The sequence below is a fragment of the Franzmannia pantelleriensis genome, from assembly GCF_900102875.1.
Taxonomy (GTDB): Bacteria; Pseudomonadota; Gammaproteobacteria; order Pseudomonadales; family Halomonadaceae; genus Franzmannia; species Franzmannia pantelleriensis.
Genome location: NZ_FNGH01000009.1, coordinates 1 through 56944, shown reverse-complemented (window position 1 = coordinate 56944; position 56944 = coordinate 1). Strand labels below are relative to the sequence as shown.

At 64.0% G+C, this 56944-nt stretch carries 50 protein-coding genes and 1 pseudogene (1 of these 51 cut by a window edge); 32 read left to right on the top strand and 19 right to left on the bottom strand.

Annotated elements, in window-relative coordinates; translation table 11 throughout:
• The 9 genes from BLT16_RS12465 to BLT16_RS12425 form a co-directional block, all read right to left on the bottom strand.
• Nucleotides 1-926, bottom strand: partial view of a tripartite tricarboxylate transporter permease gene (locus BLT16_RS12465; protein ID WP_245701642.1) — the 5' portion only. 580 nt of this gene lie to the left of the window's left edge; 926 of the gene's 1506 nt are visible here — the first part of the coding sequence; its start codon is at nucleotides 924-926; its stop codon lies beyond the left edge, outside the window.
• Between the two features lie 47 nt (nucleotides 927-973).
• Nucleotides 974-1513, bottom strand: coding sequence for a tripartite tricarboxylate transporter TctB family protein (locus BLT16_RS12460; protein WP_089658846.1), 540 nt, complete (start codon nucleotides 1511-1513; stop codon nucleotides 974-976).
• Nucleotides 1510-2505, bottom strand: coding sequence for a Bug family tripartite tricarboxylate transporter substrate binding protein (locus BLT16_RS12455; RefSeq protein ID WP_089658845.1), 996 nt, complete (start codon nucleotides 2503-2505; stop codon nucleotides 1510-1512). Before BLT16_RS12455 ends, BLT16_RS12460 begins: the two co-directional genes overlap by 4 nt.
• Before the next feature lie 61 nt (nucleotides 2506-2566).
• Nucleotides 2567-4174, bottom strand: coding sequence for a gamma-glutamyltransferase family protein (locus BLT16_RS12450; protein ID WP_089658844.1), 1608 nt, complete (start codon nucleotides 4172-4174; stop codon nucleotides 2567-2569).
• Nucleotides 4175-4193: 19 nt separating this feature from the next.
• A complete protein-coding gene (locus BLT16_RS12445) occupies nucleotides 4194-5708 on the bottom strand; it encodes a tripartite tricarboxylate transporter permease (RefSeq protein WP_089658843.1) in 1515 nt (504 codons plus the stop codon).
• 16 nt (nucleotides 5709-5724) lie between these two features.
• Nucleotides 5725-6195, bottom strand: coding sequence for a tripartite tricarboxylate transporter TctB family protein (locus tag BLT16_RS12440; RefSeq protein WP_089658842.1), 471 nt, complete (start codon nucleotides 6193-6195; stop codon nucleotides 5725-5727).
• A 49-nt stretch (nucleotides 6196-6244) separates the two neighbouring features.
• Entirely contained in the window at nucleotides 6245-7225 is a 981-nt protein-coding gene (locus BLT16_RS12435; protein ID WP_089658841.1) for a Bug family tripartite tricarboxylate transporter substrate binding protein, read from the bottom strand.
• A 110-nt stretch (nucleotides 7226-7335) separates the two neighbouring features.
• Nucleotides 7336-7866 carry a chromate transporter gene (locus BLT16_RS12430; protein WP_089658840.1) on the bottom strand — a complete coding sequence of 177 codons (531 nt, stop codon included), beginning with the start codon at nucleotides 7864-7866 and terminating at the stop codon, nucleotides 7336-7338.
• On the bottom strand, nucleotides 7863-8447 hold the full coding sequence (locus BLT16_RS12425; protein WP_089658839.1) for a chromate transporter: 585 nt from the start codon (nucleotides 8445-8447) through the stop codon (nucleotides 7863-7865). Before BLT16_RS12425 ends, BLT16_RS12430 begins: the two co-directional genes overlap by 4 nt.
• Before the next feature lie 167 nt (nucleotides 8448-8614).
• Here BLT16_RS12425 and BLT16_RS12420 point away from each other — a divergent pair, with 167 nt between their 5' ends.
• Nucleotides 8615-9274 carry a GntR family transcriptional regulator gene (locus BLT16_RS12420; RefSeq protein ID WP_089658838.1) on the top strand — a complete coding sequence of 220 codons (660 nt, stop codon included), beginning with the start codon at nucleotides 8615-8617 and terminating at the stop codon, nucleotides 9272-9274.
• Nucleotides 9275-9277: 3 nt separating this feature from the next.
• On the opposite strand, the gene BLT16_RS12415 is transcribed toward BLT16_RS12420, so the two are convergent.
• A complete protein-coding gene (locus tag BLT16_RS12415) occupies nucleotides 9278-9895 on the bottom strand; it encodes an IMPACT family protein (protein WP_089658837.1) in 618 nt (205 codons plus the stop codon).
• Nucleotides 9895-10374, bottom strand: a complete 480-nt coding sequence (gene lexA, locus BLT16_RS12410; protein WP_089658836.1) for a transcriptional repressor LexA — start codon at nucleotides 10372-10374, stop codon at nucleotides 9895-9897. Before lexA ends, BLT16_RS12415 begins: the two co-directional genes overlap by 1 nt.
• Before the next feature lie 248 nt (nucleotides 10375-10622).
• Between lexA and ccmA the strand changes: the two genes are divergently transcribed.
• The 13 genes from ccmA to BLT16_RS12345 all read left to right on the top strand — a co-directional run bounded on the left by ccmA (nucleotide 10623) and on the right by BLT16_RS12345 (nucleotide 25668).
• Nucleotides 10623-11270 carry a cytochrome c biogenesis heme-transporting ATPase CcmA gene (ccmA, locus tag BLT16_RS12405; protein ID WP_089658835.1) on the top strand — a complete coding sequence of 216 codons (648 nt, stop codon included), beginning with the start codon at nucleotides 10623-10625 and terminating at the stop codon, nucleotides 11268-11270.
• Nucleotides 11257-11973, top strand: a complete 717-nt coding sequence (gene ccmB, locus BLT16_RS12400; RefSeq protein ID WP_089658834.1) for a heme exporter protein CcmB — start codon at nucleotides 11257-11259, stop codon at nucleotides 11971-11973. The genes ccmA and ccmB overlap by 14 nt, the downstream gene beginning before the upstream one ends.
• A gap of 13 nt (nucleotides 11974-11986) precedes the next feature.
• Entirely contained in the window at nucleotides 11987-12727 is a 741-nt protein-coding gene (locus tag BLT16_RS12395; RefSeq protein ID WP_089658833.1) for a heme ABC transporter permease, read from the top strand.
• On the top strand, nucleotides 12727-12939 hold the full coding sequence (ccmD, locus tag BLT16_RS12390) for a heme exporter protein CcmD (protein WP_089658832.1): 213 nt from the start codon (nucleotides 12727-12729) through the stop codon (nucleotides 12937-12939). Before BLT16_RS12395 ends, ccmD begins: the two co-directional genes overlap by 1 nt.
• Entirely contained in the window at nucleotides 12929-13450 is a 522-nt protein-coding gene (gene ccmE / locus BLT16_RS12385; protein ID WP_089658831.1) for a cytochrome c maturation protein CcmE, read from the top strand. Before ccmD ends, ccmE begins: the two co-directional genes overlap by 11 nt.
• A gap of 12 nt (nucleotides 13451-13462) precedes the next feature.
• Nucleotides 13463-15454, top strand: coding sequence for a heme lyase CcmF/NrfE family subunit (locus BLT16_RS12380; RefSeq protein ID WP_089658830.1), 1992 nt, complete (start codon nucleotides 13463-13465; stop codon nucleotides 15452-15454).
• A complete protein-coding gene (locus BLT16_RS12375; protein ID WP_089658829.1) occupies nucleotides 15451-15978 on the top strand; it encodes a DsbE family thiol:disulfide interchange protein in 528 nt (175 codons plus the stop codon). The genes BLT16_RS12380 and BLT16_RS12375 overlap by 4 nt, the downstream gene beginning before the upstream one ends.
• On the top strand, nucleotides 15969-16442 hold the full coding sequence (locus BLT16_RS12370) for a cytochrome c-type biogenesis protein (protein ID WP_089658828.1): 474 nt from the start codon (nucleotides 15969-15971) through the stop codon (nucleotides 16440-16442). Before BLT16_RS12375 ends, BLT16_RS12370 begins: the two co-directional genes overlap by 10 nt.
• Nucleotides 16439-17683, top strand: coding sequence for a c-type cytochrome biogenesis protein CcmI (gene ccmI / locus BLT16_RS12365; protein WP_089658827.1), 1245 nt, complete (start codon nucleotides 16439-16441; stop codon nucleotides 17681-17683). Before BLT16_RS12370 ends, ccmI begins: the two co-directional genes overlap by 4 nt.
• A gap of 18 nt (nucleotides 17684-17701) precedes the next feature.
• On the top strand, nucleotides 17702-21202 hold the full coding sequence (smc, locus tag BLT16_RS12360; RefSeq protein WP_089658826.1) for a chromosome segregation protein SMC: 3501 nt from the start codon (nucleotides 17702-17704) through the stop codon (nucleotides 21200-21202).
• A gap of 230 nt (nucleotides 21203-21432) precedes the next feature.
• A complete protein-coding gene (gene zipA / locus BLT16_RS12355) occupies nucleotides 21433-23142 on the top strand; it encodes a cell division protein ZipA (RefSeq protein ID WP_089658825.1) in 1710 nt (569 codons plus the stop codon).
• Nucleotides 23143-23335: 193 nt separating this feature from the next.
• Complete coding sequence (gene ligA / locus BLT16_RS12350) at nucleotides 23336-25402, top strand: NAD-dependent DNA ligase LigA (protein WP_089658824.1); 2067 nt, start codon at nucleotides 23336-23338, stop codon at nucleotides 25400-25402.
• Nucleotides 25399-25668: a YheU family protein gene (locus BLT16_RS12345; RefSeq protein WP_089658823.1), complete on the top strand. Its 270-nt coding sequence runs from the start codon at nucleotides 25399-25401 to the stop codon at nucleotides 25666-25668. The genes ligA and BLT16_RS12345 overlap by 4 nt, the downstream gene beginning before the upstream one ends.
• Nucleotides 25669-25748: 80 nt before the next feature.
• On the opposite strand, the gene BLT16_RS12340 is transcribed toward BLT16_RS12345, so the two are convergent.
• Entirely contained in the window at nucleotides 25749-27053 is a 1305-nt protein-coding gene (locus tag BLT16_RS12340) for a 2-hydroxycarboxylate transporter family protein (protein ID WP_089658822.1), read from the bottom strand.
• Between the two features lie 206 nt (nucleotides 27054-27259).
• On the opposite strand from BLT16_RS12340, the gene BLT16_RS12335 reads away from it, so the two are divergent.
• Both BLT16_RS12335 and BLT16_RS12330 read left to right on the top strand, forming a co-directional pair.
• Nucleotides 27260-28870, top strand: a complete 1611-nt coding sequence (locus tag BLT16_RS12335; RefSeq protein ID WP_245701640.1) for an ATP-binding protein — start codon at nucleotides 27260-27262, stop codon at nucleotides 28868-28870.
• Nucleotides 28867-29592 (top strand): response regulator, encoded by a 726-nt coding sequence (locus tag BLT16_RS12330; protein ID WP_089658821.1) that lies wholly within the window; start codon nucleotides 28867-28869, stop codon nucleotides 29590-29592. Before BLT16_RS12335 ends, BLT16_RS12330 begins: the two co-directional genes overlap by 4 nt.
• Here BLT16_RS12330 and mnmC read toward each other — a convergent pair.
• Complete coding sequence (gene mnmC / locus BLT16_RS12325) at nucleotides 29579-31606, bottom strand: bifunctional tRNA (5-methylaminomethyl-2-thiouridine)(34)-methyltransferase MnmC2/FAD-dependent 5-carboxymethylaminomethyl-2-thiouridine(34) oxidoreductase MnmC1 (protein ID WP_089658820.1); 2028 nt, start codon at nucleotides 31604-31606, stop codon at nucleotides 29579-29581. The genes BLT16_RS12330 and mnmC overlap by 14 nt on opposite strands.
• A 167-nt stretch (nucleotides 31607-31773) precedes the next feature.
• Nucleotides 31774-32073 carry a YciI family protein gene (locus BLT16_RS12320; RefSeq protein ID WP_089658819.1) on the bottom strand — a complete coding sequence of 100 codons (300 nt, stop codon included), beginning with the start codon at nucleotides 32071-32073 and terminating at the stop codon, nucleotides 31774-31776.
• A gap of 88 nt (nucleotides 32074-32161) precedes the next feature.
• Between BLT16_RS12320 and BLT16_RS12315 the strand changes: the two genes are divergently transcribed.
• Both BLT16_RS12315 and BLT16_RS12310 read left to right on the top strand, forming a co-directional pair.
• Nucleotides 32162-33061, top strand: a complete 900-nt coding sequence (locus BLT16_RS12315) for a PHP domain-containing protein (protein ID WP_422717930.1) — start codon at nucleotides 32162-32164, stop codon at nucleotides 33059-33061.
• 86 nt (nucleotides 33062-33147) lie between these two features.
• A complete protein-coding gene (locus tag BLT16_RS12310) occupies nucleotides 33148-33771 on the top strand; it encodes an L-threonylcarbamoyladenylate synthase (RefSeq protein WP_089658817.1) in 624 nt (207 codons plus the stop codon).
• A 19-nt stretch (nucleotides 33772-33790) separates the two neighbouring features.
• Here the strand turns inward: BLT16_RS12310 and BLT16_RS12305 are convergent, their stop codons facing one another.
• A complete protein-coding gene (locus tag BLT16_RS12305; protein ID WP_089658816.1) occupies nucleotides 33791-34690 on the bottom strand; it encodes an ion transporter in 900 nt (299 codons plus the stop codon).
• 17 nt (nucleotides 34691-34707) lie between these two features.
• Nucleotides 34708-35568: a CYTH domain-containing protein gene (locus BLT16_RS12300; RefSeq protein WP_089658815.1), complete on the bottom strand. Its 861-nt coding sequence runs from the start codon at nucleotides 35566-35568 to the stop codon at nucleotides 34708-34710.
• Nucleotides 35569-35669: 101 nt separating this feature from the next.
• Between BLT16_RS12300 and BLT16_RS12295 the strand changes: the two genes are divergently transcribed.
• The 6 genes from BLT16_RS12295 to glrR all read left to right on the top strand — a co-directional run bounded on the left by BLT16_RS12295 (nucleotide 35670) and on the right by glrR (nucleotide 43426).
• Complete coding sequence (locus BLT16_RS12295) at nucleotides 35670-36350, top strand: TIGR00153 family protein (protein ID WP_089658814.1); 681 nt, start codon at nucleotides 35670-35672, stop codon at nucleotides 36348-36350.
• 64 nt (nucleotides 36351-36414) lie between these two features.
• The gene (locus BLT16_RS12290; protein ID WP_089658813.1) at nucleotides 36415-37683 is read left to right on the top strand and encodes an inorganic phosphate transporter; all 1269 of its coding nucleotides are present in this window, start codon (nucleotides 36415-36417) and stop codon (nucleotides 37681-37683) included.
• Nucleotides 37684-37822: 139 nt separating this feature from the next.
• Nucleotides 37823-39136 carry an amino-acid N-acetyltransferase gene (argA, locus tag BLT16_RS12285; RefSeq protein ID WP_089658812.1) on the top strand — a complete coding sequence of 438 codons (1314 nt, stop codon included), beginning with the start codon at nucleotides 37823-37825 and terminating at the stop codon, nucleotides 39134-39136.
• 824 nt (nucleotides 39137-39960) lie between these two features.
• Nucleotides 39961-41469, top strand: coding sequence for a sensor histidine kinase (locus BLT16_RS12280; RefSeq protein ID WP_089658811.1), 1509 nt, complete (start codon nucleotides 39961-39963; stop codon nucleotides 41467-41469).
• A gap of 3 nt (nucleotides 41470-41472) precedes the next feature.
• The gene (locus BLT16_RS12275; RefSeq protein WP_089658810.1) at nucleotides 41473-42009 is read left to right on the top strand and encodes a hypothetical protein; all 537 of its coding nucleotides are present in this window, start codon (nucleotides 41473-41475) and stop codon (nucleotides 42007-42009) included.
• Between the two features lie 34 nt (nucleotides 42010-42043).
• Complete coding sequence (gene glrR / locus BLT16_RS12270; protein ID WP_089658809.1) at nucleotides 42044-43426, top strand: two-component system response regulator GlrR; 1383 nt, start codon at nucleotides 42044-42046, stop codon at nucleotides 43424-43426.
• A 1-nt stretch (nucleotide 43427) separates the two neighbouring features.
• Here glrR and xseA read toward each other — a convergent pair whose 3' ends face one another.
• Entirely contained in the window at nucleotides 43428-44783 is a 1356-nt protein-coding gene (gene xseA, locus BLT16_RS12265) for an exodeoxyribonuclease VII large subunit (RefSeq protein WP_089658808.1), read from the bottom strand.
• 155 nt (nucleotides 44784-44938) lie between these two features.
• Here xseA and guaB point away from each other — a divergent pair, with 155 nt between their 5' ends.
• The 3 genes from guaB (at nucleotide 44939) to BLT16_RS12250 (ending at nucleotide 50008) form a co-directional block, all read left to right on the top strand.
• Nucleotides 44939-46408, top strand: a complete 1470-nt coding sequence (guaB, locus tag BLT16_RS12260) for an IMP dehydrogenase (RefSeq protein ID WP_089658807.1) — start codon at nucleotides 44939-44941, stop codon at nucleotides 46406-46408.
• 95 nt (nucleotides 46409-46503) lie between these two features.
• Nucleotides 46504-48078 (top strand): glutamine-hydrolyzing GMP synthase, encoded by a 1575-nt coding sequence (gene guaA / locus BLT16_RS12255; RefSeq protein WP_089658806.1) that lies wholly within the window; start codon nucleotides 46504-46506, stop codon nucleotides 48076-48078.
• A gap of 199 nt (nucleotides 48079-48277) precedes the next feature.
• The gene (locus BLT16_RS12250; RefSeq protein ID WP_176817229.1) at nucleotides 48278-50008 is read left to right on the top strand and encodes an ATP-binding protein; all 1731 of its coding nucleotides are present in this window, start codon (nucleotides 48278-48280) and stop codon (nucleotides 50006-50008) included.
• Here the strand turns inward: BLT16_RS12250 and BLT16_RS12245 are convergent.
• Nucleotides 49994-51546: pseudogene (locus BLT16_RS12245) on the bottom strand (IS3 family transposase). The gene BLT16_RS12250 and the pseudogene BLT16_RS12245 sit on opposite strands and share 15 nt — an antisense overlap.
• Before the next feature lie 21 nt (nucleotides 51547-51567).
• Between BLT16_RS12245 and BLT16_RS20660 the strand changes: the two are divergent.
• The 3 genes from BLT16_RS20660 (at nucleotide 51568) to BLT16_RS20650 (ending at nucleotide 54821) form a co-directional block, all read left to right on the top strand.
• A complete protein-coding gene (locus BLT16_RS20660; protein ID WP_143025069.1) occupies nucleotides 51568-53352 on the top strand; it encodes a hypothetical protein in 1785 nt (594 codons plus the stop codon).
• Nucleotides 53353-53513: 161 nt separating this feature from the next.
• A complete protein-coding gene (locus BLT16_RS20655; RefSeq protein WP_143025068.1) occupies nucleotides 53514-54266 on the top strand; it encodes a hypothetical protein in 753 nt (250 codons plus the stop codon).
• A gap of 102 nt (nucleotides 54267-54368) precedes the next feature.
• On the top strand, nucleotides 54369-54821 hold the full coding sequence (locus tag BLT16_RS20650) for a hypothetical protein (RefSeq protein WP_143025067.1): 453 nt from the start codon (nucleotides 54369-54371) through the stop codon (nucleotides 54819-54821).
• A gap of 90 nt (nucleotides 54822-54911) precedes the next feature.
• Here the strand turns inward: BLT16_RS20650 and BLT16_RS20645 are convergent, their stop codons facing one another.
• Nucleotides 54912-55061 (bottom strand): hypothetical protein, encoded by a 150-nt coding sequence (locus BLT16_RS20645; RefSeq protein ID WP_218124450.1) that lies wholly within the window; start codon nucleotides 55059-55061, stop codon nucleotides 54912-54914.
• A gap of 23 nt (nucleotides 55062-55084) precedes the next feature.
• On the opposite strand from BLT16_RS20645, the gene BLT16_RS12230 reads away from it, so the two are divergent.
• Nucleotides 55085-56467, top strand: a complete 1383-nt coding sequence (locus tag BLT16_RS12230; RefSeq protein ID WP_089658802.1) for a CHAD domain-containing protein — start codon at nucleotides 55085-55087, stop codon at nucleotides 56465-56467.
• Between the two features lie 193 nt (nucleotides 56468-56660).
• Nucleotides 56661-56870: a hypothetical protein gene (locus BLT16_RS12225; RefSeq protein ID WP_245701638.1), complete on the top strand. Its 210-nt coding sequence runs from the start codon at nucleotides 56661-56663 to the stop codon at nucleotides 56868-56870.
• Nucleotides 56871-56944 lie beyond the last annotated feature (74 nt).

Genomic DNA, 56944 nt, shown 5'->3' with positions numbered 1-56944 from the left:
CCCGACTCTGAGGCGATCACCCCCTCGCTAGCGCCCTGGCCGAAGGCCTCGGGGTGCTTGGAGCCGCGCTTGGCCTGATCGTAGGCCAGCAGGTTGGCGATGCTGCCGCCGGCGCCGGGAACCGCACCGATGAAGACCCCGACCATCGATGAACGCACCAGATTGAAGGGGTAGGTGAGCACCTCGCGCATCGCCGCCCACGGCTTGAAGCTGATGCGGCTGTCGATCAGCTGTTTGCCGGCTTTGACCTCCTCGGCGTCCTCGACCTCGCGCAGCAGTTGGCTGACCGCGAAGATGCCGATCAGCACGATCAGGAAGGGAATGCCCGCCGACAGCATGCGCAGGTCGAACGAGAAGCGCGTCACCCCCATCAGCGGGTCAGCGCCCACCGTGGCGATGATCAGGCCGAGGGCGCCGGCCAGCAGGCCGCGCAGCATCGACTTGCCGACCAGGCTAGCAACGATGGTCAGGGCGAACACCACCAGTGCGAAGTACTCCCAGGCGCCGAGCTTTACGGCAATCATGGCCAGCGGTGGAGCGGCGATGATCAGTACGATGGAACTGATCAGGGTGCCGAAGAACGAGGCCCAGATGCCGATGGCCAGGGCGCGGCCGGGCTCGCCGCGGCGTGCCATGGGATAGGCGTCGAAGGTGGTGGCCAGTGCCGACGGCGTACCGGGGATGCCCAGCAGCGCGGCGCTGATCATGCCGCCGGTGTAACCGCCGATATAAACCGCCAGCAGGGTGGCGACCCCCTGCAGGGCCGGCATGGTAAAGGTCAGCGGTAGCGCCAGCACGATGGCCATGGTGATGGTGAAGCCGGGAATGGCCGCGGTGATCACTCCGGCCACCACCCCCACCAGCATGGTCAGCATGGTGGGCAGGGTAAACAGCTGATCGGCCCCTGCCAGAATGGATTCCATCATGAGCGGATTCCTGGGTCAGCGATTGAATGCATCGAGCACCGCACGGCTTACAGCAGCGCGCCGCGCGGCAGGGAAATGGTGAACACGTGGCGGAACAGGGCGTCGAGGCCCACCGACATGAACAGTGCGATGGCCGCGGCAATCGCCAGCTGGCGCGGGCGACGCGCTCCCAGCAGCACCTGGCAAGCGAGCACGAAGGGCAGCGTAGCCCAGCGGAAGCCGACCAGCGGCATGGCGATGGCGTAGAGGGTAAACAACCCCAGCACGCCAAACGCCAGGCGATGTCGCCACACCCAGTCGCCGACGCTGCCGCTGGGTAGTGCCGAGGTATGGCGCAGCTTGGCTGCTTCCTTGATGATCATGAGCACGCTGAGTAGCGCCAGGAGGGCCAGCATCAGGCGCGGGAAACTGCCCGAGCCGATCGGCTCCCAGGCCGATGACGGCAGCCCGCCGGCGTGCACGAACATCATCACGGCAATGCCCAGCAGCGCCAGGTTGAAGACGATATGCCCCACCGCCTTGGCGCGCTCGCCGTGAGGGACGGGCTCCCGGCCTTGCGGCCGGGAGTCGGAGGACGTCCCACTCATTGCTGCAGGTTCCCTGCCAGACGCTCGATGGTGGCATCGAGGGTTTCGAGGTGGTCACGGTATTCGTCGGTCCCCATGAACTGCACCTCGGCGCCGGCGTTGTTGACGCGGGTCACGAACTCCTCTTCCGCGGCCATGGCCTCGATCGCGGCGGCCAGCACCTCGATGCGATCCTCGGGGGTGCCAAGGGGAGCGATCAGTCCGCGCAGGATCGACAGGTTGAGATTGTCGTAACCGAGCTCGGCAAAGGTCGGCACGTCGGGGGTCTGCTCCATGCGCTCGGTGTGGCCGACGGCCAGGAAGCGCAGATCGTCGTTCTCGACGAACTGCAGGCTCGAGGCAATATCACCCATCGCCGCGTCGATATGCCCGCCGACCAGGGCGCGGATGCGCTCGCCGGTGCCTTCGAAGCCAACGTAGCGGAACGACAGGTCCTCGGCCTCTTCGATCATGGCGCCGTGGATGTGGGGCACGCCGCCGAGGGTCACGCCGAAACGAATTTCGCCGGGGTTGTCCTGGGCATACTCGACGAACTCCTCGAAGGTCTCCCAGGGGCTGTCGGCGCTGACGGTCACGTACTGCGGTGAGGCAGTGATCGCGGCGATCGGCGCGTAGTTGTCCCAATTGTACTCGGTCAGGCCGGTATGATGGGAAACCATGAAGCCGTCGTGGACCTGACCGACGGTATAGCCGTCGTTGTCGCGGTCGGCGAGGTCGGCAAGGCCAGTGGTGCCGCTGACGCCGGGCATGTTGATCACCGGCATCGGTTGGCCGAGGTGTGGCTCGATGTGGTTGGACATCAGGCGCATCAGCACGTCGCTGCCGCCGCCCGGCGCCCAGGGCACGATGAATTCCACCGCACTGTCGGGGTAGTCGTCAGCGTGGGCGCTGGTGGCGAGGCCGCCCAGCGCCAGGCCGACGCCGGCCAGGGCCGCGGTGGCCAGGGTAAGGGGATGGCGCGAGGCGACATTGGGGTTGTTAGGTGTCGGCATCTTGCTTCTCCGGTTGTGGTCAAGGAGAGGCCCGGCAGGCGCCGGGCCCGGAACTGCTGGGTTACCAGGGCACGACGGCCCCGTCGGTGCGCGGCTCGGTGCCGCCGCTGAGTACGCCACTGGTGCTGTCGCGCAGGATGATCTGGCCGCGGCCGAAGCTGATCGGATCGGCGACCTTGACGATCTCGTGACCGCGCCGCGCCAGGGCCTGAGCGAGGTGGTCGGGGAAGTGCGGCTCGACCTCGACGGTCTTGCCCTTGGTCCACTTCCAGCGCGGCATGTCTAGCGCTGCCTGGGGATTGAGGTGATCCTCGAGCATGCCGGTAATCACCTGCACGTGTCCTTGTGGCTGCATGTAGCCGCCCATCACGCCGAACGGCCCCACCGCCTGACCATCCTTGGTGATAAAGCCAGGGATGATGGTGTGGTAGGTGCGCTTGCCTGGGGCCAGGGCATTGGGGTGCTCGGGGTCCAGCGAGAACGACCAGCCACGGTTTTGCAGGCTGATGCCGGTGCCGGGGATCACGATGCCCGAGCCGAAGCCTTTGAAGTTGCTCTGGATGAACGACACCATGTTGCCATCGCCATCGGCGGTAGCCAGGTACACCGTGCCGCCGGAGAGCGGGTTGCCGTGGATCGGGTCGACGGCCTGCTCGCCGATCAGTCCGGCGCGGGCTTTGAGATAGCCGTCATCGAGCATCTGTTCGACGCTAGGCTGCATGGCGCTCTGCTCGGTGACGTGGGCAAAGCCATCGACGTAGGCCAGCTTGGTGGCCTCGATGCGACGGTGCAGGGTCTCCACCGGGTCGCGGCCTTCCGGGCCCATGCGCTCCAGCATGCCCAGCGCCTGGAGCACGATCAGGCCGCTGCCGTTGGGCGGAATTTCCCAGATATCGTGGCCCTTGTAGCGCACGCTGATCGGATCGACCCACTCCGGCTCGAAGCGTGCCAGGTCCTCCTTGCGCAGCAGCCCGCCGTGTTCACGGAAGAAGGCATCGATCTTCTCGGCCAGCTCACCCTCGTAGAAGGCGCGACCCTTGGTTTCGGCGATGGCGCGCAGCGAGCTGGCATGGCCCGGCGACGACCAGCGCTCGCCCGGCTGGGGCGCGCGGCCATTCGGGGCGAAGGTGTCGAACCACGGCTTGAAGGCGGCATCGTCGTAGGTCGAGTAGCTATGGAAGGCTTCGTCCCACATCTGGTGAATGATCGGGGATACCGCAAAGCCCTCCTCGGCCAGCGCCACGGCCGGTGCCAGCAGGTCGGCGAAGGGCAGCTTGCCGAAGCGCTCGGACAGCGCTGCCCAGGCGGCCGGGGCGCCGGGCACAGTGACCGGCAGCAGGCCGTGATTGGGCACGCTGTCGTGACCCAGCGCTTTCATCGCCTCGATGGTGGCGGCCTGGGGGGCCGGGCCACTGGCGTTGAGGCCGTGCAGCTTGCCGTCGATCCAGACGATGGCAAAGACGTCGCTGCCGAGCCCGTTGGAGGTGGGCTCGACCACGGTCAGCGCCGCGGCACTGGCAATCGCGGCATCCACCGCATTACCGCCCTGCTGGAGTATGCTCATGCCGACCTGGGCGGCGAGCGGCTGGGAGGTGGCGACCATGCCGCGGGTGCCGAAGGTGGCCATGCGCCGCGAGGGGCTGGGATAGTAAAGCGCATCGTGCTGCATAGGAACTCCTTGGATCGGCTCAGGCGTCGTTGACCTGGGCCTGTTGTCGGTTGCGTTGAATCTTGCGGTCCTGATAGAGCGAGAAGATCACTGAGGCTACGGCCAGGGCCAGGAACAGCGCCGATAGCGGCCGGGTCAGGAAGGTCATCCAGCTGTCGTCGAGTTCCAGGGCGCGAAATAGCTGGCGCTCCAGGTTGTTGCCCAGCACCACGCCGAGGATCAGCGGTGTCAGCGGCACCTCGGCCTTCCACAGCAGGTAGCCGATCACCCCGAACACGAACAGCACCCAGATATCGAACAGGTTGTTGTTCAGCGCGTAGGAGCCGATGGCGCACAGCATCAGTACCACGGGAACCAGGACTTCCTGGGGGATCAGCGAGATCTTGGCGAACCAGCGCACCAGCAGAAGCTGGCAGAGCACCATGATCACCGCGCCGATCAGCAGGCTGGCGTAGATGGCGCCGACCAGTATCGGATTCTGCTCGAACATCAGTGGTCCCGGGGTAATCCCGTGCAGGATCAGCACGCCCATCATGATCGCCATCGGCAGGTCGCCGGGGATGCCCAGCGCCAGGGTTGGCACGAAGGCGCCGCCGGCCACCGCACTGTTGGAGGCTTCCGAGGCGACGATACCGCTGGGCGTGCCGGTACCGAAGGTCTCAGGCTGGCGGGAAAACTTCTTGGCCTGATCGTAGCTGATGAAGTTGGCCACGGTGCCGCCGGTGCCGGGCAGCGCGCCGACCAGGCTACCTATCAGCGCCGAGCGCAGGGTGTTGAGTTTCTGGCCGGCCATGTCCTTGGCGATGCGGCCGTAGGGAATCGTGACATTGGTATCGACGCCCTTGGCCTTGCCCTGATCGTCGCGGAGCTTCTCGAGGTTGCCCATCAGCTGCGAGAAGGCAAAGATGCCGATCATCACCGGCAGGATCTCGAAGCCCGAGCCCAGCGCGGGGATGCCGAAGTCGAAGCGCAGATTGCTGTTGCGGTCGTAGCCCACGGTGGTGATCAGCAGCCCCAGGGCGGCGGCCAGTAGCCCCTTGAGTAGGGCTCCGTTGGAGAGCCCGGCGACCAGGGTCAGGGCGAACACGATCAGTGCAGTGATCTCCCAGGGCCGGAAGTTCATGCTGAAGCTGGCAATCAGCGGGCCGAAGAACACCAGCACCGCTACGCTGATCAGGGTGCCGATGAACGAGGCCGCCACGCCGATGCCCAGGGCGCGGCCGGGTTCGCCCTTCTGGGCCATCGGGTAGCCGTCATAGACGGTGGTGATCGACGACGGCGTGCCGGGAATGCCGAGCATCACGCCGGAAACGATGCCACCGGAGTAGCCGCCGACGAATACCCCGACCATCAGCGAGACGCCGCTGACCGGGTCCATGGCGAAGGTGAAGGGAAACACCACCAGGATTGCCATGGTCACGGTGAAGCCCGGAATGCTGCCGCCGATGATGCCGAACAGCACGCCGATGATGATCAGCGCCAGTACCGAAGGGCTGCTGACCTGGCCAAGGGCCTGTAGAAAGAAATCCGCCATCTAGTACTCCCAGGCGTTAGGGCAGCCAGACATTGAGGCCGAAGCGGAAGATCACGAACACCAGCGGCACCAGGGTGCAGCTGACGGCGAGATTGATGATCCACTTGCGGCGGGAATCGATCCCCAGCAGCAGTCCCAGTGAGGTCACCAGGAAGGCCAGGGTGGCGACGATATAGCCGAGGATTGGCAGCAGTGCGGCATATAGGCCGAATAGCGCGAACAGTACGAGCACCGTGCGGTTATGGGCCAGCCACTCGCCGAAGCTGCGCCGCGGCGCGTTTCTCTCACCGGGGCCGGCGATCAGCGAGCGGACCAGGATCAGTAGCGACAGTAGACCGGTCACCACCAGCAGGATGCGCGGAAACAGCGCCGAACCGTAAGGCTGCCAGGACGTGGGCGGGCGGATATTGCCCGACTCGACCCACATCACGGCAATGATCAATAGCAGGACCAGCGCCAGGGCGCGGTCCTTGGTAAGCGTTAACATCGAGATATCTCCCGATCCTCGCCCCGGTCAGCCGGGGCGAGGAATTCACTCAGTTCTGGAAGTCGATGTTCTCGGCGGCGGCGGAGAGCGCCGCTTCGTTCTCGTCGAGGAACTCGAGGTAGTCGTCACCGGCCAGGAAGCGCACCACCGAGCCGAATTCGTTCTCGATGCGACTCCGCACTTCCTCGTTCTCCAATGCCTGCCCATAGGCGTCGGCGATGGTGTCCTGAATCTCCTGCGGCGTGCCCTTGGGCGCGAAGATGCCGCGGCTGGTGGAGTGGTCCATCTCGATGCCGAGTTCACGCAGCGTCGGCACATCGGACAGGCTGTCGAGTCGCTCGGGATGGGCGATGCCCAGCGGGCGGAAGGTGCCATCTTCGAAGAACGAACCGCCGGACGGCAGGTTGAACATCGCGAAATCGATCTCTTCGGCCATCAGCGCCGAAACCTGCTCGCCGGTGTCCGGGTAGCCCACCAGGCGCACATCGGCCATGTCGATGCCGGCCTCCTGGAAGAACTGTGCCCAGAAGAAGTGGTCGGTGGAACTCGGGATCATGCTGAAACGCACCTGACCCGGATTCTCGCGCACGTACTCGGCGATCTCGTCGGCGCTCTGCACCTCATGATTGGCATGCGCGGTGGGGATATTGATGGTCTGGGTCAGCAGGGCGATCGGCTCGAAGGCGTCGTAGGAGTAGTCGACGGTGCCAGCCAGCTTGGACAGCGCGATGGTGTCGTGGCTGCCGAGCAGGGTGTAGCCGTCCGGGTCGGATTCCAGCACATTGCGCGAACCGATCGTAGCGCCGGCACCGGCCATGTTGACCGGCACGATCGACTCACCCAGGTACTGCTCGGCTTCCTGGGAGATCAGACGGAAAATGATATCGGTGGCGCCGCCCGGACCATAGGGAATGACCAGCCGGATATCCTGCTCGGGATAGTCGGCCTGGGCGGTGCTGGTGAAGGCCAGGCTGGAAGCCAGGCCGACAGCGGCAATGGCGGTGGTGAGAGTCAGCTTCGAACGCGTCATGTTGAACACCTTTTATATTGTGGTGATGTGTTGGTGATACACCGGCTGCGCCGGCGGCGAGTGAGCGCGTGATCCCGTTGTCGGGTTATTGTGTCGTTACGTCGGGCGTCTCAGCCCAGAAACAATCCTCCATAAACCAGCGCACCGAGCACCACGAAGGCCGGATGGGCGCGAAACCTTAGCAGCGCCACGGCGGCTACCGCGGCGATCAGCAGCGTGTGGAGCAGGCCGGCGCTGTCGATGCCTTCGCTGAAGAAACTCCAGGTCAGCCAGGCCATCATCAACGCGATCACCGGGCGCACCCACTGGCTCATGCGCTTGACCCGCGGTGACTCGCGGTGGCGATAGAGCAGGCCCAGGGCGCCGAGCATCAGCAGCAGGGACGGCACCACGGTGGCGAATACCGCGACCACGGCGCCGCCGATCCCGGCCACGTCATAGCCCACGTAGCCGGCCATCTTGGTGGCGATGGGGCTGGGCAGGGCGTTGCCCAGTGCCAGGGTTTCGGCGAATTCCTGGGCGCCCATCCAGCCGTAGCGGCCGACCACTTCGGCTTCGATCAACGGGATGATCGCCGGGCCGCCGCCGTAGCCGATGATGTTGGGAATGAAGAAGGCCAGGAACAGCTCCCAATAGATCATGAGGTGGCCTCCTGCTTGGGTACCGGGCGCAGCAGCGCTGCCGCCAGGATGCCGCCGACCACCCAGCCGGGATGCACGCCGAGCAGGTAGATCAGCACGCCGGCGACGGCCGCCATGGTCAGGCTGATGAGCCAGCCCAGCACCAGCTGTGACTTGTTGAGGAAGTCCCAGGCCAATTGGCCCATCATCACCATCACCACCGGCACCACGCCCTGGCCCATGCCTTGAATCCAGGCGACATCGCGATAGCGGCTGAACACGCCGAGCAGGACGATCATGGCAAGGATGGTGGGCAGGATCACCGCCAGCACGGCGTTGATGCAGCCGGCGACGCCGCCGACGCGGTAGCCGATATAGCCGGGCATCTTGGTGGCAATGGGGCCGGGCAGGGTATTGGCGATGGCCAGGATGTCGGCGAACTCCTCGTCATCGAGCCAGGCGTGGCGCTTGACCACCTCCTGCTGGACGAGGGGAATCATCGCGGGGCCGCCGCCGAAGCCGAGCAGGCCGATGCGCAGGAAGGCCATGAACAGGTCGCGCTGGCGAGCGCGAGCAGGCGTGTCAGCGGTGGAGCCGGACATCGATGACCTCGTCACTATGCTGTAATTGAGCGCTGCAGTAGGATTTATTCATTAAAAGTGCTCTTGTTGTTAAAAAATCGATTATTTTGTCTAGAATATAGATTGCTCTGGAAACGCACGTCAAGCTGGACAACAATAAACGGGCCGATACCGGTCGAGGAGAAGCCATGGGTGTTCCGCAACGCAAGGAGAGTGCTACCACCGCCAGCCGGGTGTTCGACGCCATGCGTCACGACCTGGTTAATGGTCGCTTTGCCGCCGGTGAAAAGGTGGCCATCAATGGGCTCAAGGAGCAGTATCAGGTGGGCCTGAGCCCGCTGCGCGAGGCGCTCAACCGCCTTGCCGCCTACGGGCTGCTGGTGCAGGAAAATCAGCGTGGCTTTCGGGTGCCGCGCCTGGATCGTCATGAGCTTGACGACGTGGCCGGCATGCGTCGCGAGCTGGAGGGGATGGCGCTCGAGCGGGCGATCCTCAAAGGTGACGCCGAGTGGGAATCGGAGCTGCTGGCCGCGGCGCATCGCCTCAAGCGAGCGGATCTCTCGCCCACACAGGTCGACGAATGGGAGCGGCTGCATGCGCGCTTTCACAGCACCCTGGTGGCGCCCTGCGGCTCAGTCTGGCTGCTGCGCTTCATCGATCAGTTGCACGATCAGTTCGACCGCTATCGACGCATGGCCCCCGGGGTGCCGGCGGTGCGCAAGATCCTCGACGAGCAGCACGGTCAACTGGTCGAGCTGGCGCTGGAGCGCGACGTCAAGGCCGCCCGGGCGCTACTCGAAGACCATATCGACCGCTCGTATGAAGTGGCACTGGGCAGCTGCAAGTAAAGGTCACTCGCCGACGCTGAGGCGCCCCTTGAGCCGTGAGGCCAGCTCACTCAAGTGGGCTTGGTCCTGGTCGACGGGCCAACCGACCCGTAGGGCCACGCCGCTGGCCTGATAGTCGGCTGCCTGTACCGGAATCTGGTGCTCGGTGAGCCAGCTGCGGGTCTCTGCCTCGCTGGCAAAATCCACCTTTAGCTCGAGACTGCGGCGGGCGATGAAGTCGCGCTGGGGGAGCTGCTCGAGCCCCTTGGCCACCGCCTGGGCGTAGGCGCGAGCCAGCCCGCCGGTGCCCAGCTTGGTACCGCCGAAGTAGCGCGTCACCACGCAGCCCACCTGGCCGATACCGGCACCGTCGAGTACCTGGAACATCGGCCGTCCGGCGGTGCCGCCGGGTTCTCCGTCATCGGAGAAGCCAATCGCCTGCTGCTCGCCGGGCGGTCCGGCGATGTAGGCGCTGCAGTGATGGCTGGCGCTGGGGTGAGTCTGACGAGCCCTGGCCAGCAGTGCCTCGAAGGTCCGTGGGGTGGGGGCGTGGCACAGCCAGGCAATGAAGCGACTCTTTTCTACCTCTATCTCGCAGGCGTGCCAACAGCCGTCGTCCAGATCGGGAATCGGGTAGCTCATCACATCACATGCGCCGGTTGGCGCATCACGCCCATCACCATGCCCAGCACCTTGATGTCGTCGTTCTTGAGCAAGATGGGGGCCATGCTCTCGTTGGCGGGTTGCAGGCGTACGCCTGTCTTGTCGATATACAGCTTCTTCAGGGTGACCTCCTGGTCGTTGATCATGACCACCGCCGTTTCGCCGTTCTCGGCGCTCTCCTGACGCTCGATGATGATCACGTCGCCGTCGAAGATATTGCAGTCGATCATCGAGTCGCCGCACACCCGCAGGGCGTAGGTGTTACGACGCACCATGCTCGATGGCACATAAACGCTGGCGGTATCAGTGCAGGCTTCGATGGGCATGCCCGCCGAAACCTTGCCGAATAGCGGTATCTCGACCAGCTCGCCAAGCTCGCTGTCATCGAGCGCCTCCCAGGCCTCTGCCATGGGCAGGTTGGGTAGGCGTTGCAGATAGTGCGGTGCGGTGTGCAGCATGGTCGTTCTCCCTCCGAGACGGGACGCGAATACCTGTTGTTTTTTACAGCACTTCTGCATCATAGCAAGGGCGACGCGGGTCGCAAGTCCTGATGGTCTCTCGAGGGGGCTTGATTGAGGTCAAGGCAAGCCCCGATGCGACCGGCTGACGCACGCCCGGCGCTAGCGGCACTAGGCCATTCCGTGTAGAGTGCCGTGCCAATAATCGATGCTGGGAGACCGTGGTGCAGAGTGGGGTTAATGGTGCCTTGAGCTTCCGTCTGCAAGCCCGCCAGCTGGCCTGTGAACGCGATGACCGCATGCTGTTTCATGGCCTCGACCTCGAGGTGGGGCCGGGTCAGATCGTGCGTATCGAGGGCCCCAACGGCAGCGGCAAGACCACGTTGCTCAAGATCCTCTCGGGCCAGCTCGGTGACTATCAGGGTGAGCTCTACTGGGACGACGCCCCGATGCATGCCGTACGCGATGCGTTCCTCGCCAACCTGCTCTATCTGGGCCACGCGGCGGGGATCAAGGGCGCTCTCACGGCGCTGGAGAACCTGAGCTGGCACCAGGCGTTGGCCGGTGAGGCGGGTGACCATCAGGCGCGCATGGCGGCGCTGGCCGAGATCGGGCTGATGGGCTTCGAAGACGTGCCCTGTGCCCAGCTCTCGGCGGGCCAGCAGCGGCGCGTGGCGTTGGCCAGATTGACCCTGATCCCGCGCTTGCTGTGGGTGCTCGACGAGCCCTTCACGGCCATCGACAAGGACGGTGTGGCGGCACTGGAGCGACGACTGCTGGCCCATGCCGCACGCGGTGGCAGCGTGATCCTCACGACCCACCACGACTTGGCCCCGCTCGGCGATATTCGCCGCGTACGTCTGGGGGAAGGAGGCACGCTAGATGCAGCACGCTGAGCGCCTGGCGGTGACGGAACCCCGCGGCGGCCTGGGAGTCGCACTAGCGGCGACGTTGCGACGCGACCTGATGCTGCTCATGCGGCGTCGCAGCGAGGTAATGAACCCGCTGGTGTTCTTTGCCCTGGTGATCACGCTGTTTCCGCTGGGCATCTCGCCGGACGCTGAGCTGCTCGCGATTGTTGCCCCGGGGCTGCTATGGGTGGCGGCGCTGCTGGCGACGCTACTGTCGCTGGACTCGCTGTTTCGCGCCGATTTCGAGGATGGTTGCCTCGAGCAGATGCTGCTGGCGCCTCAGCCACTGGCGCTCATGGTGATGGCCAAGGTGGCGGTACACTGGCTGTTGACCGGTCTGCCGCTGGCGCTGATGGCGCCGCTGCTGGGGATCACCCTGTCGCTGCCGGCCGGTAGCTACGGGATACTGTCACTGTCGCTGGCGTTGGGCACCGCCAGCCTGAGTCTGATCGGCGCCATCGGGGCGGCGCTGACGGTGGGGCTGGCACGCGGCGGCGTGCTGCTGTCGCTGCTGGTGCTGCCGCTGTATGTGCCGGTGCTGATCTTCGGTACCGGCGCCGTGCAGGCGGCCCTGTTGGGCGATGCCTTGGCCGCTCATCTGGCGATTCTCGGCGCGCTGCTGGCCGGCGCGCTGATGCTGGCGCCCTGGGCCATTGCCGCGTCACTGCGTATCAGTATCAACGGTTGAGAGGTTGAGAGGCATGTGGGCCTTTATTAACAAGCTGCGTTCCCCCAGGTGGTTCTACGCCATCAGTGCCAGGCTTCAGCCCTACTTCTGGGTCGCGGCCACGGCGCTGATTCTGGTCGGTACCGTGTGGGGCCTGGCCTTTGCCCCGGCCGACTACCAGCAGGGCAATAGCTTCCGGATCATCTATGTGCATGTGCCGGCGGCATTCCTGGCCCAGTCGATCTTCGTCAGCATGGCGGTTGCGGCGGTGGTGTTCATGGTATGGAAGATCAAGATCGCCGACATGGCCGCCGCGGTGATGGCGCCGCTGGGCGCAGCGATGACCTTTATCGCGCTGTTCTCGGGCGCGGTGTGGGGTGTGCCGACCTGGGGCACCTGGTGGATGTGGGATGCTCGCCTGACCTCGATGCTGATCCTGCTGTTCCTGTATTTTGGCGTGATCGCCCTGCGTGGCGCCTTTGCCAGCCGCGACAGCGGCTCACGGGCCGCCTCGGTGCTGGCCATGGTGGGGGTGATCAACATCCCGATCATCAAGTATTCGGTGGAGTGGTGGCATACCCTGCATCAGCCAGCCACCTTCACCGTGACCGGACGCGTGGCGATGCCCCTGGAAATGTGGGCGCCGCTGCTGCTGATGGTGCTGGGCTTCTACAGTTTCTTTATCGCCCTGACGCTGATGCGCACGCGCAACGAGATTCTGCGCCGCGAGTCGCGCAAGCGCTGGGTGCGTGACCTGGCCGGAGGAGAACACTGATGGCGTTCGTCTCACTCCAGGACTTCTTTGCCATGGGCGGCCATGCTCCTTACGTATGGTCGGCCTGGGCGATGACCGCGCTGCTGCTACTGGGATCGGTAGTACATGCGCGTGTTGAACGCCGCCAACTGATCCGTGATCTGCAACGACGTGAACGCAGGGAGCGCCGTGTCGGAAGCGAACCAGCGAGGAACCTAGCCGATGACACCTAAACGCAAACAGAAGCTCTTCATCATCCTCGGGCTGATGTCGCTGGCGGCGATCGCGGTGGGGCTGACGCTGTTCGCCCTGCGCAGCAACATCAACCTGTTCTTCAGCCCGGTGCAGATCGCCGCCGGCGATGCGCCCTACGAGCGCACCATTCGCGCCGGGGGCATGGTCCGCGAGGGCTCGGTATCGCGCAATGCCGATAGCCTCGACGTGGAATTTACCGTAACCGACTACGTCGACGACGTGCGGGTGCGCTTCAACGGTATCCTGCCCGACCTGTTCCGTGAGGGGCAGGGCGTGGTGGTGGTCGGCGAACTGCAGCCTGACGGTTGGATCCGGGCCAACGAGGTGTTGGCGCGTCACGACGAGAACTACATGCCGCCGGAAGTTGCCCAGGCGCTGGAAGAGGCGGGCTACTCCCCGGCCGATTTCCAGGCCAAAGCCGCCGAGGTCGGCAAACGACTCGAAGCCCAGGGCGAATACGCTGACGACAACGGCGCCAGCCAGTACTGATCCGGAGCCGCCATGCTGATCAAGATGATTCCCGAAATCGGCCACTTCGCGCTGGTGATTGCGCTGCTGCTGGCGATCGTTCAGGGCACTATGCCGCTGGTTGGGGCGGCTACCCGGCGGCCGCTGTGGATGGCCTTCGCGCGGCCGATGGCCGCCGGCCAGTTCCTGTTCGTGGCGATCGCCTACGCCTGCCTCACCGCGAGCTACATGCTCGACGACTTCAGCGTCGCCAATGTCGCCAACAACTCCAACTCGATGCTGCCCTGGTACTACAAGTTCAGCGCCGTATGGGGCAACCATGAGGGCTCGGTGCTGCTGTGGAGCCTGATGCTGGCCGGCTGGGGCTTCGCCGCCAGCCGTTTCTCCAAGGACCTGCCGGAAGACATGGTGTCGCGGGTGCTAGGGGTGATGGGCCTGGTCTGCGTGGGGTTCCTGCTGTTCATCCTGGCCACTTCCAACCCCTTCGAGCGGCTGCTGCCGAACATGCCGTCGGATGGCGCCGACCTCAATCCGCTGCTGCAGGACTTCGGCCTGATCATCCACCCGCCGATGCTGTACATGGGCTATGTGGGGTTCTCGGTGGTGTTCGCCTTCGCCATCGCCGCGCTGCTCGGCGGGCGTCTGGACGCCGCCTGGACCCGCTGGGCACGCCCCTGGACCAACCTGGCCTGGGCGTTTCTCACCGTGGGCATCGCACTCGGCAGCTGGTGGGCCTACTACGAGCTGGGCTGGGGCGGCTGGTGGTTCTGGGACCCGGTGGAGAACGCCTCGCTGCTGCCATGGCTGACCGGTACTGCCCTGATGCACTCGCTGGCGGTGACCGAGAAGCGCGGCTCGTTCAAGAGCTGGACGGTGCTGCTGGCGATCACCACCTTCTCGCTGTCGCTGCTGGGTACCTTCCTGGTGCGCTCCGGGGTGCTGACCTCGGTGCACGCCTTCGCCAATGATCCATCACGCGGTTTCTTCATCCTGATGCTGCTGACCGTCACCGTGGGCGTGTCACTGCTGATCTTCGCCTTGCGCGCCCCGCGGGTCAGCCACACCGTAGGCTTCAACTGGGTGTCGCGTGACGCCCTGCTGCTGATCAACAACATCCTGCTGGTGATCATCACCGTCACCGTGCTGCTGGGTACCGTTTACCCGCTGCTGCTCGATGCCCTGGGCTTCGGCAAGATCAGCGTCGGCCCGCCCTACTTCAACGCCTTGTTCGTGCCGCTGACGGTGTTGATGTGCGTGTTCATGGGCCTCGGCCCGGGCGCACGCTGGAAGAGCATGTCGGCCCGCGATCTCGGTCGCCGGGTGGCCCTGTCGGGGGTGGCGGCGCTGGTGCTGGGCGCGGTATTGCCGCTGATCTTCGCCGAGCAGTGGAACCTGTGGGTGGCGATCGGCCTGATCACTGCGCTGTGGATCGTGCTGCCGATGTTCCGCGACCTCTTTGACAAGACGCGCAACGCCAGCTCCTTCGGCGCCGGCCTCAAGAAGCTGTCGCTGGCCTACTGGGGCATGCAGCTCGGTCATCTGGGGGTGGCGGTGACCATCGTCGGGGTGGCGGTGGTCTCGCACTACAACGTCGAGCGCAGCGTGCGCATGGGCCCGGGCGACAGCGTGCAGGTGGCCGGCTACGAGTTCACCATGACCAACCTGCAGGCGCGCCGCGGCCCCAACTTCCTGGCCGATACCGCGACCATCGAAGTCAGCCGCCTGGGCAGCGAGCGCAGCTTCGAAATGCGCCCCGAGAAACGTCTGTATATCGCCCGCGGCATGCCGATGACCCAGGTGGCGCTGCGTCCGGGCTTCTTCCGCGACCTCTACGTGGCGATGGGGGAAGAGCTCGACGGCGACGACTGGGCGATGCGCATCCAGTACAAACCGTTCGTGCGCTGGCTGTGGCTAGGGGCGCTGCTGATGGGCGCCGGCGGTATCCTGGCCATCGCCGACCGCCGTTATCGCCGCCGCAAGACCGCTGAGGCGCCCGCACCGGCCGCTCAGGAGGCGCACGCATGAATCGGCGTCTGCTCCTGCTGCTGCCGCTGTTGATCTTTCTGGTCCTCGGGGTGTTCCTGTATCGCGGCCTGTCGCTGGATCCTTTCCACCGCGACTCGGCGCTGCTGGCCCGGGAGTTCCCGAACTTCGACATGGTCACCCTCGAAGACCCCGAGCGGCGAGTTGACCCGTCGCTGTTCCAGGGCGAGGTGACCCTGGTCAACGTGTGGGGCGAGTGGTGCCCGGCCTGCAAGCAGGAAATGCCGCAGCTGCTCGACCTCGCCGACCGCGGGGTGCGCTTGGTGGGGGTCAACTACCGCGACACGCGCGACAAGGGCCTCGGCTTTCTCGAGGAGTTCGGCAACCCCTTCGAGGTCAACATCTTCGATCCCGACGGCACGCTGGGTTTCGACCTCGGTGTCTACGGCGCGCCGGAGACCTTTCTGGTCGACCGTGACGGGGTGATCCGCTATCACCACACCGGCTATATAGACCCCAGCGACGTCCGCGATCACATCTTGCCGGAGGTGGAAAAATGGCAGTGATTCGACACACCACGCTGGTCCTGGTTCTGACCCTGATCGCCGGCCTGAGCTGGGCAGGGGGGATCGAGGTCCGCGAGTTCGACGACCCGGTCCTCGAGCAGCGTTACAAGAGCCTGACCGCCTCGCTGCGCTGCCCGCTGTGTGAGAACCAGGCCATCGACGACTCCGATGCGCCGATCTCCGGCGACATGCGCGAGCAGGTCTATGTGATGCTGCAGGATGGCCGCGCAGACATCGAGATTCTCGATCACATGACCACGCGCTTTGGCGACTACGTCCTCTACAACCCACGCCTCGAGGGGCGCACGCTGCTGCTCTGGGGGCTGCCCGGCACGCTGGTGGTGCTGGGCGGGGTACTGGTGGTGGTGATCGTGCGGCGCCGGCGTAACGCCTCGGCGCAAGCGCTATCCGCCGAGGAGCGCGCGCGCCTCGATGAACTGATTAACCGCGAGAGGACACCATGACGCTACTCTGGGCCGTCTTTGCTCTACTGCTGCTGCCTGCCGCCTGGCTGTTGATCGCGCCGCTGCGCGGCGCTCGCCAGCTGCACGACGCCCAGCACGAGTTCGAGACCAACGACCGTACCGCCGAGCAGAACGTGGCCATCTATCGGCGGCGCCTGGCCTCGCTGGAAGCGGCGCTGGAGCGTGGCGACATTGACCAGGCACGCTTCGACGAGGACCGCCTCGACCTCGAGCGCAGCCTGCTCGAGGACACCGAGAACCTCAAGCGGGCACCGCTCAAGGCCGCCGCCGACGGACGTATCGTGGTACCGGTGCTGCTGGTGCTGGTGGTGGTCGCCAGCGTGGTGTGGTACCAGCGCGAGGGGGCCGAGGGCGATCTGGCCTTGTATGCCGCCCAGCAGGAGGTACGCGAGCATCCCCAGGGCTCCCGCGAGATGATGATCGAGCGCCTCGAGCAGGAAGCCGCGCGCCAGCCGGGCAACGTCAACGTCTGGTATTCGCTGTTTCCGCTGTATCGCGACGCCAATCGTCCCGCCGAGGCGCTGGATGCCCTCGAACGCCTGATCGAGATGGAGGGGCGCGAGCCCTCGCTGCTGGCGCAGAAGGCGCAGCTGCAGTTCTTCATCGCCCAGCGTCAGATGAACGACGAGATTCGCGCGCTGGTCGACGAGATCCTCGAGCTGGACCCGCGCCAGCCTACGGTACTCGGCATGCTCGGCATCAACGCCTTCGACGAGGGGCGCTACGAGGCCGCCATCGATCACTGGCGCCGCGCCATCGCCGGCTACGACGACCCCGGTTCCGCCGCGGCACTGCGCGAGGGCATCGCCGCCGCCCAGGAGCGCCTGGGGCTGTCGGCAGACGAGATCGAGACGGAGGTCGCCGAAGGCCCTGGGGTGCGCGTTCAGGTCAGCCTCGATGACGAACTGCGCGGCCAGGTCGACGATGACGCCACGGTATTCGTGGTCGCCCATGACCCCGATGGCGAGGGTCCGCCGCTGGCGGTGTCGCGGCTACTGGTGAGCGAGCTGCCGACCACGGTGACCCTGAGCGATGCCAACGCCATGAGTGACCAGAGCCGTATCTCCCAGGCCAGTCAGGCGCGGCTGGTCGTGCGCGTCTCGCCCAGTGGCCAGGCCACCCCCCAGGCCGGTGACCTGTTTGGCGACCACGACGCCGTGCCGGTGGGCGCCACCGACGGCGAGGTGGTACCGGTGGTCATCGACCGCGTCTTCGAGTAACGGAGGCCGACCGCCGCCATGCGCCTCACTTCGATCAAGCTGGTCGGCTTCAAGTCCTTCGTCGACCCGGTGACGGTGCCCTTCGATGGCAACATGACCGCCATCGTCGGGCCCAACGGCTGTGGCAAGTCCAACGTTATCGATGCGGTGCGCTGGGTAATGGGCGAATCCTCGGCCAAGACCCTGCGCGGCGAGTCGATGACCGACGTCATCTTCAACGGCTCCACCGGCCGCAAGCCGGTGGGCCAGGCCTCCATCGAGCTGCTGTTCGACAACCGCGATGGCGGCATGGGGGGCATGTACGCCCAGTACGCCGAGATCGCCGTCAAGCGAGTGGTGACCCGCGACGCCCAGTCGAGCTACTTCTTCAACGGCCAGAAGTGCCGGCGCCGCGATATCGCCGACCTGTTCATGGGCACTGGCCTGGGGCCGCGCTCCTACGCCATCATCGGCCAGGGCATGATCTCGCGGCTGATCGAGGCGCGCCCCGACGATCTGCGCGCCACCCTCGAAGAAGCCGCCGGCATCTCCAAGTACAAGGAGCGGCGCCGCGAAACCGAGAATCGCATGCGCCGCACCCAGGAGAACCTGGAGCGCCTCGAGGACATACGCGACGAGCTCGACAAGCAGCTCGAACGCCTCAAGCGCCAAGCCGAGGCGGCCAAGCGTTACCAGACCCTCAAGCAGCAGGAGCATCGCCTCAAGGGCGAGCTGGCGCTGCTGCGCGCGCGCGCCCTGCGTGCCGAGCAGGGTGAGCAGGAATCCCGCGTACGAGACCTGGAGACCGCGGTGGAGCGCGAGCTGCTCGGTGCTCGCCAGTGCGAGTCGCGCCTCGAGGAAGCGCGCCTCGAGCACGACGGCCTAAGTGAGCGCCTGGAGGCCTGCCAGGCGCGCTTCTATGAGACGACTGCAGCCATTGCCCGCCTCGAGCAGCAGCTCGAACACGCCCGCTCCCGGGATCAGCAGCTGGCCCGCGATCTGGAGAGCGCCCGTCATGAGCTCGCCGAGCTCGACCGGCTCGGCGAGGCCGACACCCTGCGCCTGGCCGAGCTCGACGAACAGCTCGCGGCCCTCGGCCCGGATCAGGAGGCGGTCGCCGAGCAGCTCGAAGAGCTCGAGGCGGCCCTTGAGGAGGCCGAACAGCGCCAGCAGCAGGCCAATGAGCGCTGGGAAGCCTTCAACGACGGCCACCGTGACGCCAGCCGCGACGCCGAGCGCGCTCAGGAGCGCATCACCGGCCTCGAGCGCGGCCTCGAATCGCTGGATCGGGAGCGTCAGCGCCGCCAGCAGCAGCGTGCCGAACTGCCCGACGCCGGCGAGCTGCGTGAACAGCGTGAGCTGCTTGCCGAACGCCTTGCCGAGCTGGATCTCGAACAGCAGGCGCTGGCCGAGCAGCGCGACACCCAGCTGGCACGCCGCGACGCGGCCCGTCAGCGCCTAGAGCAGGACGAAACACAGCGCGAGACGCTGCGCCAGCAGCGCAGCCAGCGCCAGGGCGAAATGGCCTCGCTGGATGCGCTGATCGAGGCGGCACTGGTCGATAGCGATGCGGCACTCACCCAGCACCTCGATGACCACGGCCTGGGCGAGGCGCCGCAGCTCGGCGAACGGCTCGAGGTGACCCCCGGCTGGGAGGATGCGGTGTCCTGGGTGCTGTCGCCCTGGCTCACTGCGCGGCTGGTCGACCTGCCCGCTGCCATGCCGGCGCTCGACGGCCTGGATGGCGGCGAACTGGCACTGCTCGAGGCCGGCGATGACGCGCCGCAGCCCGACCCGGCCAGCCTCGCCGCGCGGGTCTCCGGCGCCGGTGCCTGCCAGCGACTGCTCGCCAACATCTACACGGTGGAGACCTCCGAGGAGGCCAGCAAGCGGCGTGCCGACCTGGCGCCTGGCGAGAGCCTGATTACCCGCGACGGGCTGTGGCTCGGCCGTGACTGGGCACGTCGCCGCGCAGGCCATCAGCACGCCGACAGCCTGCTCGTCAACCGCCGACGGCGCGACGAAATCACTACCGTGCTAGAGAGCCTCAACGACCAGCTCACCGAGCTCGATGCCGGCGTGGAAGCCACCCGCGAGGCCAGCCGTGAGGCCGAGGCGGCGCTGGAGGCGTGCCGCCAGCCCGAGGCCGAGCTGCAGCGCCGCCGCCAGCAGCTGGCGCTCGAGGAGGCCAATCTCACTACCCGCCTCGACCACCTCGACGGCCGCAGCCGCGAACTCGACGCCGAACTTGCCGACCTGGCGGAGCGCCGCGAGGCGCGTCTGCTGGAGCTGGAGGAGGCCCGTGAAACCTGGCAGCAGGCCATGACACGCCTGGAAGCCAGCGGTGCCACACGCGAGCAGCTCGAGCGCGAGCGACGCGACGCCAGCGAGGCGCTGCAGGCGCTGCGGGTGCGCCAGCGTCCGCTGAGCGAGCGCCGTCAGCAGCTGGCGCTCGATCTGCAGCGGCTGACCACCGAGCGCGCCGGTCTGGTGCAGCAGCGCGGACGCAGTGAGGAGAGCCGCGCCCGGCTGGAAGAAAAGTGCGCCGAGCTCAGTGCCAGCCGTGAGGCCTTGCATGAACCCGAGGATATCGAACGCGAGCGCCTCGAGACGCTATTTGAGCAGCGTGAGCACCATGAGCAAGCGCTCAACGCCTGTCGCGATCAGGCCGCCGAGCTCAGCGAGCGACTGCGCAAGGACGAGCTCGAACGTCAGACCCATGAGCGCAACCTGGAAGGCGTGCGCGAGCGTCTTCAGGAGGCGCGACTGCAGGTCCAGGCGCTCAAGCTCAAGGCCGATGCCCAGGACGAGCAGCTCGGCGAACTGGGACACGATGTTGCGGCGCTGACCGACCAGCTCGATCCCGAAGCCACCGAATCGGCCTGGCAGGCGCATCTGGAAAGCCTCGCCGAGAAGATCCGGCGGCTGGGGGCGATCAACCTGGCGGCCATCGAAGAGTACGACCAGCAGGCCGAGCGGCGTGACTATCTGGAGGCCCAGCAGGCCGAGCTCAGCGAGGCGCTGGAGACCCTGGATCGGGCGATTCGCAAGATCGATCAGGAGACACGCACTCGCTTCAAGCAGACCTTTGACCGGGTCGATGCCGGTTTACAGACGCTTTTTCCCAAGGTCTTCGGCGGCGGTACCGCGTGGTTGACGCTCACCGGCGAGGATTTGCTGGAGACCGGGGTGGCGATCATGGCCAGACCGCCGGGCAAGAAGAACAGCACCATTCATTTGCTGTCGGGGGGAGAAAAAGCCCTGACCGCGTTGTCATTGGTATTTGCCATCTTCCAACTCAATCCGGCACCCTTCTGCATGCTTGATGAAGTCGATGCGCCACTCGATGATGCCAATGTCGGGCGTTATGCAGCGCTGGTAAAAGAGATGTCAGAGACCGTACAGTTCATATATATCACCCACAACAAGATTGCCATGGAGTCCGCTGAACGCTTGATGGGGGTGACCATGCAGGAGCCGGGTGTATCGCGGCTGGTTTCCGTGGGGGTCGAGGAAGCCGCGGAGCTGGCAGAAGCCTGAACCGCTTGCACCACAACAGCAAACGCGTTAACAAGGAAGAAACATGATGAAGGTCAAGGATAGACGCAGGGCATTTGCATTAGGCGCCACCCCTTGGCGATTTATCATTCGCCAAGTGTGATAGACAAGCTTGACATTCAAAAAAAGTGGCCCTTTTTTTGATAATCGCGCTATGCTGGTGACGAACAACTTATCAGGCATGGCGCCTTAGCAAACAGGCAAGATGACCCATGGAACTAAGAGAGTGGCTGATCATCCTGGGGCTGGCCCTGGTGACCATCATCGTCGTAGACGGTGTCCGTCGCCTGCAGCGTCAGCGTCGCGTGCCCAGACTGGACCAGGTCGATACACGACCCAATGGCGCCAATCGGGTAGACATGGACCTCGACGACGAAGCCAAGGCGGCCGAGATCAATTGGGAGCTGCCTAATGGCGGTGCCCGGGTGGTTCGCCCTGCAGCATCGGAGCAGGTAGCGCCCAAACCCAAGCTGAAGCGCCAGGAGCATCCTGGCGCTTCACGCGTGCTGTCCGAGTGGCGAGAGAAGTCGCGGGATGCGGGCAGCTCGCCCGAGCCCGGCAGCAACTCTCCTGCGGCGGCGACGGCTCCTCCACAGGCAGCGGCGCCTATGGCCGCTGCTCCCGAGCAGGCGGCTTCTACTGAGCAGGCCGCCGAGTCGCGCAGCCCGGATGAGGCGCTTCGCGCTGAGCCGCCACCCGCCGCCGAGCCCCGGACGAGCAAGCCTCGCGCTGAGCAAGCCGCGTCGGAGGTGCCGCCCGAGCCTGCCAGCCGCGAAGCCGGCAATATCTCCGCACAGGCCGAGACACCCCCTTCAGAGGAGCCGACGCGTACCGAGCCTACGCTGTCGGCGCTGGATGCCGATGAGGCGCCACAGGCCACCAGCGAGCCGCTGGCCGCCGATCCCGACGACCACGATGAACACCACGACGCCGAACGCTATCGGCTGGTCGACCTCGAGGGCATGACCGACTCCTTCAAGGAGCGCTCGACCCAGGTTGGCGCCTCGATGCAGCGTTTCGGCTCGTCGATGAAGCAGAGCCTCGCCGCGCGCAAGGAGCAGCGCAAGAAGGACAAGCTCGAAAAAGCGCGGCTCAAGGCCGAGAAGCAGGCCCGTGAGGCCAGCCGCCGCAAGCAGGCCGAAGCCGAGAAAGCCGCCAAGCTGGCCGCCGAGCGTGAGCAGGAAGCCGCCCGTCAGGCCGAGCGCCGCGAGCAGCAGGCGCGCGACGCCCAGGCGATCAGCGCCCAGGACCAGGACGATCCGCTGTTCGCGCCGAGTCGCTTGCATCATGTCGACAGCCGCTACGCCGAACCGAGTTTCGACGAAGCCGCCGCCAGGGTGCAGCGTCCGGTGGACGACTCAGCCTATGAGTCGCGTCCTGCCGCCGAGCGTGAGCCGCAGGTCGCCTCGCATCCCGTGGTAGAGAAGGCGCTGCGTCACGACATCAACGTCGAGCACGCCCGCGATACCTTGAGCCACGCCGAAGAGGTCATCGTCATCAGCGTCATGTCGCGCGATGAGGAGGGCTTCAGCGGCTCCGCACTGCTCGACCTGATGCTGGCCTGTGGTCTGCGCTACAGCAGTGAGATGGGCATCTTCAATCGCTTCGAGACCGAAGACAGCGAGAGCGAACTGCAGTTCTCGATGGTCAACGTGGTCAAGCCGGGTACCTTCCCGCTGGATGCCATGGACGAGTTCCGCACGCCTGGGGTAACGCTGCTGATGCCGCTGCCCGGCGCGCTGGACAGCGCTGCCGCCTTCGAGGCCATGGTCGAGACCGCCATGGTCATCGTGCGTCATCTCGGTGGCGAGCTGAAGGACGAGAACCGCAGCGTGATGACCGCGCAAACCGTCGAGTTTGCCCGTCAGCGGGTCCAGGAGTTCGAGCGCCGCCACCGCCTGCATCGCTACCAGGCCAACTAGCGCCCAGGGATGGGTTTACAGCGCCTCCTCGCAGGCCTGTCGACGGATCAGTCCGAGCAGCGTTATTAACAGTGATAGGCCTGCCAACAACCCCCGGTAACTCCCACCGGGGGTTGTTGCTTTGGTAAGCTAGGCGGCACTGATTTGGCCTCGCGCTTCGAGGCCCTCGCTCTGCACCGAGACCCCTGATTCAATGACCCAGCCCGATCCCAAGATTCTCGACGAGATCACGCGCCTGCGCACTGAGCTCGACGATGCCAACTATCGCTACTATGTCCTCGACGACCCGGCCATCAGCGATGCCGACTACGATCGCAAGCTGCGCCGCCTGCAGACCCTCGAGGAGCAGTACCCTGATCAGGTGACCTCCGATTCGCCGACCCAGCGGGTGGGCGCGGCCCCCGCCGACGGCTTCCCCGAGATCGAGCACGCCGTGCCCATGCTATCGCTGGGCAACGCCTTCGACGACGACGAGCTGCGCGCCTTCGTCAAACGCCTCGGCGACCGCCTCGAGCGCGACGGCGAGCAGCTGACCTTCTGCTGCGAACCCAAGCTCGACGGCGCCGCGGTGTCGCTGGTCTACGAGCGCGGTGAGCTGGCCTTCGGCGCCACCCGCGGCGATGGCCGCACCGGCGAGGGCATCACCTCCAACCTCAAGACCCTCAAGTCGATCCCCCTGAAGCTGCGCGGCGAGGCGTGGCCCGAGCTGCTCGAGGTACGCGGCGAAGTCACCATGCGCCACGCCGACTTCGAGGCCATGAACGACAAGGCCCGCGAAGAGGGCGGCAAAGTCTTCGCCAACCCACGCAACGCCGCCGCCGGCAGTTTGCGCCAGCTCGACCCGGCGATCACCCGCACCCGGCCGCTGGAGTTTACCGCCTACCAGGTAGCGCGGATCGAACCGGACCTGGGCGATGCCACCCACAGCGCGCTGATGGCGCGTCTCGGCACTCTCGGTTTCCGCACCAGCCGCGAACTGACCACCGTCACCGGCAGCCAGGGGCTGATCGACTACTGCCGCTGGCTGGGCGAGCAGCGCGATGCGCTGGGCTACGATATCGACGGCGTGGTGATCAAGGTCGACGACCTGCGCCTGCAGCGCGAGCTGGGCTTCGTCGCCCGTGCGCCGCGCTGGGCGGTGGCCTACAAGTTTCCCGCCCAGGAGCAGACCACGCGGCTCAACGACGTCGAATTCCAGGTCGGCCGCACCGGAGCGATCACCCCGGTGGCGCGCCTCGAGCCGGTCAGCGTCGCCGGGGTCACGGTCTCCAATGCCACCCTGCACAACGCCGATGAGATCGCTCGGCTGGGCGTGATGATCGGCGACACCGTGAGCATTCGCCGCGCCGGCGACGTGATCCCCCAGGTGGTGCGGGTGCTTGAGGAGCAGCGCCCGGCGGATGCCCGGGAGATCGTGTTTCCCGAGCGCTGCCCGGTATGCGACTCGGCCATCGAGCGGGTCGAGGGCGAGGTGGCGGCACGCTGCAGCGGCGGGCTCTACTGCGCCGCCCAGCGCAAGGAGGCGCTCAAGCACTTCGCCTCGCGGCGTGCGCTGGATATCGACGGCCTGGGCGAGAAGCTGATCGACCAGCTGATCGAGCGCGACTGGGTCAAGACCCCCGCCGAGCTGTTCCGCCTCGACGCCGAACGCCTCGCCGAGCTGCCGCGCATGGCGCAGAAGTCGTCGGAGAATTTGGTGGCGGCACTGGAGAAGGCCAAGCAGACCACGCTGCCGCGCTTCATCTATGCGCTGGGAATCCGCGAAGTAGGCGAGGCCACCGCCGGCAACCTGGCCAGCCACTTCGGTACCCTGCAGGCATTGATGGCCGCCGAGCAGGACGACCTCGAGGCAGTGGACGACGTGGGCCCCATCGTCGCCGCCCATGTCCACGGTTTCTTCCAGGAGCCGCACAACCGCGAGATCATCGACGACCTGCTCGGCTGCGGGCTCACCTGGGAGGAGCAGGAGGTCGTTGCGCGCCCCCAGTTGCTGGCTGGCGAGACCTGGGTGCTCACCGGCACCCTGGAGAGCCTGACCCGCGACGAGGGCAAGGCGCGGCTCCAGGCGCTGGGTGCCAAGGTTGCCGGCAGCGTCTCCAAGAAGACCGCCTGCGTGGTGGCCGGCCCCGGTGCCGGCAGCAAGTTGGCCAAGGCCGAGGAGCTGGGGGTAACGGTGATCGACGAGGCCGAATTCCTGACCCGGCTGGCGCGCTGGGAGGCCGGCGACAGTGATCCCACAGACCAGGAGAGTGCGCCATGAGCGGACGTTTCGTGGAAGTGCCCCACGGCATGCTCCCCGCAGAGACCCTCGACGCCCTGCTCGAGGCCTTCGTCACCCGCCAGGGCTATGACACCACCGACACCTCCGGTGACGGCATGCGCGGCTGGACGGCCCAGCTCAAGCGGCAGCTGGAGCAGGGCGAACTGCTGATTGCCCACGACCTGCAGACCGAGACCACCGAGGTAATGACGCTGGCCCAGTGGCGGAGCTTCGGGCGTGATCTAGCCGACGACGAAGAAGGCTGAGCGGCTGAGCAGCGGCCAGAAAAAAACAGGCCCCGCCTTGCGGCAGGGCCTGAAGCAGGCGGGGGGGGGGCAAACCACGCCTAGTTGAATAGCAGCGGCAGGCCCAGGCCCGAAATCAGCAGAATCAGCGCGCCACCCAGCCGCGACGAGATCTGGGCGAAGGGCATCAGGCGCATGCGCCGCGCCGCGGAGAGCACCGCCACGTCACCGGTGCCGCCCATATTGGCCATGCACAGCCCGGCGGTGATCGCCGACTCGATGGGGTAGAAGCCGACCAGCTTGCCCAGCAGCCCGGCGCCCAGGGCTGCGCCGGCGACCACGGCAAAGACGATCATCACGTAGGCGGGGGTCAGCGCCTCGATCACGGTGCCCAGGTCGGTATAGGCCACGCCGATGCCGAACAGCAGTGCGAAGGTCCAGTTGCGCGCCACGAAGCCGTACCACTGGGTGGCCGCATCGGCCAGCGACTGGGGCACCAGGCCGAGGATCTTGAACAGTGCCACGACGATGATCATCAGCGCATAAGGGTGCAGCGGGATCAGGTCGGCGAGCACCTGGCCGCCGATGTAAAAGCCCAGGGCGACCATCACACCGATGCCCATGGTGGCCAGGCTCAGTGACTGCTGGCGCTCTTCGATCTTGACCCCCGGCATGATCTGGCCATCGCCGGAGAGCGACGGATAACGATCGCCAAGCTTGGCCAGCAGGCTGGCGAAGACGATGGCGAAGACGTTGCCCAGCGCCAGCGCCGGCACCAGCAGCGAGATGTAGTAACTGGCCGGCTGGCCGAGCATCTGCTCGTAGATCTGGCTCATCGGTACCGCGCCGGCGCCCATGCCGCCGCCGAGGATCGGCAGGGTAATCACCAGCACCGCATCGGCGATGGTGAAGCCGACCAGAGTGCCGATCAGGCCCGCCAAAAGCGCGGCCCCTAGCACGGCGCCGATGATTGGCACGAAGTAGCGCGTGCCGATCTTGACCAGCGAGTTGGAATCCATGCCCAGGATGCTGCCGGTGATCAGCGCGGCGATATAGAAGTTGAGGAAGTCGCCGCCCTGCATGAAGGTGGTAATGTTCTCGCCCACGGCCTCCGGCAGCACCGGGAAGTACATCAAGGTGGCGGCGCCGAAGATCGCCAGGATGGCGCCGCCGCCGAGGTAGCTGCGCACGATGGGCAGGCGGTCGCCGACGAAGCCGAGCAGCTCGCCGAACACCATCATCACCAGCAGGCCGCCAATCATCCCGGCGGGCAGGTTGTCGGTATAGATCGCGGTCACCAGCACGGCGGTCAGCAAGCCGAAGGCCGTCAATGGCATGCCGGCGATGCGTGGCAGGCTGTGCCGGGGATTGACGAACTCGGTCGTCGCGTCGTTGGCGTGGCTCATGCGTCTCCTCCTGCGCGGGATAACGGATAGGTGGTGAGCGAGCATAAGCCGGCTGCCCCGTCAGCCAAGTTTTGCAAAGTTAACAAAGTGTTTTGACACTATTGAAAGCGGGCGGGGGATCGACGGCACAGCCCCCCGCGGCTGAAAATGCCACCAAGGTCGAACCCCCGCGATTCACGGGGCCGCAACAGGAGAGCGTGATCCTCGTGTCGAATCCATCCCCGTCGCTGCGCCGGCTGCCGCTCAACCTGTGGATATCGCTGCTCGCGGTGGCGATGGTTGCGGTGACCCTGGGCTTGGCGCTGTGGTTGTTCATGGCCCAGCAGCGCAGCGCCCTGGAGCAGGCCCATGCCACCCGGGTCATGGACCTGGCCGAGGTGGTGGCCGCCAAGGCCAAGGTGCGCGACGCGCTGCAGCGGCCAGGGCGCTCCGATGCGGCGCTCCAGGAGGAGATCGACGGACTGCGGCGCGCGCTGGGGGTGGACTTCATCGTGGTCATGGACCGCCAGGCGCGGCGCCTCACCCACCCCGAACCGGCCAGGATCGACGCGCCCTTCCAGGGCGGCGACGAAGGCCCGGCGCTGGCCGGCGAGCGCTACGCCTCCCGCGCCGAGGGCACGCTGGGAACCAGCATTCGTGGCTTCGCGCCGGTGCGTGGCGCCGAACAGGAGGTGGTCGGCGCGGTGGCCGTGGGCATTACCCTGGCGGCGCTGCTGCCGACCCTGGAAGAGCACCGGCGGCGGATCCTGCTGGCGGTGCTGGCGTTGGTGGTGGCGGCCGGCGTGGCCGCGGGGGGCCTGGCGCGCTACCTCAAACGCACCCTGCTGGGGCTCGAGCCGCATCAGATCGCACGCCTGGTCGAGGAGCGCCAGGCGCTGCTGTCATCGGTGCATGAGGGGATCCTGGCGGTGGACCCGCAAGGGCGCATCACCCTGGCCAATGCGGCGGCGGCGCAGCTGCTCCAGCGAGCCGGGCTGGCCGCGCCGCAGCCGGGCACCGCCCTGGCCGACTACCTGCCACCCGGGGCGCTGCAGGAGGTGCTGGCCACCGGCCAGCCAGAGCTGGATCGCGAGGTCGCCCTGAATGGCCAGGCGTTGATCGTCAATCGGCTACCTATCTATCATCGCCAGCAGCTGATCGGCGCCGTGGCGACCCTGCGTGACAAGGGCGAGGTGGACCGCCTGGCCGAGCAGCTGACCGGTGTGCGCCGCTACGCCGAGGCGCTGCGCGCCTCGACCCATGAGGTCAAGAACACCCTGCACGTGATTACCGGGCTGGCCCAGCTGGGCGACCTCGAGGCACTGCGCCGCTACCTGCGTGAACTCGCCTCCGGCCCGCTGGTGGCGCCGCTGCCCGATGAGCGGCTGCGCGATCCGGTACTGGCCGGCTTCCTGCTCGGCAAGCGCAGTGAAGCCCAGGAGCGCGGTATCCACCTGCTTATCGAGGTCGACGGCGAGATCCCGGTGTTGCACGACCCGGCGCTGAGCCACAGCCTGGTCACGGTGATCGGCAACCTGCTCGAGAACGCCTTCGAGGCGCTGGTCGACGCCGAGCAGCCTGAGGTCTCGCTGCTGCTGGCGGTAGACGAGGAGGTACTGACCATCGAAGTGCAGGATAACGGGCCGGGCATCGCCCCGGCGCTGCTCGCACGGGTCGTTGGCCGCGGGGTCTCGACCAAGGGCGAGGCGCGCGGGCTCGGCCTGGCGCTGGTCAAGGCGCGTCTCGAAGCCCACGGCGGCACGCTGTCGCTGTATAGCCATCCCGGCCAGGGCACCCTGGCCGAAGCCAGCCTAGCGCTGCAGGAGCCATTGGCATGAGCGACCCTATCCGCGTGCTGATCGTCGAGGACGACCCGATGGTCATGCGCCTCAACCTCGAGTACCTCAACCGGCTGGACGATGTCACCCTGGCGGCGCAGTGTCTCGACGTGCCTACCGCCCTGGAGGTGCTCGAACAGCAGCCGGTGGACCTGCTGCTGCTGGATGTCTACCTGCGCGAGCGCAGTGGGCTGGAGATCGTCCGCCAGCTGCAGCGCCAGGGGCGCGATGTCGACGTGATCCTGATCACCGCCGCCTCCGAGCTCGAGACGGTGCGCAGCGCGCGTCAGCTGGGCGTGCGCGACTTCCTGATCAAACCCTTCGAATTCGAGCGTTTCCGCGACGCGGTGAGCGCCTGTATCGCCAATCGCCGTTCGCTGCAGCAGCTCCCGGCACAGGTCGAGCAGCGCGATCTCGACCGCCTGTTCCAGGCCACGCCCGCGCCGGCGCCGCGCCGCCCGGATGGCCTGCCCAAGGGGTTGACCGCGCCAACCCTGGCACAGGTCGCCCAGGCGATTCTGCGTCTCGGCGACGCCACCTTCGCCACCGATGAGCTGGCCCCGCTGACCGGCATGTCGCGGGTCTCGCTGCGCAAATACCTCAAGCACCTGACCGAGAGGGAGGTGCTCGAGGAGTCGTTTCACTATGGCCAGGTGGGGCGCCCGGCGTTCAGCTATCGCTGCCGCGATCCCCAGGTGCTGCGGGAACTCAGCGGGGAGTGAGACGGATCAGGTCGCGGATCAGCCGCCGCCCCGGGTGGAGCTGGTCGGCCAGATCAATTGGCAGCGGCAGCGGTTCGTCGCAGATCCTCGAGGCGATCAGCTCGGCGCACAGCGGCGCGCTGGCCAGCCCCCGCGAGCCGTGGGCGGCGCTGATCCACAGTCCGGGGTGGTGGGTGCCGGGCGTGTCAGGAATGCGCTTGGCGTCCTTGGTCAGGGCCGCGTAGTCGTGGCGCCAGGCCGCGGCGTCGGGAACCGGCCCGGCGTAGGGGAGCTTGTCGGGGCTGGCCGCCCGCACCGCGGCGCGCCCGTCCATGCGCGCCGGGTCGAGCTCGGCGCCGGCCGTACGCAGCGCCTCGACGAAGCCGGGCAGGGTACGCGCCAGCTCGGCCAGGTTGGTGGTGTGGTCCGCCTCGCGCATCTCGTCGCCCTCGTCATGGGGTGCGAAGCTGGCGCCGAAGGTCAGCACGCCCTCCTGGGGCGGCGGCACATAGCCGCCGGCGCAGATCACCCGGCGCGGTACCGGCATCCCTTCGGGAAGGCTGACCTGGCTGACCTGGCCGCGGATCGCCTGCAGCGGCAGCTCGGCGGTCTGGTCGAAGCGGTTGGCCAGCTGGGCGGTGGCGATCACCACCTGGTCGGCGACGAGGTCGGTCCCGTCGGCCAGCGTCAGGCGCCAGCCCTCTCCCGCAGGCGTCAAGCGCATCACCTCGCCACGCTGAAAGGCCACCCCGGGGCTGGCGGCAAGCCGCTGGCAGAGCGCCTGGGGCCGCACCCAGCCGGCGCCTGGGTAGTCGAGGGCGCGTGCGGCGCTGAACGCCTGGGGCGGCAGGCCGCTGCGCTCGGCCAGGGTGGTGGCGTCGATGCCCTCGACCACGCTGCCGGGAAGCGCATGTTGGGCCAAGAAGCGTGCCTGGCGCTCGGCCTCGCGGCTATCGTTGGCCAGCTGCAGCACCCCGCTCTGCTGCCACAGCGCGCCCTCCGGGTCGAGCGTCTCGAGCCAGCGGCGGCTGTGCAGCAGCCCGGCCAGGTAGACCCGGCTATGCGCGTTGGGCGCCACCGCCAGCTTGATATACAGCGCCCCCTGGGCGTTGCCCGAGGCGCCGGCGCCGGGTGCCTCGCGGTCGAGCAGCGTGACTCTCAGGCCGCGCCGGGCCAGGGCGTGGGCCACGCTGGCGCCGGCCAACCCGGCGCCGATCACCGCGACGTGGCGTGCCGGACGCGGCGCCGGCGGGGTAAACCAGGGTGTCGTGCGGCGCGCGTCTTCGTCGGCGGCTGTCGCGATCTCGCCGGCCAGCATCTCGCGCTTGCGGCCGAAGCCCGGCACCTTGCGCCAGGCGAAGCCGGCCGCCTTGAGTCCGCGCTTGACCACCCCGGCGCAGGTAAAGGTGGCGAAGGTGGCGCCGTCTCGGCTCTTGCGCGACATCGCCTCGAACAGCGCCGGCTGCCACATCTGTGGATTCTTCGACGGCGCGAAGCCGTCCAGGAACCAGGCGTCGACGCGGCCGTCGAGGGCCGCCAGGCATTCGGCGCTGTCGCCGAAGTGCAGGTCCAGCGTCACCCGCTCGTCGAGCCACAGGCGGTGCACGCCGGCCACCGGCTCGGGCCACTGGTCGACCAGCCTGGCGGCTGCCTCGGCCAGCTCGGGCCAGGCAGCCAGCGCGCGGGCGAGGTCGGCGCGGGCCAGCGGGTACTTCTCGGTGGAGACCAGATGCAGACGCGCGTCAGGGGAGGCATGGCGGGTAAAACAGGCCCAGGCGCAGAGTACATTGAGCCCGGTGCCAAACCCGGTCTCGCCGATCACGAAGGGGCGTGGCTCGCACCACTCGCGAAAGCGCCGGGGCAGATCGTTCCCCTCGACGAACACGTGCTCGGTTTCGGCGCGGCCGTCCTGGCGCGAGAAGTAGACGTCGCCGAAGGCCAGCGAATGGGGCGTCTCCAGGTCACCGTCGTCGCGCTGCCAGTCGAGGCGGGCGGTTTCCAAGGCAGCGAGGCTATCGCGAGGGCGGTCGGTCACCGGCGGACTCCGATCGGTGGAGAGTGGTTAAAAAGTGAGCAATCTTCGCCGGGCGGCATCTCATGGCGCCTGCCAAAAGGCGTCCGCGGGCTACTAACAGGGTTTTCCACAGACGGTGTGTATAGTCCGGCTGTGGAAAACCTAAGGCTTGTCAGCCTAACGTGGTGTTAAGGAAGGACTTTCTTGAACGGCTTGACCGTGACCTTGGCGTAGACCCCGGCGATCACGAAGGGGTCGGCGTCGGCCCAGGATTGGGCGGCGCTCAGGTCGTCGAATTCGGCCACCACCAGGCTACCGCTGAATCCGGCGTCGCCGGGGTTGTCGCTGTCCACCGCCGGGTGCGGGCCGGCGAGGATCAGGCGGCCCTCGTCGCGCAGCTTCTCGAGGCGGGCAAGATGGTCGGGGCGAGCCGCCATACGCCGCTCGAGGCTGTTCTTCACGTCTTCACTGATGATCGCATAGAGCATCTCAGGGCTTCCTTGAGTAGTGATTGACCCCCTGGCGCGCGGCGCGCACCATGGACTCCCTATTCTGACAAAGACGCCTGTCGGCGTCATGCCAATGACCTCACTCGTTCCCCTGCCGACATCGTTGGAAGGTGTTAGTGGTATCGACCTGCATATGCACTCCACCGCCTCGGACGGCGCCATGTCGCCTCGTGAGCTGGTGGCGCTGTGCCAGGCCCGCGGCCTGACCCGGCTTGCCCTGACCGATCACGACACCGTGGCCGGCGTGGCCGAGGCCGAGGAGGCGGCCCAGGCCCTGGGGATGCGCGTGATGCCCGCCACCGAACTCTCGACCCAGTGGCGCGGCATGAATATCCACATCGTGGCGCTACTGCCCCAGGGCGTGTGTGGCAGCCTCGAGGCGGGCCTGGTGGCCCAGGCCGCGGCCCGCGAGGCGCGTGCCGAGGAGATCGCCCGGCGCATGGAGAAACTGGGCCTCGACGACGCCCTGGCGCGTGCTCGCGAACAGGCCGGTGGCCCACGCCCGCTGGGCCGCCCGGACTTCGCCCGGGCGCTAGTCGCCGCCGGCATCACGCCCGACATCAAGACCGCCTTCAAGAAGCACCTGGGCAGCGGTAAGCCCGGCGACGTCAAGGCCCATTGGCCGTTCATCTCCACCGCGGTGGAGTGGATCCGCGATGCAGGCGGGGTGGCGGTGTTGGCGCATCCGCTGCGCTATGGCACCACGCGGCGCAAGCGTGGCCTGTTGCTCGACGACTTCACCGCCGCCGGCGGCGAGGCCGCCGAGCTGATCAGCGGCTACCAGAACCCGGATACCACCCGCGACCTGGCGCGCCAACTCGACGAGCGCGGCCTCTACGCCTCGCTGGGTAGCGACTTTCACTTTCCCGGCGGGGCGCTGGCACCGGGCAGCATGAGCCCGGCACCGCGCAGTGCGGTGAGGCCGGTGTGGAGGCACCCGGCGCTGGCCGCCTTCGCCGCGGCCTAGGCATTTTCCAATACTGGCAAGGCCTAGGGTCGCCCTTTGGCGGTCGGCCGTTTAGGCTGAAGCAACACGCGACAAGGAGTCATGCCATGACCCAGTTCTTCCAACTGCACCCGGAAAATCCCCAGAAACGCCTGATCGACCAGGCGCTGACGATCATTCGCCAGGGCGGAGTGGTCGCCTATCCTACCGACTCCGGCTACGCGCTGGGCTGTCATCTCGGTGACAAGAAGGCGATCGAGAAGATCAAGTGGCTGCGCTCGCTGGATGACAAGCACAACTTCACCCTGGTGTGCTCCGACCTGTCGGAGATCGGTACCTATGCCAAGGTCGACAACGCCGTGTTCCGCCTGCTCAAGACCCATACACCTGGGCCCTACACCTTCATCCTCAATGCCACCTCGGAAGTGCCCAGGCTATTGCTGCACCCCAAGCGGCGCTCGATCGGCGTGCGGGTGCCCGACCACCGGATTACCCACGCGCTGCTCAAGGCGCTGGGCGAGCCGCTGATGAGCGTGACGCTGATCCCGGTTGGCGAGGAGCTGCCGATGACCGACCCCGATGAGATTCGCGAACGCTTCGGCGCCCATCTCGACTTGATCATCGACGGCGGTGCCTGCCATCTGGAGCCGACCACCGTGGTCGACCTGCGCGACCTACCACCGGTCATCGTGCGTGAAGGCCGCGGCGACCCGTCGCCGTTCCAGGTCTGAGCCCGGTCGCGACGCCCCCTTACGCCGGATCGGTGGAGGGGGCGTTGTCGTCGTCCTCTTCCTTCTCGGCGTTAGGGTCGGGGGTCTCTTCGTCGAGCCAGGTGCCGCAGCGCAGGCAGTAGCGGGCGCGTTTCTCGTGGCGGTCGTGGCCGCAGCCCGGACAGGCTTCGTCGGAGTAGCGGTCGGCGCGAATCGAGCGAATCACCTCGGCGGAGAACACCCCGGTGGGGATGGCGATGATCGAGTAGCCGAGCAGCATTACCAGTGTCGAGATGACCTGTCCGAGCGGTGTCTCCGGCACGATGTCGCCGTAGCCCACCGTGGTCAGGGTGACGATGCCCCAGTAGATCGAAGTGGGAATGCTGGTAAAACCGGCGTCGTTGGATTCGATCACGTACATCAGCGACGAAAACAGCGTCACCATCATCAGCACCCCGAACAGGAACAGCAGGATCTGGTGCCAGCTGTTCTTGAGGGCCTCGACCAGCAGCCGCCCCTCGCCGACGAACTGCATCAGCCGCAGCACGCGGAAGATGCGCAGTACCCGCAGCAGGCGGATCATCACCAGCGACTGGGTACCCGGTACCACCAGCAGCAACCAGGTTGGCAGGATCGCCAGCAGGTCGACCACCCCGTAGAAGCTCTTGAGGTACTGGTGAGGCCGCTCCAGGCAGTAGACGCGCAGCAGCAGTTCCAGAGTGAACGCCAGCGTGAATCCCCACTCCAGCCAGTAGAACAGGCTGCCGTAGGCAGCGTTGAGGTGTTCGACGCTGTCGAGCATGACGATCAGCACGCTGGCCAGGATGGCAATGATCAGCGCGATATCGAAGCCCTTGGCCAGCGGCGTGTCCGACTCGAAGATGATCTGAAACAGCCGGGTGCGAAGGCCTTCGCCACCAGGCTTGAGGGCAGGGTCCATGGGATCCTCCTGATCCGTCAGTCGGCAAGTCGCTGAGCGAGGGCCAGAGCAGCCTGGCCGCCAGCAAGGTCGAGCCGACCGTGCGCGTCGAGGCCTTGGGCAGCGCGCCGAGCCAAGTCCTGAGTGTCGCGATCATCGGCGTTGACGGCAAGTCTGGCCAGCGCGTCGCGGGCGGTCTCGATAAACGCCGGCTGATGACTGTCGCGGTAGGCATCCAGGGCGGCCATGCTGCGATCGAAACAGGCGCGCGGGGAGGTATCGTCTTCGGGCAGCGTCCACTGGTTGGCCCCCAGCGCCGCGCCACGGGCCGCCTTGCTGGTCTGGGCCGGGCGCAGCGCGACCTGCTCGGCGAGGGTCTCGGCCAGTTGCCACAGTGCAGCGACCTCGCCCGCCTTGAGCTCCAGCTCCAGCTCGCAAATCTCGGCCTGCCGGCTGCCGGCGACGATCTCGCCCCGGTCCAGGGCCAGCTCGATATGGCTGTCGTGCCACTTCAGTTGCCAGGTACGGCGCTGAAAGTCGGTGCGAAAGCGTGGTGCCAGGGCATCCAGGGTGGCCGCATCCAGGTCGCGCATCGGCGGCAGGGCGGCAAGGCCGACCAGGTCCAGGTCGGGACCGTCGATGGGCCACTCCCACTCGCCGCGCTGGGAGAGCCCGCCGCTGCCGGCGCCGCTGGTTTTCAGGGTTTGCAGACAGCGCTCGCCGACCTGGCGGATGCGCAGTGCGACCTTGGCGCGCTCCAGGTCACCCTCGGGGGTGTCAAAGTAGGTATTGACCAGGCTGCGTCGCGGCTCGGCCCCGGTGGCCAGCAGCGGCAGCGCGGGCAGGGCGGCGAAGCCATCGTGGTCGAGGGCGAGCTTGAGCTCGATTTCCTGGCTCATGAATGAGGGTTCCTTGGATGACGGTTGTATGAATTTTTCATGACGCTGGGGGTGGCAGTCTCTATACTGTCGCCGCCATTCCCAACTGCGCAAACCGCTCTATGGTAACCACGAATCCGTTCTCGGCGATGTTTGGTCGTTCGCCATTCCAGCCGCTGCTGGCGCATATCGTCAAGGTCAATGAGTGTGCCGACCAGCTGCTGCCGTTCTATGACGCGACCCTCGTCGGGGACTGGGACGCCGCTGCCCGCCATCGCGAGGCGATCACCGACCTCGAACACCAGGCCGACGAGCTCAAGACCGAACTGCGGCTCAACCTGCCCAATACCATGTTCCTGCCGGTCTCGCGCTCGGACCTGCTCGACCTGATCAGCGTCCAGGACAAGATCGCCAACAAGGCCCGCGACATCACCGGCATCATGCTGGGGCGCTGCATGCGCATGCCGCAGCCGCTGGCGCAGCCGATGCGCAATTACCTGATTACCGCCGTGGCCTCCGTGGCCCAGGCGCGCAAGGCCCTGGAGGAGCTCAAGGAGCTGCTCGAGTCTGGCTTCGGACGCAACGTCAACGAAGTGATGCAGAACCTGATTCGCGATCTGCATGAGCTCGAGCACCAGACCGACGACCAGCAGGTGGCGATTCGCCGTCAGCTGTTCGAGCTGGAGAGCGAGCTGCCGCCGGTGGACGTGATCTTCCTCTACAAGATCATCGACTGGATCGGGGAACTCTCCGACCGCGCCGAGCGCGTCGGTAGCCGCCTGCAAATTCTCACCGCTCGCTGAGGCCCATGACGCCGCCTCGGCGGTTGCCTCGTCCTGACCCGACACCCACATAGGACCCGACCCTATGTTGATCATTGCGCAACACGGTGAAATCTTCATCATTCTGGCGTGTGCCTTCGGCTTCTTCATGGCCTGGGGCGTGGGCGCCAATGATGTCGCCAATGCCATGGGCACCTCGGTAGGCTCCAAGGCGATCACCATCAAGCAGGCGATCATCATCGCCGTGATCTTCGAGTTCCTCGGCGCTTGGCTGGCCGGCGGGGAGGTCACCTCCACCATTCGTGGGGGGATGATCGATCCCGACCTGCTCGACGGCAACCCCGAGCTGCTGGTCTACGGCATGCTCTCGGCGCTGCTGGCCGCGGCGATCTGGCTGATGGTCGCCTCGGCGCGCGGCTGGCCGGTCTCCACCACCCACTCCATCGTCGGCGCCATCGTCGGCTTCGGTGCCGTGGGGCTAGGGGTAGAGGCGGTGGCCTGGGGCCAGGTGGGCACCATCGCCTCGAGCTGGGTGGTGTCGCCGCTGCTGGCCGGCAGCATCGCCTACATGCTGTTCAAGACCGTGCAGTACCTGATCTTCGAGGCCAAGGATCCGTTCGCAGCGGCCAGGCGCTACGTGCCGATGTACGCCTTCCTGGTCGGCTTCGTGGTCGCCATGGTCACCCTGACCAAAGGGCTGACCCATGTGGGTCTCGACCTCAGCTTTGGCCAGAGCCTGTTGTTCTCGATCCTGATCGGCCTGGTCGTCGCCGGGCTCGGCGTGCTGCTCGAGCGGCGTGTCAGCGTCTTGCCGCTGCCCGCCGACGACCATTTCGGCTACGCCGGCGTGGAGCGGGTGTTCGGCGTGCTGATGATCTTCACCGCCTGCGCCATGGCCTTCGCCCACGGCTCCAACGACGTGGCCAACGCGGTCGGCCCGCTGGCCGCGGTGATCAGCGTGGTGCAGAGCGACGGCGTGATCGACAGCGCCGCGCTGGTGCCCTGGTGGGTGCTGATCCTCGGCGGCGGCGGTATCGTCTTCGGGCTGGTCACCTATGGTCACAAGGTGATCGCCACCGTGGGCACCGGCATCACCGAGCTGACGCCCAGCCGCGGCTTTGCCGCGACCCTGGCGGCGGCCACTACCGTGGTGCTGGCCTCGGGCACCGGCCTGCCGATCTCCACCACCCATACCCTGGTAGGGGCGGTGCTGGGGGTGGGCCTGGCACGCGGCATCGCGGCGCTCAACCTGCGGGTGATCGGCACCATCGTGATGTCGTGGCTGATCACCCTGCCGGCCGGTGCCGGCCTGGCGATCATCTTCTTCTTCATGTTCAAGGGGATCTTTGGCTAGCGCCCAGCGCCATGCATGCACTGACGGCCCGCACTCGCTGCGGGCCGTTGCCTTCCTGGCGGTGGTGCCGCACGTTTGGTTGCTCTGCTATCATCGAGCCTCAACCCCTTTCCATTCCTCTGCTGCCGGAGCGCGGCCCTTGAACACTCGCTTTCCCTTCGTCGACTGGTTCCGCAATTCCTCGCCGTATATCAATGCGCACCGAGGCCGAACCTTTGTCATCCTGATCGAAGGCGAGGCCATGGCGCAGGGGCGAGGCGAGCAGCTGATCCAGGACCTGGCTCTGCTGCACACCCTGGGGGTGCGGCTGGTGGTGGTGTTCGGCATTCGTCCCCAGGTCAACGCCGCGCTGGAGGCCGCCGGGGTCACCCCCACCCGCCACGAGGGCCGCTGGATCGCCGACACTGACATCATGGCCTGCGTCGAGCGGGTCGCCGCCGAGCAGCGGCTATGGCTGGAGGCCCGGCTGTCGCTGGGGCTGCCCAACACCCCGCTTCACGGTGTCGAACTGACCGCGGTTTCCGGCAATCTGGTGATGGCCAAGCCGCTGGGCGTGCGCGAGGGCGTTGATTACGATCACAGCGGCGAGGTGCGCCGGGTGCGCGCCTCGGCGGTCCAGGCGCTGCTCGAGCAAGGCTCACTGGTACTGCTGCCGCCGCTGGGCTTCTCGAGCACCGGTGAGGTCTTCGATCTGGATGCGTCGGAAGTTGCCCAGCAGGCCGCGGTGGCGCTCAAGGCCGACAAGCTGATTCTGCTCGGCGAAGCCGATGGGCTGCATGACGAGAGCGGCGCCCTGCAGCGCCAGCTGACCCCGGCGGAAGCCGAGCCGCTGCGGCATCGCTCGGCGCCGGGTAGCGAGCTGGATCGCCACTTGGCGGCGGCCTGCGGTGCCGCGCGTTTCGGCGTGGCACGCACCCACCTGCTGTCGTGGCACGACCACGACGCCCTGCTCGGTGAGCTGTTCACCCGCGACGGCATCGGCACCATGATCACCCAGCATCGCTACGAGCAGCTGCGCGCCGCCCAACTGGGCGATATCGCCGGCCTGCTCGAGCTGCTCGAGCCGCTCGAGCGGCGCGGCATGCTGGTCGCGCGCTCCCGTGAGCGCCTCGAGCACGAGATCGACGACTACCTGGTGATCGAGCGCGATGGCATGATCATCGGTTGCGCGGCGCTGCACGCCTTCCCCGAGGCGGCGATGGCGGAGCTGGCATGCGTGGCGGTGCATGGCGACTATCGGCGCGGCGCGCGCGGCGAACTGCTGGTGGCCGAGACCGAGCGCCGCGCCAGGCGCCAGGGGCTGACCTCGCTGTTTGCGCTGACGACCCACACCACCCACTGGTTCTTCGAGCACGGCTTTCGCCTGGCCGAGCTTAGCGAGTTGCCGCACCTCAAGCGCGACGCCTACAACCACGCGCGCAAATCCAAGATCCTACTCAAGTCGCTGGTCTAGCCAACCGGAACCACAGCACTCTCAGGCCACCTGTCGCCGAAATGCGGCAGGTGGGCTTGGTGTGTCGCCAAATGGCAACCAGCTAACTTGATGACATATAAGCCATTTTTTCTTATCTGCGGATTGGTGTTGCTATATGGCGACGTAATTGCCGCAGGTTTGCCTCCCGATTGGCACGTTTCTGTGCCCTGGTAAAAACTGGCACACCTTATCTGTTTTTAACTCATTGATTTTAAATGCTTGTCGGCATTTCTGGCACAGCTGTCGCAATGGTTAGGGCGAGCAAGGGAAGTGGATCAATACGGCTCGATCCGCTTCCCAGGTCAGACCAGCAGGGCAAGCATCACCACCCTGTGCCACTTGCTCGACTGGGCTGACCAGCGTCTGCTCCACGCGATGTGTGACTTAGGTTGCGATGAGACGGGGTGCCGCCGGTTAGGCAAGGAAGGGCACCGTAAGGGCAAGGACGCCCCGGCATGGATGCCTCATCCCCCACCAGTGGGGGATCGAATTCAGGATAGCGCTGCCTTGGGCAGCGATATCGAGAACGAAGCCGAGTGGCATGCCACTCGCAGTGCGGCAGCGGCACCCTGGCATGAGGATGCTGGCGCACGGCTTCCGAGCCTTCGGGCTCATAGAGAGTGACGATGGATTATCCGGCCAGGCGGCTAATGCATCTCAATCTCTACCCCTTCAGTTCCCTGCGTACTTGGGCCGGCTCTGCCGGCCCTCTTTTTTTGCTCGACGGCTAAAACGACAATTCTGTTATCCTGTGTGGAACAGCCATGACACCGCCTCTTTTCCTTCTACATAGAACTTTGGTCATGACCACCCAGGTCTCGCGCCGCTGGCGCCCTCGCTCATTGCTGCAGCTGGTGCTGCTTGCCTTCATCGTCGTGATGTTGCCGCTCGGCGTGCTGATGTTCCAGGCCGGCCAGGCGCTCTCCGAACTCACCCGCCTGGCCGACGTCAGCGCGCGCCAGGCGGTGGAAGAGACCCGCCGCGCGCGCGAGCTCTCCAGCCTGGCGCTGGAGATGGAGCGCAGCGCGCGCCAGTATGCGGTGATCGAGCAGGAAGGCTTGATGGAGATCTACCTCGAGCGGGTCGACGAGTTCGGTGAGCTGCTCGCCCAGCACCGCCGGCTGCTGCCCGACGACCCGCATATGCAGGCGCTGCTCGACCAGCTGTCTCTGCTGCGCAGCATGCCTGAGCTGCCCATCGAAGAGTTCCGCGACGAGCTGTTCGCCTTCGTGCCCTTCGCCGCCAATACCGAGGCGGTGCGCCGCGCTACCAACCGCCATATCGACGCCCGCATCGACACCATTCGCGAGCAGGCCAGCAGCGTGCAGGCGCGGCTGTGGTTGCAGACCGCCGCCCTGGTCTCGGCCAGCCTGCTGCTGATGCTGCTGTTTACCTGGTTGATCATTCGTCCGATTCGCCAGATCGAGCGGCGCATCCTGGGGCTCGGCAACAGTGGCACGGCGCCGCCGCCCAAAACCATCCAGGGGCCCGCCGAACTGGTCAGCCTCGGCGACCGCCTCGACTGGCTGTCATCGCGGCTCAGCGAGCTGGAAGCGCAGAAGCAGCAGTTCCTGCGCCATATGTCCCACGAGCTCAAGACCCCGCTTGCCAGCGTACGCGAGGGTACGGCACTGCTCAGCGACGGCGTGGCCGGCGAGATCACCCCGCGTCAGCAGGAAATCCTCGAGCTGATCGACACGAGCGGCAAGGAGCTGCAGACCCTGATCGAGCAGCTACTCGACTATAATCTGCTGCAGCACGATAACGGCGCCAACGTGTCGCGCTTCGATCTGGCCACCGTGGTCAAGGAGCTGCTCGCCAAGCATCAGTTGGCCCTCGAACACAAGGAGATGCGCGTCGAATGGTTCGACAAGCCCCTCGACTGGCAGGCTGATCGCATTGCCACCGGGCGCGTTCTCGATAATTTGTTGTCCAATGCTATTGCCTATGGCGAAGACGGCGGGATGCTGGCGATCCGCGCCTGGACCCGCGGAGAGCGTCTGTTCATCGAGGTGGCCAACAGTGGCGAGCCCATCGCCGAAGAGGACCGTCCGCGACTGTTCGAAGCCTTCTATCAGGGCCGTGCCCGGCGCAAGGGCCCGCTCAAGGGCTCGGGGATCGGCCTCTCGGTGGCTGCCGACTGCGCCCGCGCGCAGCACGGCGAGCTGACGCTGGTCGAAGATCGTCAACTGCCGGTGTGTTTCCGTCTGGTACTGCCTTGGGCAGAGGCCGAGCCCAGTGAGCCGGCGACGAATAATGTGACCTTGATGCTGCCCGCAGAGGCGGCGAGTCATCACGCAAGGAACAACTGAGTCATGAACTATCGAATATTGCTGTCGCTGGCTGCGGCGACGCTGCTGGCGGGATGTGAAACGCTTCCCGGCATGCAACAGAGCGAGCCTGAGCCGGAAGCGGAACTGCCCAGCCAGTGCAACGAGCCGATCCCGACCCTGGTCGAGAGCACTTGCCTGCTGGATGCCTGGGTGGCCTACGGCCTGGCATCACAGCGCGGTGACCGCGAGTGGCGCGAGGCACAGCTCGAGCAGCTACAGGGCAGCACCCCCGAGCAGCACCTGCAGCGTGCGGTGGTGCTGGCGTGGGGCAGCGAGCGGCAGTGGGACCAGGCCGCCTCGATGCTGGAAGAGGACCTGCATGCCGCGCCCAGTGACCTGCAGCCGCTGCTGCGCTACTGGCTCAACGACGTGGAGGGGCGACGCTCACTGGCTAACCGTCTCGAGCGCAGCGAAAGCCAGCGCCGCAGCCTGGCCGAGGAGAACCAGTCGCTGGCCGAGAAACTCGAGGCGCTAACGGATATCGAGCAGAGCATCAACCTGCGCCAGTACTCGCCCTGAGATCTGTAACACCGACGAGACGAGGGAGTGAATCGTGAAACAAGCAGCCCGACCGCAAGGCGCCCATATCCTGCTGGTGGATGACGACGCGAGCCTGCTGAAGCTGCTGGGCATGCGTCTGGAAAGCCGCGGCTTCCGTATCACTACCGCCGAAAGCGGCCGCCAAGCCCTTGACCGGCTGGGCGAAGCGCGTCCCGACCTGGTGCTCTCTGACCTGCGCATGGACGAAATGGATGGTCTGGCGCTGTTTCATGAGATCCAGCGTCAGGCGCCTGGCCTGCCGGTGATCATCCTCACCGCCCATGGATCGATTCCCGACGCGGTAAGCGCCACCCGTCAGGGGGTGTTCAGCTTCCTGACCAAGCCGGTAGACCGCGAGGAACTGTTCACCGCCATCGACGAGGCGCTGTCGCAGACCCCGGGGCCGGCGGTCGACGGCGACAACGCCTGGCGATCGGCGATCATCACCCGCAGCCCGCAGATGGAACGCATCCTCGAGCAGGCGCGGATGGTCGCCGGCGCCGATGTCAGCGTGCTGGTGACCGGTGCCTCGGGGTCGGGCAAGGAACTGATGGCCAACGCCATCCACCAGGCCAGCGGCAGGGCCGACAAGCCGTTCGTGGCCATCAACTGCGGCGCGCTGCCCGAGCAGCTGCTCGAGAGCGAGCTGTTCGGCCACGCCAAGGGCGCCTTTACCGGTGCGGTGAATCAGCACCAAGGGCTGTTCCAGGCTGCCGACGGCGGCACCCTGTTTCTCGACGAGATCGGCGACATGCCGCTGACCCTGCAGGTCAAGCTGCTGCGCGCCATCCAGGAGCGCCAGATCCGCCCGCTGGGCTCCACCACCTCGGTGCCCATCGACGTGCGCATCATCTCGGCGACCCACCGCGACCTCGACCGCGCCATGCGCGAGGGCGACTTCCGCGAGGACCTCTACTACCGCCTCAACGTGGTCAACCTCAAGCTGCCGGCGCTCAAGGAGCGTGCCGAGGACGTGCCGCTGCTGGCCAAGCACCTGGTGGCCCAGGCCGCCGAGCGACACAAGCCGTTCGTCAAGGGCTTCTCGCCGGAGGCGCTCAACCTGCTGGCGTCGTGTGCCTGGCCCGGTAACGTGCGCCAGCTGGTCAACGTGGTCGAGCAGTGCGTGGCGCTGACCAGTTCGCCGATGATTCCCGAAGCGCTGGTCTCTCAGGCGCTGGCCGCCGAGGAGAACGCGCTGCCGTCGTTCAACGAGGCGCGTGCCAGCTTCGAGCGCAGCTACCTGATCAAGGTGCTCAAGATCACCGAAGGCAATGTGACCCAGGCGGCGCGCATCGCCGGGCGTAACCGCACCGACTTCTACAAGCTGCTCAATCGCCACGAGCTGGAGCCCAGCAGCTTCAAGCCGGGCGCCGCCGAGCTGGTCAGCAACGGCTAACTCACTTCTTCAAGCGCCGCTTGACCTCCACCGCTAGCCGACCCTCGCCGAGTCGGGCCGTTAACGCCTGGCCGGGCTGGGCGTCGCTGGCGCGGCGCACTACCTGCCCCTGCTCGTCTTCCATGATCGCATAGCCGCGGCCCAGTACCGCCAGCGGGCTGACCGCCTGCAGTTCGCGGGCCAGGGCCTCGAGGCGCGTGCGCTGGCGCTCCAGCTGGCGCGGCATGGCCGCGAACAAGCGCTCGCTGGCCTGGCGCTGGCGCAGCCTGGCCTGGTGTAGCAGGCCGGCGGGGTCGATGCCGTTGAGCCGCGCCTGAAGATGCTGCTGGCGCTGGCGGGCGTGGTCGAGGCGGGCGCGCATGGCGCGCTGCAGGCGCGCCTCCAACTGGGCCAGATGCTGGCGCTGCTGGGCCAGGCGCTCGCCGGGGTGGCGCAGCCGCGCGCGTAGATGATCGAGACGCTGGCCCTCGCGCTGCAGGCGCAGCTGCTGGGCCTGGGCCAGGCGCTGGCCGGCCAGGCTCAGCCGCCGGCGCAGGTCGGCCTGGTCGGGCACCAGCATCTCGGCGGCAGCGGAAGGGGTCGGCGCGCGGGTGTCGGCGGCGAAGTCGCTGAGGCCGGTATCGACCTCGTGGCCCACCGCCGACATCACCGGCAGCCGCGAGTGAAAGATCGCCCGCGCCAGGTGCTCGTCGTTGAAGGCCCACAGGTCCTCCAGGCTGCCGCCGCCGCGGGTGATCAGCAGCGCATCGCGGCTGGGGTCGAAGCGCCCGCCGGGCTGGCTCTGGCGGTTGAGCAGCGCCAGGGCGCGGATCATCGCCGGGGCCGCCTCGCGGCCCTGCACCGGCACCGGCACGATGTTGACCTCCACCAGCGGCCAGCGCGCCGCCAGCACCGCCAGCACGTCGCGAATCGCCGCGCCGCTGGGCGAGGTCATCACCACCAGCCGGCGCGGCGGAAAGGGCAGGGCGCGGGCGTTGGCGAACACCCCCTGGGCAGCGAGCTGATGCTTGAGGCGCTCCAGGGCGGCGAGCAGGTCGCCGGCGCCGGCCGCCTGCACCGCATCGACGATCATCTGGAAGTCGCCGCGCGGCTCGAACAGCGACACCTTGCCGCGCAGCTTGACCCGGTCGCCGTTGTTGAGCGGCGCGGCAACGAAGCGCGCGCGGTTGCGAAACAGCGCGCAGCGCAGCTGGGCGCGCTCGTCCTTGAGGGTGAAGTAGACGTGGCCCGAGGCCGGCCGCGACACCCCCGACAGCTCGCCCTCCACCCAGCAGTCGCCGAAGTCGCCCTCCAGCAGCAGGCGGGCGCGGCGGTTGAGATCGCTGACGGAGAGCACGGTATCGGGAACGGCAGACATGGCAGAAGCTCGTAATGCGCGAAAACCCGCAGCTTAGCACGCTGCATGCGGCGAACCACGACGCGCATTGCTGCACCCGCACCCGACCCGCTATAATGTTCGATTAATTTTTCCCTCGCCCCACTTCCCATCTGCTCAAAATGGGTGTTGCCGCTATGCTACGTATGGCCCAAGAAGCGCTTACGTTCGATGACGTATTACTCGTTCCCGGCTACTCAGAGGTCCTGCCCAAGGATGTCAGCCTCAAGTCCCGCCTGACCCGCAACCTCGAACTCAATATCCCCCTCGTCTCGTCCGCCATGGATACCGTCACCGAAGCGCGCCTGGCCATCGCCATGGCCCAGGAAGGTGGCATCGGCATCATCCACAAGAACATGACCATCGCCGGCCAGGCCGCCGAGGTGCGCAAGGTCAAGAAGCACGAGAGCGTGATCGTCAAGGACCCGGTCACCGTGGGTCCCAAGGCCAAGCTGCAGGACCTGCTGGCAATGGCCGACGAGTACGGCTACTCCGGCTTCCCGGTGGTCGAGGGCGATGCGCTGGTGGGCATCGTCACCGGCCGCGACATGCGCTTCCAGCCCGACCACAGCGACAGCGTCGAAGCGATCATGACCCCGCGTGACAAGCTGGTCACCGTGCCGGTGGGCACGCCGCTGTCGGAGATCAAGGTCAAGCTGCAGGAAAACCGCATCGAGAAGATCCTGATCGTCGATGACAACTTCCACCTGCATGGCCTGGTCACGGTGCGCGACATCGAGAAGGCGCGCACCTACCCGTTCGCTGCCAAGGACGGTGACGGCCGCCTGCTGGTCGGTGCCGCGGTGGGCACCGGCCCCGAAACGCCCGACCGCATCGCCGCGCTGGTCGAGGCCGGGGTCGATGCCATCGTCGTCGACACCGCCCACGGCCACTCCAAGGGCGTGATCGATCGCGTGCGCTGGGTCAAGGAGCACTACCCCGACGTGCAGGTGATCGGCGGCAACATCGCCACTGCCGGCGCCGCCGTGGCCCTGGCCGAGGCCGGCGCCGACGCGGTCAAGGTCGGCATCGGCCCGGGCTCGATCTGCACCACCCGCGTGGTGGCCGGCGTGGGGATGCCGCAGATCAGCGCCGTCGCCAACGTTGCCGAGGCGCTCAAGCCCTACGACATCCCGCTGATCGCCGATGGCGGCGTGCGCTTCTCTGGCGACCTGGCCAAGGCCATCGCCGCCGGTGCCAGCACGGTGATGATCGGCGGCCTGCTGGCGGGCACCGAAGAAGCGCCGGGCGAGGTCGAGCTCTACCAGGGGCGTACCTACAAGGCCTACCGCGGCATGGGCTCGATGGGCGCCATGTCCCAGAGCCAGGGCTCCAGCGACCGCTACTTCCAGGACAAGGACGCCGGCGCCGACAAGCTGGTGCCGGAAGGCGTCGAAGGCCGCGTGCCCTACAAGGGCATGATGAGCGCCATCGTCCACCAGCTGATGGGCGGCCTGCGCGCCTCGATGGGCTATACCGGCTGCACCAGCATCCTCGAGATGCGCACCAAGCCCGAGTTCGTGCAGATCACCGGGGCCGGCTTCGCCGAATCCCACGTCCACGACGTGCAGATCACCAAGGAAGCCCCCAACTACCGGGCTAGCTGACCGCTAGCTCGAGAGGTACCACCGCGGCGGGGCATACCCCGCCGCACCCTTTTGTATCCGGCCCGCCGCCTACGCTGCCAGCAAGAGATGCCCAGATGACCGACATTCACGCCCACAAGATCCTGATCCTCGACTTCGGCTCCCAGTACACCCAGCTGATCGCCCGCCGCGTGCGCGAGATCGGCGTTTACTCCGAGGTCCGCGCCTTCGACATCAGCGAGGAGGAGATCCGCGAGTACCAGCCCAACGGCATCATCCTCTCCGGCGGGCCGGAGTCCACCGTGGCCGAGGGCTCGCCGCGGGCTCCGCAGTGCGTGTTCGAACTGGGCCTGCCGGTGCTGGGCATCTGCTACGGCATGCAGACCATGGCCGAGCAGCTGGGCGGCGCCGTGGAGGGCTCCAACAAGCATGAATTCGGCTACGCCCAGGTCACCATCGACAGCAGCGACGACCTGTTCCGCGACATCAAGGATCATGTGGACCACGACGGCAAGGCGCTGCTCGACGTGTGGATGAGCCACGGCGACAAGGTGGCCCGCGCGCCGGACACCTTCACCGTGACCGCCTCCACCCCGAGCTGCCCCATCGCCGCCATGAGCTGGGCTGAGAAGCACTTCTACGGCGTGCAGTTCCACCCCGAGGTGACCCACACCCTCCAGGGCCAGCGCATCCTCGAGCACTTCGTGGTCGGCATCTGCGGCGCCGAGAAACTCTGGACCCCGGCCAAGATCATCGAAGACCAGGTCGCCCGGGTGCGTGACCAGGTCGGCGACCGCCACGTGCTGCTCGGCCTCTCCGGCGGCGTCGACTCCTCGGTCGTCGCCGCGCTGCTGCACCGCGCTATTGGCGACCAGCTGACCTGCGTGTTCGTCGACAACGGCCTGCTGCGCAAGAACGAAGGCCAGCAGGTGATGGAAACCTTCGCCAAGCACATGGGCGTCAAGGTGATCCGCGTCGACGCCGAACCGCTGTTCCTCGACAAGCTCGAGGGCCAAGCCGACCCCGAGGCCAAACGCAAGATCATCGGCAACACCTTCATCGAGGTGTTCGACGAGGAAGCCAGCAAGATCGAAGGCGTCGACTTCCTGGCCCAGGGCACCATCTACCCCGACGTCATCGAATCCGCCGCCAGCAAGACCGGCAAGGCCCATGTGATCAAGTCGCACCACAACGTCGGCGGCCTGCCCGAGACCATGAAGCTCAAGCTGGTCGAACCGCTGCGCGAACTGTTCAAGGACGAAGTGCGCAAGCTCGGCGTCGAGCTCGGCCTGCCCTATGACATGGTCTACCGCCACCCCTTCCCGGGGCCGGGCCTCGGCGTGCGCATCCTCGGCGAGGTCAAGAAAGAGTACGCCGACATCCTGCGCGAAGCCGACGCCATCTTCATCGAGGAGCTGCACAACGCCGACTGGTACCACAAGACCAGCCAAGCCTTCGCGGTGTTCCTGCCGGTGAAATCCGTGGGCGTGGTCGGCGACGGCCGCCGCTACGAATGGGTCATCGCCCTACGCGCCGTGGAAACCATCGACTTCATGACCGCCCGCTGGGCGCACCTCCCGTATGAGCTGCTGGAGACCGTCTCCAACCGCATCATCAACGAGATCAGCGGCGTCTCCCGCGTGACCTACGACGTCAGCAGCAAGCCGCCGGCGACGATTGAGTGGGAGTGAGGCGCGCCTAGGCAGAACGCCTGACACGGCCAAGCTGATCGAGATCAAGGGTCTACCAATGGGTAGGCCCTTTTTCTTTGCAATCTTTTACCTAGTCTTGTGTACTGGGCTAAGGTTACTGAGACGACTGCCGATAGAACAAGTAACAAGGTGCATATTGGACTGTCGCAGGGACGATAAATACTATCTGGGTGAATCTATGAGCTCAATTGTTGTGCCGGCTGATTATTCAAATTATTCTTTCCCTGAGTTTAAGGGGCATGTTTCAAGGGATGGTTTGATAAATACTATTGAGATGTATTTGGATGCTAATGACGTAGTATTTGTTTATGGCGAAGAAGGTTTCGGTAAGACCTCAGTGCTTGCGGAGTTCTTTAGTAGACACGAAAAGAGCAGCATTGTTTTATCTATCGATCCTATCAATAAATATTCTTACTACTTAGAGTCGCTTATAAGGGATATAATATTACAAGTTAAGATTTACTTAAATCAAGATGTTGATATTACTAATGGTATATTTGATAAAAAGGAGATGGTAAAAAATTTCGGCACGCTGGAGTATATAATAAAAAAGCATAATAAAGAGCTTTATGTTGTAATGGATGGACTAGATCAAATACCTGATGATGATGATAGCTACATCAAAGATCTTTTAGACTACTTACCTATTGGAAAGAAAAATATAAAGTTCCTCTTTTCCGCTAAAAAAGGGATGCTTGAAAAAAGTATAAAGTCTAGGAAAACAAAATCAATTAATATAGATTTGTTTTCACTTGAGGAGACTAAAAAGCTATTACCTGGCATTGGTGATGATAAGCTGAGAGTGCTCCTGAATTCTTTCAGAGCAACGCCAGAGATGCTCAGTTCTATAAAAAGGCTAACTGAGCAAGGAGTAACAATCGATGATATTTTACAGATGGATGTGGAAGATACAGAAGGCTTGTTTGAAGAGGAGTGGAGTAGATCAGAGAGTGTTGTGGAGAAGTATAAAGAATTTCTAGGAATACTTGCTTTTTCCAAGACATCTTTGAGTCTTGAACAAATTTCTCTAGAGATTGGCATGCGTTATGAAAGTATAATAGAGGCGGAGTGTATTAGCTTTTTACATGTAACTGATAAGCATGCAAAATTCAGATCAGTAGGCTTCGCAAAGTTCGCCAGGAAGAAGCTAAAAGACTTACGAATGAAGTCGCTGAGATATATAACAAACATAATGACCAAAACTCCAAAAAGCCTAGATAGTCTATCTTCTCTGCCAAGCTACTTCAATGACCTAGGTGATACTCAGGCAGTTATTAGTCACTTATCAAATGAAAACCTAGAGCTGCTTTTGAGTGAGTCAAAAAGTTTGAATGACTTGTTTAGGCAGTTGGATTTGGGGATTTCATGTGCAGAGGATAATGAGCTTGAAATGCTACGCTTTAGCTTTTTAAAGTCTCTCGTGACTGGAATAAAAACTTCATCTCTCTTGAAGAGTGAGTTGAAAAACTTTCTTATTAAAGAGGATGTTAAAACTGCTTTAGATTTGGCTCATGGTGCTGCGTCTAAAGAAGAGCAGTTGCAAATTTTGTGCATGATAGCAGCTGACTACAAAGAAAAAGAGAAACCCTTGCCAGAGAGTATTGAGCTTCAAATAGAAACTCTATTTCAAGGGATAAGCCCGGAAAGTTTAGGAGTAGAAAAAACCTTAGATATCGCTATGGACTTACTGCCTTTTGATTCAGCAAAAGCGATGTCGCTCATAAATCAAATCGACCAAATGGGAGGGGGAGGTGAAAATAAGTCTGAATATGCTTTTTTTCGATTTACTTTACATGCATTGCAAAAGAAACCTGATGCATTTGATGGTGAAATAGAAATCAAAAATTTTAGTGAAAAGAAAAGCGATGCCTGTCAAGCTTGTTGGAACCTGGAATCAGGCGGCTTCTAACCACTGATCACGCTGAACCAGCGGGTCTTCCTGGTCCGGGTTCAGCCAGACCGTCCGGCGCGGTGACCAGTTGCGGGTGGCACCGCTCCACCGACAGGGATGTTGCCGTTTCGCCTCGGCATAGATGGCGTCTCGCCTTGCCAGCACCTCGTTATCCTGGCCGGCATGTCGTTCGCCCGGTGTGACGAACCGAATGGCGCTGTGGCGATGTTCGTGGTTGTACCAATGCACGAAGCCGGTCACCCAGCGCTGCGCCGCTGACAGGCTCTCGTAGCCGTCTATCGGGTAGTCGGGCCGGTACTTGCAGGTCCGAAACAGCGACTCCGAGAAGGCGTTGTCGTTGGAGACGCGGGGGCGGCTGTACGACGGGGTGATGTTCAGTCTCTGCAGTGTCGCCTGGAGCGTCGAGCCCTTCATGGCGGAGCCGTTGTCGGCGTGTAACACCAGCGGCTGGTTGATGCAGCTCTCACGCAGCACGGCGCGCTGGATGACCTCGCTGCTGTTGACCATGGACTCCTGGTCGAAGACCTCGGCATCGACGATCTTGCGGCTGTAGATGTCGACGATCATGTAGAGGTAGTAGAACTGTCCACGCACCTGGGTCGGCAAATACGTCACATCCCAGCTCCAACAGGTATTGGGGCGTGTCACGCGGTGTCGCTGAGGATCGCCCTTGGGGCGTGGGGCACGAGCGCGGCCACGATGGTACTGCTCGCCATGCGCCCGGAGGACGCGATAGTAGCTGGATTCTGACGCCACGTAGAGACCTTCCTCGTCCAGCAGCCGCGGCACGATCTGCCCGGGCGGTAGGCTGGCGAACTCGGGACGATGGCAGATCTCCAGCACCTGCTGACGCTCCTCCGGCGACAGGGCATGGCGCGGGACAGGCCGCACGGCCTGAGGCCGGCGATCCTGATCACCTCGCGCCCAGCGGCGGTAGGTGTTGGTGCCGATGCCGAGCTCTGCACATGCAGCTTGCAGGCGGGCTCCCTCGGCACGCGCCTCATCGATCAGCTGTAGGGCGTCCTGGCGATCTGAAGTGCTGATCATTCGTCCTCGTCCCCCCAGATCGCTCGGGCCTTTTTTCTCAATGCCAGCAGCGCAGCGGTTTCCGCGAGGGCGGCCTCCTTGCGGCGGAGCTCACGCTTGAGCTCCTTGTTTTCCTGGCAGTCCGCCTTGCGGGCTTCACTCTGCTGCTTGGAGGCGGCATCGCTCCGGTCGTTGGCGCCTTCGCAGCTCGCCCGCCAGCGCTGGATCTGCTCAGGATAGAGGCCGCGCTGCCGGCAGTACTCGGCACGCTCAGCCTCACTGAGGGCCGCCGTTTCGAGCACGGCATGGAACTTGTCCTGCGAGCTCCAGCCCTCGGGATCATCGCTCTGGTCAGGCAGGAGACGGCCCGCTTGCCGAGCTTTCTTGCGCCAGTTGTACAGCGTCGCCGCGGAGATGCCTTCTTCCTGGGCCACCTCCGCCACCGTGCGGTTGTGCGGCGGGAGCAGCTTCTTGAGGATGGCTTCTCGGCGCTCGTCGGAGTACTTCATCGGAACCTCGTCACGCCCCACATGGTTCAGAGTCTAACAGCCGCTGATACTCCAACTAGCTTGACAGTGGGGGAAAGGAAAGCAATCGACACTATACGGCTTTTTAAAGAAGGAAAGCCTGCCGATAAAATAATTGATGGCTTAGAGAATATTGAAAAGGTTGGTGATCGAATATTTATACTTAGGAATTGGATTAAATCATCTCCTAAGCGTAAAGGGAATGATAAACTCCTCGAGTATGTAATAGATCTTTCTATTAAAACTACTGATTATTCAGCCACCGCCGCATTTTACTCTGATGTTTGCTCCTGCCTACCTTATTTAGATATGAGCTATAGAGTAGAGGAAACATATAATAAAATAAAGGCGCAAATTCAAACAGCTAAGCGGGTTGGTCCGACTGTAAGTCTTGTTGAAATGCTTTTAAATATCAGCGATTTCGAAAAAAAGCATGGGATTGAATCTATTACTTGTCAATATATATATAGCTATATTACTGATAGTGTTCAAGATAAAGCCGTCGCTTTAGCAGCACTAAGCCTACTTGGAAGTAGAGTAAATGATGACGAGGTTTTGTGTGGCCAGATTAGTGAAAGTAAGCAAGACTATTTTAATCAAGTTATAAATAGCACGGCAAATCAGTTCGACATCCTTAAAGAGGCCTTTTTCTACGAGTCCCTATATGATTTAAAAAACGCTTTGGCGTGGACCAATAAACTAAATACCGAGTTCAGGAAGTCTGAAGCAAAAAGCTTCTCTATAAGTAGCTATTGTGATTACTATGTTAATGACAATGTAGAAAGCTCAGTTTCGATTGATGCTCTGTGCCAAGAAATACGCCATATTCGGGTTCCACAGCATAGAGATGAATGTATTTTGCATGTCATTAGCCACTTAAGTAAACATGAACCCATATCAAAGAATGACTTTAAGAAAGTGGTTAAGCTGGCTTTGCGTTCAAAAAACAGCTCTAATATATGCAAATTTTCCTCAAATTTGATCCAGTTGTTAAGAAACAAGAAAATAACTCTTGAAGAACAAGAAAGTAAGCTAAGAGATAGCATGATCCAAGCGTGGGACCATTTAGATGGTGAGTGTGTGAGAATTGATCACGCCTTCAAGATATCAAATGTAGTAAGCCAGAGTGATACTAGCTTATCCGAAGAATATGTACAGCGTGCAATCGATTTAAGAAGAGAAGCAAGCGTAGATAATGAGGAGGTGTTGCATGCTTATGTATCCTCCATTGACTTGCAGATCCGGTCGTTGTTTTTTCTTGTAAGAAGCAGTACGTACGATGAAGATGATGTAATAGTACTTCTTGAGCAAATTGGGAAAATATCTAGTGTTGGATTAAGAGCAAAGCAGCTTTCAAGATTGGTATCAGTGTTCCAGAAAAATTCAAAGGAAGGTGAGGCAAGAAAAATAATAGAAGATCATATCCTTCCTCTATTTGATAGCTTAGGGGGTAAATATACAACACAGTATTTAACCTGCGTTTATCTTGCAGCTCCAGTAGTATATAAGTGCAGCCAAGTATCAGCGGCAAAGCTTATTGAACAGGTTAAGAGAAACGATGTGTTCATGCATGATAGAATAATTGGTCGATGTATCGAATATTTGCTTCGTGATTGTATAATTGGTGATCCGTTCGACCCAGTTAAGAACCATGATTATGATATTTCTTTTGTTGATGTTGAATGCCTGCTTGAACTCATTGATCTCCTTTGTGAAGACTCCTCTGCCTTTTTTTATTTGTATGAGGTAGCGAGGGTCGTGTTGAACCTTAGAAAAAAAGGTCTTTAAGTGAGCCACAATTTAATTCCATACTTGCAAAGTTGATCTCTTTTGAAGAGAGTTTATTCCCCAAGAACATTGGTATAGTACACGAGGGGTATAAAATTTGCTCTAAAGCCATACGGTTAAGTGTTGAGGAGAGTAAGAATGTCCAAGAATGGAAAAGTATATTGGAAGAGGCGAGAAAAATCCCTAATGTATCTGACCGCTCTTTCGTTATAGCTACTCTGGCTGAGCTAATGCCAGTATCGCTCCAAAAAGAGAGGAATGAGGCATTCGAAGAGTCTTTATCGCTTATTTCTGACATACCTTCCTTTTCTGACAAAATGACCAGATATGAATACCTTATTAATATCTCGAAAAGGACAAACAAGGTTTTTGCAAAAAAATGTTTGAAGATGGCTTTTGTGTTATCCTCCCATGAGGAAAGCGAAGAGCATTATAGCTATAGATTATCGTTGATTGATGCAGCGTATGGAATTGATGAAGATTTTCCGGATGCTTTGTCTACGGTATACAATGACGATCCTGCTAGAAAAGCTATTCTTGAGAAAAATATCATCAAGAAGAAGAAAGAAGCAGAAGAGAAAAAGAAGTTTGATCCAGAGGTTGAAGATATAGCCTCTACCCCTGATCAGGATAAGTACGCTGATCTTGCTTGGCAAATGTTAGGTAAGTTAAATGCTGGCAATCATCCTCCAGTTAAATCGAGTAGCTATGGTTTTTTCTTAAAGGGGGTTGCTGGTTACGATTACGAAGGCATGTATCCATTGCTTAGTTACTATATACACATGCTGGGGAGTAAGTACCAGGGTAGAAATAATTCGCAAAAATACATTCGGCCAATATTTAATGTGCTTCATTTGTGCACGACTTCTTTTTCAAAAATATATAAGCTAGAAGTTAGAGATAAGTATAAATAAGAGGCCGTAGACAAGGAAAATTCTATTTCGGTTGATGTTAACGAGAGAGAAAAGGCGATTGCCTTCGTAAGAAGCTGGGTGGAAGAGTTGAGAGGAGATGAGTTGTTCATCTTTGACCCATACTTCTCAATTGAAGACTTTGGCTTTGTTGGTCAAGTGACTAATAAAGATCCCGACTTTAAGTTGACTATAATGACAACACTACGACAGAAGAGAAAAATTGAATCCGTGTGCCAAGGAGATATTATAGATTCTATCGTGAACTATTGGAACGAATACGTAAGTACAGGGGACTTGCCTTCGGTAGAGATGATCTTTGCTGGCGCAGAAGGTATGGATTGGGAACTACCAATTCACGATCGCTGGTGGTTGTCCGAAGACGGCGGTATTAGCTTTGGTACTTCCTTAAATGGAATTGGAAAAAAGTTGTCATTTCTCACTAGGCTAGGAATTGATGAAGCGGCCGAAATTGAACAAAAGCTCGATGGGTATGCTCGCAAGAAGCAAAAATACTCTGAAGGTAGGAGGGTTAGATATGAAACACTCTCAATCTAATTTCATAGGAGCGGTGGCTGTCAGGTGAATACCGTCACATCACACACAAGCATCAAACAAGCGTGCGCCTCAAGGGGGCCCGCTTTGCTTTCAGAAGCGATCAACCCGGAACGGTGCCATATTCACCTCAGGCGTTTCGCCATCCATTATCTGGGCGAGCAGTTCGCCGGTGGCGGGGCCGAGGGTGAAGCCCTGATGAAGGTCGAGCGCGTGCCCGGCTTGGCCTAAGCTTGGCAGCATGAGCGGTTTGCTGGAGACCCACCATGCGCCACCTCTTCCTGATGCGTCACGCCAAGGCTCGCCAGGCTAGCGGCGACATGAGCGACCACCAGCGGCCGCTGCGCCGGCGCGGGCAGCGACAGGCCGCCGCCATGGCCGGCCCCCTGCAGCGCTGGGGCGCCCTGGCGGGTGAGATCCACGTCAGCAGCGCGCGGCGCACCTGGGAGACCCTGGCGGCTCTTGATGCCGCCGTACCCACCCTGGGCCTGGCCGCACGGGCCCACCGCCAGGATTCCCTCTACGCCTTCGAGGGGGAGGCGCTGCTTGACTGGGTGAAGCGCCTTCCCGACCCGACCGAGCGGGTGCTGGTGATCGGCCACAACCCGGCCCTGGTGGAGCTCGGCCGTTGGCTCTGCCATGACGCGCCAGACCGGCTGCCCACCGGCGGTCTGCTGCATCTCGTCCTGCCGGCTGTCCCTTGGCAGGCACTCGCGCCGGATTGCGCTCGGCTTGCCGCCAGCCTGGTGCCGGCGGCGGCCAGCCACGCGCTCTTTCAGCGCCGTGCCCCCACGCCGCGCGCGCAGGGCAAGGCCGACCTGGCTGGCTGCCTCCAGATGCAGCTTGAGCATCTCTACGCCCTGGTCAGGGCCCTCGAGCCCGGGGTGATGGTCGGTGCTGACCCCGAATTCTTGCACCAGTACCGGGTCAACCTGCGCCGCAGTCGCGCCATCGGCGAGGCGCTACTGGCCACCGCCCGCGCCCCTAGGTGCGACAAGGTGCCCGGCCTGAAGTGCCACCTCAAGCACCTCAAGCGGCGCGCCCAGGACACCAGCGACCTGCGCGACCTCGATGTCTTCCTGGCGCGCCTGGCAGCCGCGCCGCGCGCCACGGAGGAGGGCACGCACCGTGCCCTCCACGGCTGGCTGAGCGAGCGGGCCCGCGGGGAGCATCAGCGGCTCTGCCAGCAGCTTCGCCAGCCGGACTATGTCGCGGAGATGCAAGCCTGGCAGGTCTACCTCGAGGGTGAAGCGTTCCGTAAAGCCCTGGTCCGGATAACCCCGGCGCGGATCGAAGCGGTACTCGCCGAGCGCATCGCCGGCCACAACCGCGACCTTGTCGCCCTCTCGCTTGAGGCCCCGGACCAGGCCTTCCACGACCTGCGCAAGACCGTAAAGCGCATCCGTTACCTGGCCGAGCTGCAACCGAAGCGCCATCGTGCGCTGCTGGCCGACCTGAAGCAGCGCCAGACCCTACTGGGGGAGCTCCAGGATCTCTGCACTCGGGAAGCCTGGCTGGCCGCCTTCGTCGAGAGCGGCGCGGCCCCCGCCGACGCCAGCGCTGATATCGCCGCCTGGCAGGCCACCCTCCAGACCGAGAAGGACGCCCAGCGCGAGGCGATCATGGCGCTCGCCCCGCTGAACGCCTGAACCGCAGCCGCGCCGCCGATCATCCGGGACCCTACACCTAGGCGCTGATAAGACATTAAGGTAATAGCATCTGAATAAGCGCTTCGCGCTCCATCTCCAGCATCTCTTCCACCGTAAGCGCTCCACAAACCCCATCTTCTGCAGCTGAGTAGCGCCCGTCAGACTGGTGTCATCCGATAGCAAGGAGGGCATCATGACTGACCTGACCTCGACACAGGCCTTCTGGCTGGGCCACCTGTTCCATGCCTCCTCCCGGCAGATGGCGTTGAGCGAGTATGCCGAGGAGCAAGGATTGGAGCTGGCGTCACTGCTGGCGTGGGAGCAGCGCCTGGTGGTGCAGGGTGTGCTCGTGCCACCTCGCCATCGGCCGCTGCGCTTCGTCGCCGTGGAGGTGGCTCGATGATCCGGCCGGATACCCGGCTGCGCGTCTACCTGTGCCGCGAGCCGGTCGACATGCGCAAACAGATCGATGGACTG

Bases quoted from the DNA above. Each gene is read 5' to 3' on its own strand.
- BLT16_RS12460 (WP_089658846.1), bottom strand. From the start codon at position 1,513: ATGAGTGGGACGTCCTCCGACTCCCGGCCGCAAGGCCGGGAGCCCGTC.
- BLT16_RS12455 (WP_089658845.1), bottom strand. From the start codon at position 2,505: ATGCCGACACCTAACAACCCCAATGTCGCCTCGCGCCATCCCCTTACC.
- BLT16_RS12450 (WP_089658844.1), bottom strand. From the start codon at position 4,174: ATGCAGCACGATGCGCTTTACTATCCCAGCCCCTCGCGGCGCATGGCC.
- BLT16_RS12445 (WP_089658843.1), bottom strand. From the start codon at position 5,708: ATGGCGGATTTCTTTCTACAGGCCCTTGGCCAGGTCAGCAGCCCTTCG.
- BLT16_RS12440 (WP_089658842.1), bottom strand. From the start codon at position 6,195: ATGTTAACGCTTACCAAGGACCGCGCCCTGGCGCTGGTCCTGCTATTG.
- BLT16_RS12435 (WP_089658841.1), bottom strand. From the start codon at position 7,225: ATGACGCGTTCGAAGCTGACTCTCACCACCGCCATTGCCGCTGTCGGC.
- BLT16_RS12430 (WP_089658840.1), bottom strand. From the start codon at position 7,866: ATGATCTATTGGGAGCTGTTCCTGGCCTTCTTCATTCCCAACATCATC.
- BLT16_RS12425 (WP_089658839.1), bottom strand. From the start codon at position 8,447: ATGTCCGGCTCCACCGCTGACACGCCTGCTCGCGCTCGCCAGCGCGAC.
- BLT16_RS12420 (WP_089658838.1), top strand. From the start codon at position 8,615: ATGGGTGTTCCGCAACGCAAGGAGAGTGCTACCACCGCCAGCCGGGTG.
- BLT16_RS12415 (WP_089658837.1), bottom strand. From the start codon at position 9,895: ATGAGCTACCCGATTCCCGATCTGGACGACGGCTGTTGGCACGCCTGC.
- lexA (WP_089658836.1), bottom strand. From the start codon at position 10,374: ATGCTGCACACCGCACCGCACTATCTGCAACGCCTACCCAACCTGCCC.
- ccmB (WP_089658834.1), top strand. From the start codon at position 11,257: ATGCAGCACGCTGAGCGCCTGGCGGTGACGGAACCCCGCGGCGGCCTG.
- BLT16_RS12395 (WP_089658833.1), top strand. From the start codon at position 11,987: ATGTGGGCCTTTATTAACAAGCTGCGTTCCCCCAGGTGGTTCTACGCC.
- ccmD (WP_089658832.1), top strand. From the start codon at position 12,727: ATGGCGTTCGTCTCACTCCAGGACTTCTTTGCCATGGGCGGCCATGCT.
- ccmE (WP_089658831.1), top strand. From the start codon at position 12,929: ATGACACCTAAACGCAAACAGAAGCTCTTCATCATCCTCGGGCTGATG.
- BLT16_RS12380 (WP_089658830.1), top strand. From the start codon at position 13,463: ATGCTGATCAAGATGATTCCCGAAATCGGCCACTTCGCGCTGGTGATT.
- BLT16_RS12375 (WP_089658829.1), top strand. From the start codon at position 15,451: ATGAATCGGCGTCTGCTCCTGCTGCTGCCGCTGTTGATCTTTCTGGTC.
- BLT16_RS12370 (WP_089658828.1), top strand. From the start codon at position 15,969: ATGGCAGTGATTCGACACACCACGCTGGTCCTGGTTCTGACCCTGATC.
- ccmI (WP_089658827.1), top strand. From the start codon at position 16,439: ATGACGCTACTCTGGGCCGTCTTTGCTCTACTGCTGCTGCCTGCCGCC.
- smc (WP_089658826.1), top strand. From the start codon at position 17,702: ATGCGCCTCACTTCGATCAAGCTGGTCGGCTTCAAGTCCTTCGTCGAC.
- zipA (WP_089658825.1), top strand. From the start codon at position 21,433: ATGGAACTAAGAGAGTGGCTGATCATCCTGGGGCTGGCCCTGGTGACC.
- ligA (WP_089658824.1), top strand. From the start codon at position 23,336: ATGACCCAGCCCGATCCCAAGATTCTCGACGAGATCACGCGCCTGCGC.
- BLT16_RS12345 (WP_089658823.1), top strand. From the start codon at position 25,399: ATGAGCGGACGTTTCGTGGAAGTGCCCCACGGCATGCTCCCCGCAGAG.
- BLT16_RS12340 (WP_089658822.1), bottom strand. From the start codon at position 27,053: ATGAGCCACGCCAACGACGCGACGACCGAGTTCGTCAATCCCCGGCAC.
- BLT16_RS12330 (WP_089658821.1), top strand. From the start codon at position 28,867: ATGAGCGACCCTATCCGCGTGCTGATCGTCGAGGACGACCCGATGGTC.
- BLT16_RS12320 (WP_089658819.1), bottom strand. From the start codon at position 32,073: ATGCTCTATGCGATCATCAGTGAAGACGTGAAGAACAGCCTCGAGCGG.
- BLT16_RS12315 (WP_422717930.1), top strand. From the start codon at position 32,162: ATGCCAATGACCTCACTCGTTCCCCTGCCGACATCGTTGGAAGGTGTT.
- BLT16_RS12310 (WP_089658817.1), top strand. From the start codon at position 33,148: ATGACCCAGTTCTTCCAACTGCACCCGGAAAATCCCCAGAAACGCCTG.
- BLT16_RS12305 (WP_089658816.1), bottom strand. From the start codon at position 34,690: ATGGACCCTGCCCTCAAGCCTGGTGGCGAAGGCCTTCGCACCCGGCTG.
- BLT16_RS12300 (WP_089658815.1), bottom strand. From the start codon at position 35,568: ATGAGCCAGGAAATCGAGCTCAAGCTCGCCCTCGACCACGATGGCTTC.
- BLT16_RS12295 (WP_089658814.1), top strand. From the start codon at position 35,670: ATGGTAACCACGAATCCGTTCTCGGCGATGTTTGGTCGTTCGCCATTC.
- BLT16_RS12290 (WP_089658813.1), top strand. From the start codon at position 36,415: ATGTTGATCATTGCGCAACACGGTGAAATCTTCATCATTCTGGCGTGT.
- BLT16_RS12280 (WP_089658811.1), top strand. From the start codon at position 39,961: ATGACCACCCAGGTCTCGCGCCGCTGGCGCCCTCGCTCATTGCTGCAG.
- BLT16_RS12275 (WP_089658810.1), top strand. From the start codon at position 41,473: ATGAACTATCGAATATTGCTGTCGCTGGCTGCGGCGACGCTGCTGGCG.
- xseA (WP_089658808.1), bottom strand. From the start codon at position 44,783: ATGTCTGCCGTTCCCGATACCGTGCTCTCCGTCAGCGATCTCAACCGC.
- guaB (WP_089658807.1), top strand. From the start codon at position 44,939: ATGCTACGTATGGCCCAAGAAGCGCTTACGTTCGATGACGTATTACTC.
- guaA (WP_089658806.1), top strand. From the start codon at position 46,504: ATGACCGACATTCACGCCCACAAGATCCTGATCCTCGACTTCGGCTCC.
- BLT16_RS12250 (WP_176817229.1), top strand. From the start codon at position 48,278: ATGAGCTCAATTGTTGTGCCGGCTGATTATTCAAATTATTCTTTCCCT.
- BLT16_RS20660 (WP_143025069.1), top strand. From the start codon at position 51,568: ATGGTTCAGAGTCTAACAGCCGCTGATACTCCAACTAGCTTGACAGTG.
- BLT16_RS20645 (WP_218124450.1), bottom strand. From the start codon at position 55,061: ATGCTGCCAAGCTTAGGCCAAGCCGGGCACGCGCTCGACCTTCATCAG.
- BLT16_RS12230 (WP_089658802.1), top strand. From the start codon at position 55,085: ATGCGCCACCTCTTCCTGATGCGTCACGCCAAGGCTCGCCAGGCTAGC.
- BLT16_RS12225 (WP_245701638.1), top strand. From the start codon at position 56,661: ATGACTGACCTGACCTCGACACAGGCCTTCTGGCTGGGCCACCTGTTC.